This is a genomic window from Amycolatopsis melonis (assembly GCF_040064235.1).
Lineage (GTDB): Bacteria > Actinomycetota > Actinomycetes > Mycobacteriales > Pseudonocardiaceae > Amycolatopsis > Amycolatopsis melonis.
On record NZ_JBDZYD010000007.1, the window covers coordinates 419,901 to 474,590 of the forward strand.

The 54,690-nt window shown below is 71.7% G+C and carries 56 protein-coding genes, 3 tRNA genes and 1 pseudogene (1 of these 60 cut by a window edge); 35 read left to right on the plus strand and 25 right to left on the minus strand.

The features are described 5' to 3' along the window. The 7 genes from ABJI51_RS21390 to ABJI51_RS21420 form a co-directional block, all read left to right on the plus strand. On the plus strand, positions 1-530 hold the 3' portion of the coding sequence (locus ABJI51_RS21390) for a thiamine pyrophosphate-dependent dehydrogenase E1 component subunit alpha (RefSeq protein ID WP_348952965.1). The gene continues 364 nt to the left of window position 1, outside the view; 530 of the gene's 894 nt are visible here — the last part of the coding sequence; its start codon lies off the left edge, out of view; it ends in the stop codon at positions 528-530. Between the two features lie 13 nt (positions 531-543). Beyond that, positions 544-1,482: an alpha-ketoacid dehydrogenase subunit beta gene (locus tag ABJI51_RS21395; RefSeq protein WP_348952966.1), complete on the plus strand. Its 939-nt coding sequence runs from the start codon at positions 544-546 to the stop codon at positions 1,480-1,482. A 73-nt stretch (positions 1,483-1,555) separates the two neighbouring features. Next, entirely contained in the window at positions 1,556-2,818 is a 1,263-nt protein-coding gene (locus tag ABJI51_RS21400) for a helix-turn-helix domain-containing protein (protein ID WP_348952968.1), read from the plus strand. Positions 2,819-2,845: 27 nt separating this feature from the next. Next, positions 2,846-3,973 carry a sensor histidine kinase gene (locus ABJI51_RS21405; RefSeq protein ID WP_348952970.1) on the plus strand — a complete coding sequence of 376 codons (1,128 nt, stop codon included), beginning with the start codon at positions 2,846-2,848 and terminating at the stop codon, positions 3,971-3,973. A gap of 103 nt (positions 3,974-4,076) precedes the next feature. Next, on the plus strand, positions 4,077-5,483 hold the full coding sequence (locus tag ABJI51_RS21410) for a hypothetical protein (RefSeq protein WP_348952972.1): 1,407 nt from the start codon (positions 4,077-4,079) through the stop codon (positions 5,481-5,483). Beyond that, positions 5,480-6,454: a glutamate ABC transporter substrate-binding protein gene (locus tag ABJI51_RS21415; protein WP_348952973.1), complete on the plus strand. Its 975-nt coding sequence runs from the start codon at positions 5,480-5,482 to the stop codon at positions 6,452-6,454. The genes ABJI51_RS21410 and ABJI51_RS21415 overlap by 4 nt, the downstream gene beginning before the upstream one ends. Before the next feature lie 73 nt (positions 6,455-6,527). Then, positions 6,528-9,434, plus strand: a complete 2,907-nt coding sequence (locus ABJI51_RS21420) for a serine/threonine-protein kinase (protein WP_348952974.1) — start codon at positions 6,528-6,530, stop codon at positions 9,432-9,434. Here the strand turns inward: ABJI51_RS21420 and ABJI51_RS21425 are convergent, their stop codons facing one another. Further along, on the minus strand, positions 9,435-10,028 hold the full coding sequence (locus ABJI51_RS21425; protein WP_348952975.1) for a PaaI family thioesterase: 594 nt from the start codon (positions 10,026-10,028) through the stop codon (positions 9,435-9,437). It lies immediately after the preceding gene. A gap of 234 nt (positions 10,029-10,262) precedes the next feature. Here ABJI51_RS21425 and ABJI51_RS21430 point away from each other — a divergent pair, with 234 nt between their 5' ends. Further along, positions 10,263-11,600: an MFS transporter gene (locus tag ABJI51_RS21430; RefSeq protein WP_348952976.1), complete on the plus strand. Its 1,338-nt coding sequence runs from the start codon at positions 10,263-10,265 to the stop codon at positions 11,598-11,600. Between the two features lie 316 nt (positions 11,601-11,916). Here the strand turns inward: ABJI51_RS21430 and ABJI51_RS21435 are convergent, their stop codons facing one another. From ABJI51_RS21435 to ABJI51_RS21450, 4 genes are all read right to left on the minus strand, one after another. Further along, positions 11,917-12,393 (minus strand): hypothetical protein, encoded by a 477-nt coding sequence (locus ABJI51_RS21435; RefSeq protein ID WP_348952977.1) that lies wholly within the window; start codon positions 12,391-12,393, stop codon positions 11,917-11,919. Between the two features lie 5 nt (positions 12,394-12,398). Beyond that, positions 12,399-12,950, minus strand: coding sequence for a SigE family RNA polymerase sigma factor (locus ABJI51_RS21440; protein WP_431605649.1), 552 nt, complete (start codon positions 12,948-12,950; stop codon positions 12,399-12,401). A gap of 7 nt (positions 12,951-12,957) precedes the next feature. Then, positions 12,958-13,254 (minus strand): hypothetical protein, encoded by a 297-nt coding sequence (locus tag ABJI51_RS21445; protein WP_348952981.1) that lies wholly within the window; start codon positions 13,252-13,254, stop codon positions 12,958-12,960. A gap of 161 nt (positions 13,255-13,415) precedes the next feature. After that, entirely contained in the window at positions 13,416-14,624 is a 1,209-nt protein-coding gene (locus ABJI51_RS21450; RefSeq protein WP_348952982.1) for a L,D-transpeptidase, read from the minus strand. A gap of 458 nt (positions 14,625-15,082) precedes the next feature. Here ABJI51_RS21450 and ABJI51_RS21455 point away from each other — a divergent pair, with 458 nt between their 5' ends. Further along, a complete protein-coding gene (locus ABJI51_RS21455) occupies positions 15,083-15,286 on the plus strand; it encodes a cold-shock protein (RefSeq protein WP_003097368.1) in 204 nt (67 codons plus the stop codon). Positions 15,287-15,374: 88 nt separating this feature from the next. Here the strand turns inward: ABJI51_RS21455 and ABJI51_RS21460 are convergent, their stop codons facing one another. Further along, positions 15,375-15,827 carry a hypothetical protein gene (locus ABJI51_RS21460; protein ID WP_348952983.1) on the minus strand — a complete coding sequence of 151 codons (453 nt, stop codon included), beginning with the start codon at positions 15,825-15,827 and terminating at the stop codon, positions 15,375-15,377. 676 nt (positions 15,828-16,503) lie between these two features. On the opposite strand from ABJI51_RS21460, the gene ABJI51_RS21465 reads away from it, so the two are divergent. The 8 genes from ABJI51_RS21465 to ABJI51_RS21500 all read left to right on the plus strand — a co-directional run bounded on the left by ABJI51_RS21465 (position 16,504) and on the right by ABJI51_RS21500 (position 20,551). After that, positions 16,504-16,758, plus strand: a complete 255-nt coding sequence (locus ABJI51_RS21465) for a hypothetical protein (RefSeq protein ID WP_003097372.1) — start codon at positions 16,504-16,506, stop codon at positions 16,756-16,758. A gap of 158 nt (positions 16,759-16,916) precedes the next feature. Further along, the gene (locus ABJI51_RS21470) at positions 16,917-17,711 is read left to right on the plus strand and encodes an SCO6745 family protein (RefSeq protein ID WP_348952984.1); all 795 of its coding nucleotides are present in this window, start codon (positions 16,917-16,919) and stop codon (positions 17,709-17,711) included. Between the two features lie 89 nt (positions 17,712-17,800). Continuing rightward, positions 17,801-17,873: transfer RNA gene (locus ABJI51_RS21475), tRNA-Glu, on the plus strand. Positions 17,874-17,896: 23 nt separating this feature from the next. Then, positions 17,897-17,970 (plus strand) — tRNA-Asp (locus ABJI51_RS21480). Positions 17,971-18,001: 31 nt separating this feature from the next. After that, a tRNA-Phe gene (locus ABJI51_RS21485) sits at positions 18,002-18,075 on the plus strand. A gap of 69 nt (positions 18,076-18,144) precedes the next feature. After that, entirely contained in the window at positions 18,145-19,284 is a 1,140-nt protein-coding gene (locus ABJI51_RS21490; protein WP_348952985.1) for a GrpB family protein, read from the plus strand. 96 nt (positions 19,285-19,380) lie between these two features. Then, positions 19,381-19,731, plus strand: coding sequence for a YciI family protein (locus ABJI51_RS21495; RefSeq protein ID WP_348952986.1), 351 nt, complete (start codon positions 19,381-19,383; stop codon positions 19,729-19,731). A 34-nt stretch (positions 19,732-19,765) separates the two neighbouring features. Next, the gene (locus tag ABJI51_RS21500; RefSeq protein WP_348952987.1) at positions 19,766-20,551 is read left to right on the plus strand and encodes an arylamine N-acetyltransferase family protein; all 786 of its coding nucleotides are present in this window, start codon (positions 19,766-19,768) and stop codon (positions 20,549-20,551) included. Here the strand turns inward: ABJI51_RS21500 and ABJI51_RS21505 are convergent. Together ABJI51_RS21505 and ABJI51_RS21510 are read right to left on the minus strand one after the other, a co-directional pair. After that, on the minus strand, positions 20,545-22,869 hold the full coding sequence (locus ABJI51_RS21505; protein ID WP_348952988.1) for a sensor domain-containing protein: 2,325 nt from the start codon (positions 22,867-22,869) through the stop codon (positions 20,545-20,547). The two genes, ABJI51_RS21500 and ABJI51_RS21505, sit on opposite strands and share 7 nt — an antisense overlap. Positions 22,870-22,935: 66 nt before the next feature. Then, entirely contained in the window at positions 22,936-23,664 is a 729-nt protein-coding gene (locus ABJI51_RS21510) for a rhomboid-like protein (protein WP_348952989.1), read from the minus strand. 158 nt (positions 23,665-23,822) lie between these two features. On the opposite strand from ABJI51_RS21510, the gene ABJI51_RS21515 reads away from it, so the two are divergent. After that, positions 23,823-24,374, plus strand: a complete 552-nt coding sequence (locus ABJI51_RS21515; protein ID WP_348952991.1) for a hypothetical protein — start codon at positions 23,823-23,825, stop codon at positions 24,372-24,374. Here ABJI51_RS21515 and ABJI51_RS21520 read toward each other — a convergent pair whose 3' ends face one another. Together ABJI51_RS21520 and ABJI51_RS21525 are read right to left on the minus strand one after the other, a co-directional pair. Then, entirely contained in the window at positions 24,375-24,821 is a 447-nt protein-coding gene (locus ABJI51_RS21520; protein WP_348952993.1) for a pyridoxamine 5'-phosphate oxidase family protein, read from the minus strand. Positions 24,822-24,883: 62 nt separating this feature from the next. Then, on the minus strand, positions 24,884-26,086 hold the full coding sequence (locus ABJI51_RS21525) for an alkaline phosphatase (RefSeq protein ID WP_348952994.1): 1,203 nt from the start codon (positions 26,084-26,086) through the stop codon (positions 24,884-24,886). Between the two features lie 114 nt (positions 26,087-26,200). On the opposite strand from ABJI51_RS21525, the gene ABJI51_RS21530 reads away from it, so the two are divergent. After that, positions 26,201-26,740, plus strand: coding sequence for a TetR/AcrR family transcriptional regulator (locus ABJI51_RS21530; RefSeq protein WP_348952995.1), 540 nt, complete (start codon positions 26,201-26,203; stop codon positions 26,738-26,740). Here the strand turns inward: ABJI51_RS21530 and ABJI51_RS21535 are convergent. Beyond that, entirely contained in the window at positions 26,727-28,049 is a 1,323-nt protein-coding gene (locus ABJI51_RS21535) for a nucleobase:cation symporter-2 family protein (protein WP_348952996.1), read from the minus strand. The genes ABJI51_RS21530 and ABJI51_RS21535 overlap by 14 nt on opposite strands. A 121-nt stretch (positions 28,050-28,170) precedes the next feature. Between ABJI51_RS21535 and ABJI51_RS21540 the strand changes: the two genes are divergently transcribed. From ABJI51_RS21540 to ABJI51_RS21565, 6 genes are read left to right on the plus strand one after another with little or no spacing between them, the layout of a single operon-like run. After that, complete coding sequence (locus tag ABJI51_RS21540; RefSeq protein WP_348952997.1) at positions 28,171-29,310, plus strand: 5-methyltetrahydropteroyltriglutamate--homocysteine S-methyltransferase; 1,140 nt, start codon at positions 28,171-28,173, stop codon at positions 29,308-29,310. Continuing rightward, on the plus strand, positions 29,310-29,630 hold the full coding sequence (locus ABJI51_RS21545) for an NIPSNAP family protein (protein ID WP_348952998.1): 321 nt from the start codon (positions 29,310-29,312) through the stop codon (positions 29,628-29,630). Before ABJI51_RS21540 ends, ABJI51_RS21545 begins: the two co-directional genes overlap by 1 nt. Further along, positions 29,627-30,418, plus strand: a complete 792-nt coding sequence (locus tag ABJI51_RS21550; RefSeq protein WP_348952999.1) for an IclR family transcriptional regulator — start codon at positions 29,627-29,629, stop codon at positions 30,416-30,418. Before ABJI51_RS21545 ends, ABJI51_RS21550 begins: the two co-directional genes overlap by 4 nt. Before the next feature lie 24 nt (positions 30,419-30,442). Further along, positions 30,443-31,666 (plus strand): NAD(P)/FAD-dependent oxidoreductase, encoded by a 1,224-nt coding sequence (locus tag ABJI51_RS21555; RefSeq protein WP_348953000.1) that lies wholly within the window; start codon positions 30,443-30,445, stop codon positions 31,664-31,666. Then, the gene (locus tag ABJI51_RS21560; RefSeq protein WP_431605645.1) at positions 31,666-32,838 is read left to right on the plus strand and encodes a 4-hydroxybenzoate 3-monooxygenase; all 1,173 of its coding nucleotides are present in this window, start codon (positions 31,666-31,668) and stop codon (positions 32,836-32,838) included. Before ABJI51_RS21555 ends, ABJI51_RS21560 begins: the two co-directional genes overlap by 1 nt. Positions 32,839-32,889: 51 nt before the next feature. After that, on the plus strand, positions 32,890-33,627 hold the full coding sequence (locus ABJI51_RS21565) for a Clp protease N-terminal domain-containing protein (RefSeq protein ID WP_348953002.1): 738 nt from the start codon (positions 32,890-32,892) through the stop codon (positions 33,625-33,627). Positions 33,628-33,774: 147 nt separating this feature from the next. Here the strand turns inward: ABJI51_RS21565 and gndA are convergent, their stop codons facing one another. Beyond that, positions 33,775-35,214 (minus strand): NADP-dependent phosphogluconate dehydrogenase, encoded by a 1,440-nt coding sequence (gene gndA / locus ABJI51_RS21570; RefSeq protein ID WP_348953004.1) that lies wholly within the window; start codon positions 35,212-35,214, stop codon positions 33,775-33,777. A gap of 85 nt (positions 35,215-35,299) precedes the next feature. Continuing rightward, complete coding sequence (locus ABJI51_RS21575) at positions 35,300-36,220, minus strand: MBL fold metallo-hydrolase (protein ID WP_348953005.1); 921 nt, start codon at positions 36,218-36,220, stop codon at positions 35,300-35,302. A 235-nt stretch (positions 36,221-36,455) separates the two neighbouring features. Here ABJI51_RS21575 and ABJI51_RS21580 point away from each other — a divergent pair, with 235 nt between their 5' ends. The 4 genes from ABJI51_RS21580 (at position 36,456) to ABJI51_RS21595 (ending at position 39,740) form a co-directional block, all read left to right on the plus strand. Continuing rightward, positions 36,456-37,319 (plus strand): helix-turn-helix domain-containing protein, encoded by an 864-nt coding sequence (locus ABJI51_RS21580; RefSeq protein WP_348953006.1) that lies wholly within the window; start codon positions 36,456-36,458, stop codon positions 37,317-37,319. Between the two features lie 143 nt (positions 37,320-37,462). After that, complete coding sequence (locus tag ABJI51_RS21585) at positions 37,463-38,293, plus strand: SAM-dependent methyltransferase (RefSeq protein WP_348953007.1); 831 nt, start codon at positions 37,463-37,465, stop codon at positions 38,291-38,293. Continuing rightward, positions 38,290-39,138, plus strand: a complete 849-nt coding sequence (locus ABJI51_RS21590; RefSeq protein WP_348953009.1) for an SAM-dependent methyltransferase — start codon at positions 38,290-38,292, stop codon at positions 39,136-39,138. Before ABJI51_RS21585 ends, ABJI51_RS21590 begins: the two co-directional genes overlap by 4 nt. After that, a complete protein-coding gene (locus tag ABJI51_RS21595) occupies positions 39,135-39,740 on the plus strand; it encodes a class I SAM-dependent methyltransferase (RefSeq protein WP_348953011.1) in 606 nt (201 codons plus the stop codon). Before ABJI51_RS21590 ends, ABJI51_RS21595 begins: the two co-directional genes overlap by 4 nt. A 64-nt stretch (positions 39,741-39,804) precedes the next feature. Here the strand turns inward: ABJI51_RS21595 and ABJI51_RS21600 are convergent, their stop codons facing one another. Next, positions 39,805-40,059, minus strand: coding sequence for a hypothetical protein (locus ABJI51_RS21600; RefSeq protein WP_348953013.1), 255 nt, complete (start codon positions 40,057-40,059; stop codon positions 39,805-39,807). Positions 40,060-40,541: 482 nt separating this feature from the next. On the opposite strand from ABJI51_RS21600, the gene ABJI51_RS21605 reads away from it, so the two are divergent. Continuing rightward, the gene (locus tag ABJI51_RS21605; RefSeq protein ID WP_348953015.1) at positions 40,542-40,796 is read left to right on the plus strand and encodes a DUF397 domain-containing protein; all 255 of its coding nucleotides are present in this window, start codon (positions 40,542-40,544) and stop codon (positions 40,794-40,796) included. A 127-nt stretch (positions 40,797-40,923) separates the two neighbouring features. Here the strand turns inward: ABJI51_RS21605 and ABJI51_RS21610 are convergent, their stop codons facing one another. From ABJI51_RS21610 to ABJI51_RS21630, 5 genes are all read right to left on the minus strand, one after another. Further along, complete coding sequence (locus ABJI51_RS21610) at positions 40,924-41,457, minus strand: hypothetical protein (RefSeq protein ID WP_348953017.1); 534 nt, start codon at positions 41,455-41,457, stop codon at positions 40,924-40,926. A 67-nt stretch (positions 41,458-41,524) separates the two neighbouring features. After that, the gene (locus ABJI51_RS21615; RefSeq protein ID WP_348953019.1) at positions 41,525-42,667 is read right to left on the minus strand and encodes a hypothetical protein; all 1,143 of its coding nucleotides are present in this window, start codon (positions 42,665-42,667) and stop codon (positions 41,525-41,527) included. Between the two features lie 10 nt (positions 42,668-42,677). Then, a complete protein-coding gene (locus tag ABJI51_RS21620) occupies positions 42,678-43,070 on the minus strand; it encodes a FixH family protein (protein WP_348953021.1) in 393 nt (130 codons plus the stop codon). Beyond that, positions 43,067-44,464, minus strand: a complete 1,398-nt coding sequence (locus tag ABJI51_RS21625) for a DUF8832 domain-containing protein (protein ID WP_348953023.1) — start codon at positions 44,462-44,464, stop codon at positions 43,067-43,069. Before ABJI51_RS21625 ends, ABJI51_RS21620 begins: the two co-directional genes overlap by 4 nt. Positions 44,465-44,559: 95 nt before the next feature. Then, positions 44,560-45,414 (minus strand): alpha/beta fold hydrolase, encoded by an 855-nt coding sequence (locus ABJI51_RS21630; protein WP_348953024.1) that lies wholly within the window; start codon positions 45,412-45,414, stop codon positions 44,560-44,562. Between the two features lie 53 nt (positions 45,415-45,467). Between ABJI51_RS21630 and ABJI51_RS21635 the strand changes: the two genes are divergently transcribed. Further along, positions 45,468-46,019, plus strand: a complete 552-nt coding sequence (locus tag ABJI51_RS21635; protein ID WP_348953025.1) for a CGNR zinc finger domain-containing protein — start codon at positions 45,468-45,470, stop codon at positions 46,017-46,019. A 92-nt stretch (positions 46,020-46,111) separates the two neighbouring features. Here the strand turns inward: ABJI51_RS21635 and ABJI51_RS21640 are convergent, their stop codons facing one another. Genes ABJI51_RS21640 through ABJI51_RS21650 form a run of 3 tightly spaced genes read right to left on the minus strand, consistent with a single transcriptional unit; the run spans position 46,112 to position 48,884 of the window. Beyond that, the gene (locus ABJI51_RS21640; RefSeq protein WP_348953026.1) at positions 46,112-46,966 is read right to left on the minus strand and encodes an oxygenase MpaB family protein; all 855 of its coding nucleotides are present in this window, start codon (positions 46,964-46,966) and stop codon (positions 46,112-46,114) included. After that, positions 46,966-47,541 (minus strand): TetR/AcrR family transcriptional regulator, encoded by a 576-nt coding sequence (locus tag ABJI51_RS21645; RefSeq protein WP_348953027.1) that lies wholly within the window; start codon positions 47,539-47,541, stop codon positions 46,966-46,968. Before ABJI51_RS21645 ends, ABJI51_RS21640 begins: the two co-directional genes overlap by 1 nt. Next, the gene (locus tag ABJI51_RS21650) at positions 47,508-48,884 is read right to left on the minus strand and encodes an amidase (RefSeq protein ID WP_348953028.1); all 1,377 of its coding nucleotides are present in this window, start codon (positions 48,882-48,884) and stop codon (positions 47,508-47,510) included. Before ABJI51_RS21650 ends, ABJI51_RS21645 begins: the two co-directional genes overlap by 34 nt. A gap of 101 nt (positions 48,885-48,985) precedes the next feature. Here ABJI51_RS21650 and ABJI51_RS21655 point away from each other — a divergent pair, with 101 nt between their 5' ends. Beyond that, positions 48,986-50,014, plus strand: a complete 1,029-nt coding sequence (locus ABJI51_RS21655) for a D-cysteine desulfhydrase family protein (RefSeq protein WP_348953029.1) — start codon at positions 48,986-48,988, stop codon at positions 50,012-50,014. Positions 50,015-50,092: 78 nt separating this feature from the next. On the opposite strand, the pseudogene ABJI51_RS21660 reads toward ABJI51_RS21655, so the two are convergent. Together ABJI51_RS21660 and ABJI51_RS21665 are read right to left on the minus strand one after the other, a co-directional pair. Continuing rightward, positions 50,093-50,659 (minus strand): annotated as a pseudogene (locus ABJI51_RS21660) (DUF998 domain-containing protein); the annotation flags it as partial. A 54-nt stretch (positions 50,660-50,713) separates the two neighbouring features. Then, the gene (locus ABJI51_RS21665; RefSeq protein WP_348953030.1) at positions 50,714-51,481 is read right to left on the minus strand and encodes a hypothetical protein; all 768 of its coding nucleotides are present in this window, start codon (positions 51,479-51,481) and stop codon (positions 50,714-50,716) included. Between the two features lie 65 nt (positions 51,482-51,546). Here ABJI51_RS21665 and ABJI51_RS21670 point away from each other — a divergent pair, with 65 nt between their 5' ends. Then, entirely contained in the window at positions 51,547-51,756 is a 210-nt protein-coding gene (locus tag ABJI51_RS21670) for a sigma factor-like helix-turn-helix DNA-binding protein (RefSeq protein ID WP_004559389.1), read from the plus strand. After that, positions 51,756-52,283, plus strand: a complete 528-nt coding sequence (locus tag ABJI51_RS21675) for a Clp protease N-terminal domain-containing protein (protein WP_348953031.1) — start codon at positions 51,756-51,758, stop codon at positions 52,281-52,283. Before ABJI51_RS21670 ends, ABJI51_RS21675 begins: the two co-directional genes overlap by 1 nt. On the opposite strand, the gene yczE is transcribed toward ABJI51_RS21675, so the two are convergent. Continuing rightward, positions 52,280-52,906, minus strand: a complete 627-nt coding sequence (yczE, locus tag ABJI51_RS21680) for a membrane protein YczE (RefSeq protein ID WP_348953032.1) — start codon at positions 52,904-52,906, stop codon at positions 52,280-52,282. The two genes, ABJI51_RS21675 and yczE, sit on opposite strands and share 4 nt — an antisense overlap. A 61-nt stretch (positions 52,907-52,967) precedes the next feature. Between yczE and yczR the strand changes: the two genes are divergently transcribed. After that, positions 52,968-54,422: a MocR-like transcription factor YczR gene (gene yczR / locus ABJI51_RS21685; protein ID WP_348953033.1), complete on the plus strand. Its 1,455-nt coding sequence runs from the start codon at positions 52,968-52,970 to the stop codon at positions 54,420-54,422. Positions 54,423-54,690 lie beyond the last annotated feature (268 nt).

The window sequence follows — 54,690 nt, forward strand, 5'->3', positions numbered from 1 at the left end:
CCCTCGCCGCGAAACAGCAGAACACCGGCGGTGTCGGCGTCGCGTTCTTCGGGGACGGCGCCGGTTACCCGGGGGCGACGCTGGAGGCGCTGAACCTCGCGTCCGCCTGGGAATTGCCCGCGGTCTTCGTCGCGGAGAACAGCGGCTACGCCGAAACGTCGGCGAGCACGTGGTCCGTCGCGGCGGACAACATCGCCGACCGGGCCGCCGGGTTCGGCGTGCCGGGCGTGATCGTCGACGGGGCCGACTTCTTCGCCGTGCACGAAGCCGCCGGCGAAGCCGTCGAGCGCGCCCGCAGCGGCGGGGGTCCGACGCTGATCGAGGTCCGGTTCACTCGCTGCTTCGGGCCATCCGACTGCCTCGAGTGGTTCCGCGCCCGGGTGACCGGAAGCGGTGAGGTGCCCGGGACGGTCCTCGACGACATCGACGCCGAAGTCGCCGCCCTCATCGAGGACGCCGTCTGCGCGGCGAAGGCCGCACCGAAACCCACCTGGGAAGACCTCGGCGCCGACGTCTACGTCTCGTACTGAAGGGAGCCCGCTCGTGCGCACGATCAGCTACCGCGACGCGATCGGCGAGGCGCTCGCGCAGGAGATGGCCCGCGACCGGTCGGTCGTCGTCATGGGCGAAGCCGGGGGCGGCCGCGGCGTCTCCGAGGACCTGTTCCCCGGCCGGGTGCTGGACGCGCCGGCCGCGGAGTCGGCGTTCGTCGGCGCGGCGATCGGGGCCGCGACGCGCGGGCAGCGGACGGTTGCCGCGCCGACGTCCGGAGGCAGCTGCTTCGACCAGATCTTCAGCCAGGCCGCGAAGTTCCGGTACCTGCTCGGCGGTACCGCACGGACGCCGGTGGTGATCCGCATGACGTACGGGCATTCCCAGTGCCTGTACCCGGTCTTCACGCACGTCCCCGGGCTGAAGGTCGTCGTGCCCTCGACGCCGTACGAGGCGAAAGGCCTGCTCGCCCAGGCGATCCGGGACGACGACCCGGTGGTCTTCTGCGAGCACACAGCGCTGTACGACACCACCGGCGAGGTGCCGGAGGACAGCTACACGATCCCGTTCGGCGAGGCGAACGTCGTCCGGGAAGGCGGTGACGTGACGATCGTCGCGATCGGGCGGATGGTCGCCGTCGCCGCGGAAGCCGCGGGGGAACTGGCCGCCGGCGGCATCGAAGCGCAGGTCGTCGACCCGCGGACCACCAGCCCGCTCGACACCCGGACCATCCTGGAGAGCGTCGGGATCACCGGGCGGCTGGTCGTCGTCGACGAGGCGCCGCCGCGGTGCAACCTCGCCACCGACATCTCGGCGCTTGTTGCGAAGGAGGCGTTCGGGTCCCTGCGCGCACCGATCGAGATGGTGACGCCGCCGCACACGCCCGTCCCGTTCTCCGACGCGCTCGAAGACCTCTACCTCCCCGACGCGCAGAAGGTCCTCAACGCGGCGAAGGCGGTCGTGGGGTACCGGCGGGCGTCGTCGAGGTGAGGGCGATCCACGCCACCTTCCGATCACCGCATCCGAAAGGCAGACTGAGGAGGCAGAACACAAGGAGCGGCGGTTGGGTCAGCGAGACCTCGAGGCAGCGTTGCCGGCCGGGGCCGACCCCCGGCGGCATGCGCGTGTCCTCGCGCAGGTGCACGAAGCAGCCCTGAGCGGCAAGGCGTTGCCCAGCCGCCCGCGGGCTGTCATCGGTGCGTCCTGGCAGCGGATGCGCCGGCTCGGGCTCGATCCGGACAGCCGTGCCGCCGCGCCCGTGCTGACCTTCGAAGAACTGGAAGCCCGGCGTCGCACGAGCGGGCTGGCCGCCGCGTTGCCGATCCTGCGCGGGGCGCTGACCAGCCTGGCCGAGCAGGCCGCGCACATCATGGTGATCGGGGACGCCGACGGCAAGGTGCTCTGGCGCGACGGCAGCGCCGCGGTCCGCCGACGCGCCGACGCGCTCGGGTTCGTCGAGGGCGTCGACTGGCAGGAAGAGGCCGTCGGGACCAACGCCATCGGCACCGCGCTGGTCGCGCGCTGCCCGGTGCAGGTCTACTCCGCCGAGCACTACGTCCGGGCCCAGCACTCCTGGACCTGTGCCGCCGCGCCGCTGCACGACCCGCGGGACGGCAGGCTGCTCGGCGTCGTCGACCTCTCCGGACCGGCGCCGACCGTCCACGCGACCACGTTGGCGCTGGTCGACGCCGTGACGCGGCTCGCGGAAGCGCAGCTGCGCACCACCCACCTCACCGAACTGGAACGGCTTCGCGGCTTTGCCGTCCCGGTGCTCGCGAAAGTGGGTGGACGCGCCGTGGTCGCCGACGAACACGGCTGGGTCGCCGCGGCCGCCGGGCTCGCGCCGGTCGACCGGATCGCCCTGCCCACCGGCCTCACGCCCGGCCGGGTCTGGCTGCCCGCGTACGGCAGCTGCTCGGTCGAGCCGGTGCCGGGCGGCTGGCTGATCCGGGTGACCGAGGACGAGGCCGCGCCGCCGACGCGGGTGGTGCTCGACGTCCGGTTGCCGCGCGAACCGGAGCTGACCGTGGCCGGGGCGGCCGGGACCTGGAAGCACCGGCTCAGCCCGCGGCACGCCGAGATGCTCTACGTGCTGGCCAGTCACCGGGAGGGCCGGTCGGCGTCGGAGCTGTCGGCCGACCTCTTCGGCGACGCGGGCCGCACGGTCACCGTCCGCGCCGAGATGTCCCGGCTGCGCCGCCACTTCGGCGGCATCCTCGGGGCGAAGCCGTACCGCTTTGCCGACGACGTCGAGGTGGTTGTCCTCCGGCCGCCGACTCCGGAAGCCGTGCTCCCGCACTCGCTCGCCCCGGCCATCCGCGGCTGATCCCGCCCGCGGCGGGAAGATGGCCGCATGCCGAAACGGGCCGTGCTGCCGGACACCATCGCCCCGAGCTGGCTGGTCGTGCAGCTGCTCGGCACGCTGTTCTTCGCCGCGACCCTGCTCACCGCGCGTGAGCCGGACCCGCGGATCTGGGCCGCTTACATCGTCTCGACCGCGTGCTGGCTCGGGTTCGTCGTCCTCGCGTCGCGGCGGCCGAGGACGGCGGCCGCGTTGCTCGCCGTCGCCGGAACGCTGCCTGCGGCGCTGGTCGGGTGGGCCGGGGACTCCTCCGCGATTCTCCTGTCCGTCATCGCGCTCGGGCGGCTCGCGACCCTCACCTCGGTCGGCGTCGCGACGATCCTCGGCATCGGCCTGCTCGACATCGCGCTCGCGGTGACGTCGCACCTCGTCACCGGGGACTGGTCCGGGTCGGCGCTCGCCGATCCCGCCGTGATGCTGCTGCTCGTCCTGGTGGGACTCAACCGCCGCCAGTACGAGATCCAGGCGAAGCAGGCCGAAGCGCTGCTGGAGCAGACGCGTCTCGCCCAGGCCGAACACGCGCGGGCCGCCGCGCTCGACGAACGCACCCGGATTGCCCGCGAACTCCACGACGTCCTGGCGCATTCATTGGGCGCGCTGGGCGTCCAGCTGGAACTGGCCGAGGCACTGCTCACCGAACGGTCCGATGTGGACGGTGCGGTGGCCGCCGTCCGGCGGTCGCGGCGGCTTGCCGTCGACGGCCTGGCCGAAGCGCGCCACGCCGTCGCCGCGCTTCGGCGGGACGTCCTGCCCCTCGCCGATGCCCTCGCCGCCGCTGCCGCGACGCACGCCCGTGATCACGACGTCACCGTGGACTTCGCGGCGGACGGCGAGCCGCGGCCGCTGCCGTCCGCCGCGGTCGTCGCCCTGACCGGCATCGCGCGGGAAGCGCTGACGAACGCCGGACGGCACGCGCCCGGCGAGGACGTGCGGATGCGGCTGAGCTACGACGCCGGCGTCGTCCGGCTCGATGTCCGCAACGCGCTCGGCCCGTTCCCCCGGACAGGTGAAGGTTTCGGTCTTGCGGGCATGCGGGAGCGGCTCGCCCTCGCCGGTGGTTCGCTGACGTCGGGCCCCGAAGACGGCCAATGGCGCGTGCTCGCGGAAGTGCCGGGGTGACCGCGCCGAGATCACGTGCTGATGACAGCGGGCGGTGCCGGTGGCTGCGCGCGCGGGGACTCGGCTACCTTCTGCGAGTACGGCTTTTGGGGAGGAATCGGGGATGACCAGCACTGCGACGGCCCCGGGTCCTGTCGCGCCCGCGCCGGGGCCGCCGGACGGCCGGGACCGCGCCGGGGGCCGCAGCGGCCTGCTGGGGTTGCTGGACCTGCCGGGCCAAGGGGTGCGGGCGATCATCCGGTCCGCCGCGACGACACCCGGCCGCCTCACCGTGATCGCCGTCGGGCTGGTGCTGCTCTCGCTCGTCACCGGCCTGGTCGCGACGCTGTCGGTGCAGGACCGCGACGCCACGATCTCCGGCGTCATCGACCACCGCGAGCCGCTCGCCGCCGCCGCGCAGCAGGTCTACCGCTCGCTCTCGGACGCCGACGCGACCGCCGCGAGCGCCTTCCTCTCGATCGGGACCGAGCCGCCGGAACTCCGCCAGCGCTACGAACGGGACATCGCCGAAGCCGGCGCCGCGCTCGCGAAAGCCGCCTCCGACGCCGCGGACGTCGCCGACGCGGCCACCCCGGTCGACGTCCTCAACCAGTCGCTGCCGGTCTACACCGGGCTCGTCGAGACGGCGCGGGCGAACAACCGGCTCGGCTACCCGGTCGGTGCTTCCTACCTGCGCGAGGCGTCCGAGCTGATGCGGGCGAAGATCCTGCCCGCCGCGCAGGACCTCTACCGCGCCGACACCGAGCGGCTGATCGACGAGCAGGACAGCGCCACCGATTTCCCGTGGCTCGCCACGATCCTGGTGGTCGCGCTGCTGGCCGCGCTCGTCGCGGCGCAGGTCTACCTGACCCGGCGCACCAACCGGCTGCTCAACGTCGGGCTCGTCGTCGCGACGGCCGCCGTCGTGCTCTCGCTGCTGTGGGGCGCGGTTGCGCTGATCGTGCAAGGCAGCCTGGTTGCCAGCGGGCAGGACAACGGCTCGCACCGCGTCGACGTGCTGGTCCGCGCGCGCATCGCCGCGCTGCAGGCCCGCGCGGACGAGACGTTGACGCTCGTCGCGCGCGGCGACGGCGGCGCCTACGAACAGGACTTCGGCACCAACGCCGCCCAGCTCGTCGGCCCGGACGGCCAGGGCGGCCTGCTCGGCGAAGCCCGTGGCCTGATCAAGGACGGCGAAGGCGTCGCGAAGGTCGCCGACGCGACGAAGGCCGCGAACGACTGGATGAAGGCCCACCAGGAGGTCCGCGCGCAGGACAAGGCCGGGCAGTACCAGGAAGCCGTCGACTTCGCCGTGCTGGAGGACAAGACCGACGGCTCGGCCCCGGCGTTCCGCCGGCTCGACGACAGCCTCCAGGCGGCCATCGACGTCGGCAGGCAGGAATTCCTCGACGACACCCACAACGGCGACCGCGCGCTGACGCTGCTCGCGCCCGGCCTCGCCGTGCTGGCGATCGTCGCCGCGGCGGGTGTCACCATGGGAATCCGGGAGCGACTGAGGGAGTACCGGTGAGCAGGCGGGGGAACACGGTCCGGGTGGGCGTGCTGGCGCTCGTCGCGCTACTGGCGGCGTCCTGCGGCAGCCCCGGGAAACCGGTCGACCCGGCCCCGGTGAGCAACGCGGCGTGGCCGCAGCCGGCCCACGTCGGCGGCCCGGACACCTCGGCAGGCGGCGGCTCCGACACGAGCTGCAACCCGCTGGCCAGCCTCGCCCCGTCGAACGGGACGTCGATCCCCGACGGCTCGACCATGGCGAAGATCAAGGAACGCGGCAAGCTCATCGCCGGCGTCGACCAGACCACCTACCTGTTCGGCTTCCGCAACCCCACCTCGGGTGACATCGAGGGCTTCGACATCGACATGGTCAACGCCATCGCCCGCGCGATCTTCGGCTCGCCGGAAGGCCGGGTCCAGTTCCGCGCGATCACGTCCGGGCAGCGCGAAGAGGTGCTGAAGAAGCACGAGGTCGACATCGTGGTCCGGACCTACAGCATCACGTGCGCGCGCAAGAAGGAAGTCCAGTTCTCGTCCGTGTACTACGTCGCGGGCCAGCGGCTGCTGGTCACCAAGGAGTCGAAGGCCGGGAAGCTGGCCGACCTGAGCGGCAAGAAGGTGTGCGCGGCGAAGAAGTCGACGTCGGCGGCGAAGATCGCGACGGATCCGGCCAAGCTGGTGCCCGTCTCGGTGGACAACTGGTCGGACTGCCTGGTGATGCTCCAGCAGGGCCAGGTCGACGCGGTTTCGACCGACGACACGATCCTCGCCGGCATGGCCGCGCAGGACCCGACGCTGCAGGTCGTCGGCGACCAGTTCACGCAGGAGAACTACGGCATCGGCGTGCCGAAGGACAACGAGGACATGGTCCGGTACGTCAACGCCGTCCTCGAGAACATCCGCAACAGCGGCGCCTGGCAGGACAGCTACCGGCGCTGGGTGGAACCCCGGCTGGGCCCGGCTTCGCCGCCGTCGCCGCAGTACCAGTGAGCGCCGCGGGACCGGTCCGCAGCGCGCGACTAGGATCGATTCCCGCACGTCGCCGGGGATCTGGGAGGTAGCAGTGTCGGAGGAGCCGCGCCGTCCTCGGCACGCCGCGCCGGACGACGACCAGCAGGTGGCCACGCCCGGGTGGCAGCCGCCGCCACCGGTGCGCTGGGAGACGCCGGAGCCGTCGATTTCCGGCCGCCTCGACGAGGGCGAGCCGTCCCGCGGGGAAGAGACCGTCATCCACGCGCCGGTGAGCCGTCCGCCGACGCCGCCGCGCGGCCAGGCGATCCCCGGCGCGGAGGACCCGACCCGGCCGCCGGGCAGCATGAACCCGGTCGCCCCGCCGGCCCAGGCGGTGCAGCCGACGCAGGCTGGCCGGCAGGAGGCTGGGGCGCCGCAGCCGACGCAGGCTGGCCGCTCGGAAGCCGGGGTACCGCAGCCGACGCAGGCCGTCCGGCCGGAAACCGGGGCACCGCAGCCGACGCAAGCTGGCCGCCCGGAAGCGGGAGCGCCGCAGCCGACTCAGGCGGTCCGGCCGGAAACCGGGGCACCGCAGCCGACGCAAGCTGGCCGCCCGGAAGCGGGGGCGCCACAGCCGACTCAGGCGGTCCGGCAGGAGGCCGCGCCTCAGCCGACGCAGGCTGTCCGGCCTGAGCCGGAAGCGCCGCAGCTGACCAGTGTTCTCGCCGCGCCCGCGCCCGAAACCCAGAGCATCATGCCGCCCGCGCCACGGCCGGACACCGGGCCCGGCACCCTGCCGGACCCGGGCACCGAAAGCGTCCTGCCCGAGCGCACCAGCGAAGGACGGCACACCGGCACCGGGACAGGCACAGGAACCGGCAGCGGCTCGGACTCCCGGGCAGGTGCCTTCCCCGGCACTTCGCGGCGGACGTCGTCGCGGACGTCGCGGTCGCGGCGTGGCAGGCTCGGGGCCGGGCTGGTCGACGTTCCGCCCGTGCCCGCGCGCGATCCCGCGTCCGCCGTGCTGCAGAACCCCGTGGTGTCGGAAGAAAAACGGTACTGCGGCAGCTGCAACGCCAAGGTCGGCCGGGGCAAGGACGGGAAACCCGGCGAGCCCGAAGGGACCTGCGAAAATTGCGGTGCGCCCTTCTCGTTCGTCCCGAAGCTGCAGCCGCACGAGCTGGTCGGCGGCCAGTACGAGGTGCTCGGCGCGCTCGCCTACGGCGGTCTCGGCTGGATCTACCTGGCGCAGGACCACAACGTCAGCGACCGCTGGGTCGTCCTCAAAGGACTGATCGACACCGGGGACGCGACGGCGATGGCGGCCGCGGCCAACGAGCAGCGGTTCCTTGCCGAGGTCGAGCATCCGAACATCGTCAAGATCCACAATTTCGTGCAGCACCCGGACGCGCGCACCGGCACGACCGTCGGCTACATCGTCATGGAATACGTCGGCGGGCAGTCGCTGCGGCAGCTCGCACTGGCACACCACCGGGAAAGCCGCCGTCCGGAGCCGCTGCCGATCGGGCAGGTCATCGCCTACGGGCTGGAAATCCTGCCCGCGCTGGGCTACCTGCACAGCCAGGGCCTGCTCTACTGCGACCTCAAGCCCGACAACGTCATCCAGACCAACGAGCAGCTCAAGCTGATCGACCTCGGCGCGGTCCGCCGGATCGACGACTACGAGAGCCCGCTGTTCTTCACCACCGGCTACAGCGCGCCGGAACTGCCGACGCAGGGCGCGTCCATCGCGTCGGACCTGTTCACCGTCGGGCGCACGCTGGCCGTGCTGAGCTTCGAGTTCACCGGCTACACCACCAAGTACAAGACGACCCTGCCGGGCCCGGACACCGTCCCGCTGTTCGCGCTGTTCGGGTCCTACTACCGGTTCCTGCGGCGCGCGACGCACGCCGACCCGGACCGGCGGTTCCTTTCCGCCGAGGAGATGGCCGACCAGCTCACCGGGGTGCTGCGCGAGATCATGGCGCTCGGCACCGGCAAGCCGCGGCCCGGCGCGTCGACGGTGTTCGGTCCGGAAAGCCGCACGTTCGGCGTGCACCTGGTGGTGCCCGAGGCCGGCGAGAGCGTGCCGCTGCCGGGCGCGGACGAGGTCGTCGCCGGCCTGCCGATCCCGCAGGTCGACACCGACGACCCGGCGGCGGGCGTGCTCGCCACCACCACCGCGCTCGACCCGCGGGGTGCCATCGAGGCACTGGCCGGCGCGCCCCGCGAGTCGATCGAGGTCCGGCTGCGGATCGTGCGGGCCCGGATCGAGCTGGGCGAGCTGGCCGAGGCTCAGCGGCAGCTGCAGGCGGCGCAGTACCTGGCGATCAAGAACGGCTTCCCGCACGACTGGCGGATCGACTGGTACCGCGGCCTGATCGAGCTGGCCGGCGGGCGCTCGCGCGTCGCGCACGTGGCGTTCGAAGCGGTGTACGACGACCTGCCGGGCGAGATCGCGCCGAAGCTCGCGCTCGGCGTCAGCGCCGAAGGCGTCGGAGACTACTTCGCCGCCGCGCGGTTCTACGAGCTGGTCTGGCGGACCGACCGGAACTACGTCAGCGCCGCCTTCGGCCTCGCCCGCGTGTACCTCGCGCAGGGCGCGCGGTCGAGCGCGGTCGAGGTCCTCGAGACCGTGCCGCCGTCGTCGACCCACTACGTCGACGCGCAGGTCGCCGCGATCAAGATCAAGACGACGGCGACCAAGGCCAACGGCCGCGAGACCCCGGTGACCGAGCACGACCTGCTCGACGCGTCGGCCCGGCTCGAACGGCTGCGCCTGGACGCCGAACGCCGGACGCGGCTCACCGCGGGCGTCCTCGAAGCCGCGCACGAGTGGCTCAGTCAGGGCAAGCCGACTCCCGGGGCACGCGTGCTGGGGTGTGCGCTGGAGGAGCGGGAGCTGCGGTTCGGCCTGGAACGCTGTTACCGGGCGCTGGCACGGCTGGCGGGCACGGTCGAAGAGCGCGTCGAGCTGGTCGACCGGGCCAACGCCATCCGCCCGCGCACGCTCACCTGATCAGGGGTTGATCTCCCAGTCGCGCTCGCCGCGCTGCTGCAGGTTCTTCTTGTGCTGCTCGGCGAGCTTCTCCAGCGCCTGGGGATCGCCGTGCGTGCTGAAGTGCTCGAAGCCGACGACGACGAACAGCGCGCGGGCGCTCACCGCGACCGGGCCGTCCTCGGCGTCGAGGTGGCCGTCGGCGCTGACGTAGATCTTCCGGCCCGCGATGCCGTCCAGGCGGGCCTCGATGAACAGCGTCGAGCCGACCGGAACCGGCCGCCGGAAGTCCGTCTCGAGCTTGCCGGTCACCGCCGGGCGGCGCATGAGGTTGCCGACCGCCGAGCCGAGCGCCTCGTCGAACGCGCAGGCCAGCAGCCCGCCGTGGGCGAGGCCCGGCGCGCCCTGGTGGGCGGCGGTGACGGTGAACCGTGAGTGCACGACCTGGCCCTCGCCGACCGTCGAGCGCAGGTGCAGCCCGGCGTCGGCCTCGTCGCCGCAGCCGAAGCACTCGGCGAAGTGCACGCCGAGCTCAGTGCCCGGCGACGGCGCCTTCGGGTGCGGGACCGCCGGCTCCACCGGCACCGGGGGCCACGGCTGAGAAACACGACTCATGCGCTGACGTTAACCGGCCGGTAGGCACCGGTCGCGCCCGGGCTGCGAGGTATGTCCATCGCGCACTTCTCTCGGTAGCCGGAAAGTTCCCGACCGTAGACAATTTCCGGCTCAGACTGCCGACCTGCGGAAGCCGGTTAAGACTGGGCCGATGAGCTCGAACGGCCCGATGGGCACTGCACGGAGGAGGTCGTCGCCGGCATGAGCGAAGCAGCTACGACGGGCAAACCGTCAGTGGACGAGAGAACCGTCAAGCGCGCCGTCTGGGCGTCGGCCATGGGCAACGCCACCGAGTGGTACGACTACGGCGTCTTCACCTCGGGCGCGATCGCGGCCAGCATCGGGACGCTGTTCTTCCCCGGCGAAGGCAACGCCGTCCTCAAGTCGCTGGCGCTGCTGGCGGTCGGGTTCATCGTGCGCCCGTTCGGCGGGGCGTTCTTCGGCCCGCTCGGCGACAAGATCGGCCGCAAGCGGGTGCTCGCCATCACGATCCTGCTGATGTCCGGCTGCACGTTCCTGGTCGGTGTCCTGCCGACGTATTCGGGCGGGTACAGCATGGGCATCGCGGCGCCGATCGCGATCCTGCTGCTGCGGATCATCCAGGGCTTCTCCACCGGTGGCGAGTACGGCGGAGCGGCGACGTTCATCGCCGAGTACTCGCCGACGAAGCGCCGTGGCTTCTTCGGCAGCTTTCTCGAACTCGGCACGCTGGCCGGGTACGTCCTCGGCAACCTCGTGGTGCTGTCGGTGACGCTTTCGCTGTCGCCCGAACAGGTCGACGCCTGGGGCTGGCGGATCCCGTTCTTCGTCGCGCTGCCGCTCGGCCTGATCGGGCTCTACCTGCGGAACAAGCTCGAGGACACCCCCGAGTTCCGCCGGCTGGAAGCGAAGGGCGAGGCACCGCAGAAGGCGCCGCTCAAGGAGATCTTCGTCCGCAACTGGCGGATGATCCTCAACCTGATCGGCATCGTCCTGCTGCTGAACGTCGCGGACTACCTGCTGCTGACCACGATGCCGACGTACTTCACGGACACGCTGAAGATCAACGACAACACCTCGACGTTGATCATCATCGCGGTCGAGGTCATCCAGATGGCGATCATCCTGCCGCTGGGGGCGCTGTCCGACCGGATCGGCCGCAAGCCGCTGCTGCTCACCGCCGCCATCGGGTTCCTGGTGCTGAGCTGGCCGTGTCTCAAGCTGATGCAGTCCGGCAGCATCCTGTGGCTGTTCGTCGGGTTCCTGATCGTGGCGATCCTGCTGGTGTTCATCCTCGCCGTGATCGGCTCGACGTTCCCGGCGATGTTCCCGACGCGCGTGCGCTACGGCTCGTTCGCGATCGGCTACAACATCTCGACGTCGCTGTTCGGCGGTACCGCCGGCGTCGTCGTGACCGCGCTGATCAAGAGCACCGGCAACGAGGACTGGCCGGCGTACTACCTGATGGCGGCGGCGCTGATCGCGATCATCCCGATCATCCGCATCCCGGAGACGGCGCAGGTGCCGATGGAGCAGATCGACACCGAGGGCTCCGGGGGCAAACCCCTCACCGGCGCGTCCGCTCGGCGCTGAGCGGTCCGGAAAGCCGTGTGCCCCGCCCGGATCACCGGGCGGGGCACACGTGCGTCCGGGTCAGTTCGCCTCGTCGCGAGGAGTGAAGCGCTTGCGGGACCAAGCGGCGAGCGCGCCCGCGGCCACGACGGCAATTCCGGTTTCGACGATCAGTGCGGCGAGCACCATGTGCTTCCTCCTCGGGGTCTCGGGCCGGCGGCGAAGCGTCCGGCTGAGCAGGTGTCCGGCGTCCGAGCGGAACGCCACCGGACATATCGCCACAACCTGCGCCGGTATTTCGCCGGAAACCCACCGCGCGCGGTGATCTGCGCCACCGCTAGCGGGACGTGACCACCGTCGGTACGTCGCGAGCGGTGGTTTCGCCGGACCGGGAAGGTATGGACGTGGTCGTCGGCGGACGCTGCGGCCGCGCCGCGGAGGGCGTCGTGGTCCGTTGCGCCCGCGGCGGGGTCCGCTCCGGCTCGACGGCAGGCGGCGCGACCGCCGTCGGCGTCCCCACGTCCGTGGGCGGGGACGTGGCCGCGGGCGAGGACGAGGTGGGGGCGACCGTGGACAGCCCGGGGCCGGCCGGTTCCAGCGGTTCCGGCGGGCCTGCCCGGTGACCGGCCAGGAAACCGGCCACCGCCAGGACGACCGCCGTCGCGGCCGACGTGCCGGCGACGGCGAACCGCTTGCGTCGTCGCCGGACCCGGCCGCCGCGCTCGATCACGTCGGCGGCTTCGAGGCGCATCGGCGGCTGCGGGCCGCCTGCCACGCCGGTCAGGAACGCGCGGACGTCGTCTTCGGGGTCCATGTTCGTCACCTCCTCTCCGTGGTCGCGCTGAAGGTCAGCGCGCCGTAGTGCGGGCCGAGCCGCTTGCGCAGCGTGGCCAGGCCGCGGGAGGCCTGGCTCTTCACCGTGCCGGTGCTGCAGCCGAGCGCCTGCGCCGTCTCCTCGACGCTCAGGTCCTCGAAGTACCGCAGCACCAGCACGGCGCGCTGCTTGGGGGCCAGGACGGCCAGTGCCTGCCGGACCAGCATGTCCTGGTCGCTCGTGGCGTCCTCCGCCGGGAGTTCCGGCGGGGCGTCGGTGAGCCGCTCCCGTTTCCACCTGCTGCGCCGGTGCTCGGCGAGGAACGTGCGCAGGACGACCTTGCGCGCGTAGGCGTCCAGCGCATCGTGCCGCGACAGCCTCGGCCAGGCGAGGTAGAGCTTGAGCAGCGCGGCCTGCGTGAGGTCCTCGGCCTGGTGCCAGTCTCCGCAGAGCAGGAAGGCCGTGGACCGCAGGCTGTGCGCGCGCTCGCCGAAGTACCGGGCGAACTCGCCGTCCCACGGCGAGCCCGGCCCGGTCGACGGACGGGAGCGGGAGATCACCTGGTTACCGGGTCTCCCGCACGGCCGGCAGGTGCAGGTCGCCGGTCGGCCCGGCCGGGACCGCCCGCGGCACGCGCGGAGCCTGCACCGCACGCGGAGCACGCGTCGTGTCGCGCGGGGCGGGGGCGGCCACCGGCGGCCGCTGGTCCGGCCGGACGGTCGTCGCGGTCGGCTCCGCCGGGCGGACGGTCGTCACGGTCGGCGGGGCCGGCTGCGCCTCCGAAGCCAGCGCGATGCCACCGGTCAGGGCGCCACCGGCGAGCACGAGCGCGCCGAGGGTCAGGGCGATGCGGATACGCAAGACAGCTCCTCATTCTCGCGGCGCGGCCGGGAATCGCCGCGCCTCTGCCCTTACTCATGCGGCGGGTGATCATCGGGGTTGCATCGGATTTCCGCGGAAAACACGAACGGCCGGGAAGCCCGCGAGGGACTTCCCGGCCGCCCGGTCTTCGGTGCAGGTCCTCAGCCGGCGAGGGCCGACAGCTTCTGCCAGCTCGCCCAGTCGTACGTCCAGTCGCTGTAGTCGCCGTCCTTGGCGGTCAGGGTCTGCGTGCTGCCGGTGATCTCGACCGGGTCGCCGACGAGCGCGCCGTCGAAGTACTCCTTGGCCCGCGCGGGCGAGAGGTTCAGGCAGCCGTGGGAGATGTTCTTCTTGCCCTGTGCCCAGACCGACGCCGCGAGACCGTGGATGAACTCGCCGTTGTTGGAGATGCGGACCGCCCACGGCACGTTGACGTCCGTGTAGTTGTAGCGCGGGTTGCTCATCGAGTAGGTCGGGTGCTTCGACATGACGACGTGCACGCCGCTGTGGGTGACGCGGCCCGGGTCGGAGTCGAGGCCGTAGCTGACCGGGTAGTCGGCGATCTGCTGGCCGTCGCGGATCACCTGCATCGTGTGCTGCGTGGTGTTGCCCTTGACGATCTGCGAGCGGCCGATGCTGAAGCTGGCCGACAGGTCCTGCTTGCCGTACACGCCGTCGCCGATCTTGACGCCGTAGATCTTGGCGTTGACCTTCACCTGCGTGCCCGGCTTGTAGTACTCCTTCGGCCGCCAGTGCACCGAGGTGTCGTCGCTCGTCCAGCCCCAGGAACCCTCGGTCTTCGGCGTGGTCTCGACCGACAGCGCCTTCTCGACCGACGCCTTGTCGGTGACGCGGCTCGGGAAGGTCACCGCGATCGGCATCGCGATGCCGTACGTCTGGCCGTCCCCGACGTTCAGGCTGGCCGCCATCTGGCGCTTCGGCTTCACCGTGGTGAACGAGCCGCCGATGGGCACGTTCTTGCCGTCGGAGCCCTGCGCCTGGCCCGACCACGTGTAGGTCTTGCCGTAGCCGAGCTGCTCGGTGGTGCTCCAGCTCTTCTTGTCCGCCGACGTCTGGCCCTGGACCTGCTTGCCGTCCGGGTTGGTCAGCGTGACCGACACGATCGTGCCGTCCGCGACCTGGACGCCGACCGGCTCGCCCGGCGGGACGTCCTGGGCGCCTGCGGCAGGCGAGACCGTCAGCTTCGCGGGCTGCGGGGTGGCCGGTGCCGACGTCGGGCCGCCCCCCGAGGTCCCGCTCGCCGAGACCGTCGGCTCGCTGCTGCACGCCCCCAGCGTGAGCACGGCGACCAAGCCCAGAGCCACAGCCGCGCCCCGGCGCCGCGTGGAAATCCTCACCGTCACACCCATTCCCCTTTGCCCCTTTTGGTGCTTCCCCTCTCCGAGACGCCCCGTGGACCTTCGACGTTGAGCAACTATCGAGTGACTAACGTCACACCATGTCGCCGGCGCTTTCACGGAGGGGGCACGGCCGACTCCGAGCCGTATCCGGTGATCACGGTGTCGACGTGCTGCGCAAGACTAGCCCCCGGGTACGACAGAACCGGGCCCGGAGCCCTACGACGTTCCGGTGACCTTGGTGCGCAGAGCCGGTTTTCGCCTCGATCACGGGGTTCAACTTTGGCCAGATCCCGGTAGTCTGCTCTCAGGCCGTCGTTTTGCGTGTTCGTGGCTTCACACTCGCGGAACTTCTGACGCGAGCCATGGAGCCGACGCGCTCTTGACTCGTCTCGTTGGAACCGCCCGGGACGGTCGGGGTGCCGCTTCGGTGGCATTCGAAGCGGATCTGTGTAACGAGGAGTACAGCGGTGGCGCAAGGCACTGTGAAGTGGTTCAACGCGGAGAAGGGCTTCGGCTTCATCGCGCAGGACGGCGGCGAAGGCGACGTGTTCGTGCACTACTCGGAGATCGAGGGCCGCGGCTTCCGCACCCTCGAGGAGAACCAGCGGGTGGAGTTCGAGGTCGGCCAGGGTCAGAAGGGCCCGCAGGCCCAGAAGGTCCGCGCGATCTGAGACAGGCCCTGCGTAACCCAAAGGCCTGAGTAGAGGGGCCCCCGGCATCAGCCGGGGGCCCCTTCTCATGAAGCGAGAAGAAAGCGGGTCAGCGCCGCCCGCCGACCGGCGCATCGAAGGCGTCGGCAGGGAAGTGGAACTCGTCGGTGAGGTCGGAGACCTCGCCGGCGGCATCCTCGGCGGCCTGAACCTGCCGCTGGTCCTGCAGCGAGGAGGCCTGCCCCTCCCAGTTGAGCCGCTCCAGGATCCACTCCTGGGCAAGGGCCTGAGGCGAGATCTGCCGGGCGGCGGCAATGTCCTTGAGCTGCTGGCTGGCCACCAGGCTCATCCGCAGCTGATAGACCTGAGCCTCACCGAACCGCTTGCCGGACCCGGTGCTTTCGAGATCGTTTTCGGGCGCCAGCGCAGCCAGATAGGACGTCAGCTCGGTGTCCTCGACAACATCATCGGCAGGCTTGGCAGCACCACCACGATGACGCCCCGAAGAAGCGGCTTTGAGGTTCGTCCGGCTGCTGAGGCGACCAAGGGAGGGAAGAGGCACGAGGCCACGATAACGGTTAGGTCTCGCCACACAAACCACTGTGAGCCACAACACGCCCCCAACATTCCCCATTCAGCCCAGCAACCACCCATTCAGCCCAACCACAAACAAACGCAACGCAACACCCCCCTAACACACCGAGTCGATCACAACAGCAACCTCAACGAGCACGCGACCACAAAGTGAGGCAAGGGCGCCCAGCGCCCGAAGCCGCCAGCGACATCTCAACGGGCGGGACGGACCAAGACCGAGCTGGAAGCTGCGACGAAGGCACCGTGGGGGGTCCGGGGGGCTCGGCCCCCCGGGCAATACGCCGAAATGAATGGGCCGTAGCGAAGGGCGAAGCCCGAGCAGGCCCAGAAATGGAGGACCCCCGCGCCAGGGGGAGGAACGCGGGGGTCGGAGGGGATCTCCACAGGCGCTGACCGGGGGTGTGTCAGCACTTCGATTGTTGCACGAGTTGGTGGGTTGGGCGAGTGGAGAGCGGGAAATTTCCTCGTCCGGTGTCCCTTCGGACCTGGGGTGACGTTCGTTCGGGTGGCGTTCTTCTCCGTGGTTGCCGATTGCGCTGCGTTGAGCGGAGCGTGGTGTGAGGTTCACTCTCCGGGGGGCTGTGTGTGGCGGCCGGTGCTGGTTAGCCTCGCGGCCAAGCTGTTGTGAGCCGTATGGAGGGGCTATGAGCGGGTCTGTTGAAGTGCGGCAGTTCCTCCTTCGGTACGAAGGTGCCGATGGGGGGAGTGCTCCGTTTGCCGGGGCGTTGCCGGCGCAGCGAAGCGGGGCTGCCGATGCGCAGCGGGTGTCGGATGATCAGGTCCGGCGGGCGCGGCTGGCGGTGGCGCATGGGGCGTTGGGGGTCGAGGACTGTGTTCAGTTGCTGGAGATGCTGGGCCTGAATCTGGACGAGGACGGTCAGGCGCCGGTTCAGCGGTGAGGCCGGTGGGTCCGGCGGCCGGGTGGGGCCGCCGGGCTTTTCCGGTGATGTTCTTGCTGGTCGTGCGGGTTTCCCGGAAGTAATTGACGAGCCGTGGACCGGTGGTTGACGCGGGTTTTGTAACAGTGTTACGGTCGTGGTGTCGAAAGGGGACCGACATGACGACTGTCGAAGACGTGGCGGGGCTGGCGAACCGGATCCGGCCGGTGGTGCAGGTGCTGGGCGGCCGGTTCATGACGTCGCCGGAGCTGGCCGAGGTCGAGGCGGAGGCCGGGCTGCCGCCGCGTTCGCTGTACGTGCGGGGGCGCTCCGCGGTGCTCGGTGACGTCCCGCCGAAGGTGGCGGCGGAGCTGTTCGGCATCTTCCCGCACCGGCTGTTCGACTTCGTCCTGCCGTCGGCGACCGCGGCCCTCGACGCGCCCTCGGCCGTTCGCGCCTACGCGGAGTCATCGGCTCGGTGGTCGCGCGTCAACCTTTCGGCCGTACCGGAGCCCGGCCGTCTGGCCGACCTGCTCTTCCGCGTGGTCGACGCCGCGGACGCCAGCGGACTGGCGTTGTTCGCCGGCTGGAAGTACGCCGAGCGGCCCACAGGGGACGTCGAGCGCCTCGGCTTCGCGCTGATGGTCTTCCGCGAGCTTCGCGGCGGCCTGCACTTCGCGGCACTGCGGGCGCTGGGCCTGTCGGTGCCGGAGGCGGTGGTCGCGGACCCGGAGGGCGGCCGCGCGCGCCTGCTGCGCACGGCGTGGCCGGAGGACGCGGCGGACGAGCTGATCGCGGCGGCGGAGCGCAAGCCGGACCTGCGCGACCGGTGGCGCCGGGCCGAGTCGCTCACCGACGAGCGGATCGGCGAACTGCTGGCGTCGGCGCTGTCGGAGGACGAGCGCGCCGAACTCGATCGCCGCCTGGCGGATCTGGCGACGTTTGCGCAGGTCCCGGCCTCGCCGGGCGCTTAAGGAACCCCCCGTGTAAACCGGTGGAGGCGTGCCCTATGCTTGTAATCGCTCCCAGGGGGACCTGAGAGCGCGGTCCGAAAACCGGCCGGGCTCCCATCGTTCAGCGGCCTAGGACTCCGCCCTTTCAAGGCGGCAACGCGGGTTCGAATCCCGTTGGGAGTACGCAGTACAGTAGTAAAACGCAAGGCCCTGTGGCGCAGTTGGTTAGCGCGTCGCCCTGTCACGGCGAAGGTCGCGGGTTCGAGTCCCGTCAGGGTCGCAAGATCGTTCGGCTCCTAGCCGGCGTTCCCGGCCAGGTAGCTCAGTTGGTACGAGCGTCCGCCTGAAAAGCGGAAGGTCGCCGGTTCGACCCCGGCCCTGGCCACACCACCTACCTGTGAACCAAGCCTCCAGCCTTCGGGTTGGAGGCTTGATTCGTCTCCAGGGGGTTGTGATGCAGGTGACGATCGCCGACTACGACCCGGCGTGGCCGCGGATGGCGGCCGAGGCGATCGCGGAACTGGCCGGCGCCCTTCCGGACGTCTTCGTGGCCATCGAGCACATCGGCTCGACCGCGGTACCGGGCCTGGCCGCGAAGCCGGTGATCGACCTCATGGCCGCGGTCGAGGACCTCGAAGCCGCCGAGCGGCGCGAGGACGTCCTCGCCGGACTCGGTTTCGCCCGGCACCACAACGGGATGACCGATCGCCTGCTGTACGTCCGCCGTCGCGGCGGGGTCCGCACGCACATCCTGCACGTCGTCACGCTCGCGAGCTGGCCGACGCGCAACCAGCGGATCCTGCGCGACCACCTGCGCCGCCATCCCGGCGACGCCGCCCGCTACGCCCGGCTCAAGCGGGCCGTCGTCGCGGCCGGGGTCGGTCCAGGGCAGTACGCGTCGGCCAAGACGGAGCTGGTCCAGGAACTGACCGACCGGGCTCGCCGGGGCCGGGGCCTGCCGCCGGTTCCGGTCTGGGAGAAGGGAAATGTCGGGGGTGCCGGGCATGCTGCCCGGGTGACCCGAAACATCTGGGACGCCGAGGCGGCCACCTTCGACGAGCAGCCCGACCACGGCCTGCGGGATCCGCACGTCCGCGCGGCCTGGGCGGATCTCCTCCTGCCACTGCTGCCGCCCGCGCCGGCGGCCGTGGCCGATCTCGGGTGCGGGACCGGCAGCCTCTCGCTCCTGCTCGCCGAGGCGGGGTACGACGTCTGCGGCGTCGATCTCTCGGAACGGATGCTCGACGAGGCCCGCCGGAAGACCGCCGCCTTCGGGGCCGAGCTGCGGCAGGGCGATGCTGCCGATCCGCCGTGTGCCGACCACGCCTACGACGTCGTCCTCGTGCGGCACGTGCTGTGGGCCCTGCCCGATCCGGCCGCCGCCGTCGGGCGGTGGGTCCGGTTGCTCGCGCCCGGGGGACGGCTCGTTCTCGTCGAGGGCAGGTGGTCCACCGGGGCCGGGCTCACCGCCGCCGAATGCGTGGACGTCGTGCGGGCCCACCGGAAGGAGGCGGCCGTCCGGCAGCTGACCGATCCCGCCCTGTGGGGTGCCGAGATCGACGACGAGCGGTACGTCGTCGTCAGCCGGAGCTGACTGGGCCGGACGAGTGAACCGCGGGCTCCCGTGTCCGGAGGGGAGATCCCGCTCCGACCCACCGGCGAAAGGCACCCACCCACGCCGGGAGGCGACATGCGTTACCTGCTCACCCTCCACATGAAACCGGCCCTCTGGGCCACCCTCACCGACGACCAGAAGAACGCCGTCTTCGAAGGGCACGGCGAGTTCATCGAGCTCGTCACCGAGACCGGGGAAATGGTCGAGACCAAGGCACTCGCCGAACCCGCCGCCACCCGGACCGTCCGGGTGCAGGACGGCGTCACGCACGTCAGGGACGGCGCCTTCGTCGAGGCCGACGCCTTCCTCTGCGGCTACTACGTCGTCGACGTCGAATCCGAGGAACGCGCTGTCGAGCTGGCCGCGAAGATCCCCGACGCCCAGTACACCGCCGTCGAAGTGCGGCAGGTCGTCCACGAAGCTTGACCTCCATCAAGGTCGAGGGTGCACGCTGGGGCGCATGACCGATGAATGGGGCATCGACGCCGTCGATCTCGACGCCTATCTCGCGCGGGTCGGCCTGACCGCCAAGCCGCCGTCCGCGGAAGCCCTGCAGGAACTCATGCGTGCCCACGTCGGCGCCATTCCCTTCGAGAACGTCGACGTCGTTCTCGGGCAGCACCAAGGGATTTCGCTCGACGTCGTGAGCGCCAAGCTCGTCGGACGGCGGCGGGGCGGCTACTGCTACGAAATGAGTGGCCTCTTCGCCGCCGTTCTCGAACGGCTCGGGTACACCGTGCACCGGCTGGCCGCGCGTGTGCAGCCGCGGCGGCCCGGGCCCTACACCCACATGACGCTCGTCGTCGACGTCGACGGGCAGTCCTTCCTCGCCGACGTCGGGTTCGGCGCCGGGATCATCGACCCCATGCCGCTCGTCGACGGCCAGGAAGTCGACCAGGCCGGGTGGCCGCACCGCCTCCGGCACGTCGATGGCTGGTGGGTGCTGCAGAAGGGCGACGAGGACATCCTCGAGTTCCGCCTCAACGGCATGCACCCCATCGACTACGAGGTTTTCCACCACTACACCTCGACCCACCCGAAATCGCCGTTCACCGGGCGGCTGGTGATCATGCGGGTCGAGCCGGGCGTCAGCCGCAAGCTGCTCGGGCGGGAGCTCGTCGTCGAAAAACCCGACGGCAGCAGCGAAACCACCACCGTCGCGCCCGGGGAACTCGACGCCGTCCTCAAGGATCTCGGGATCGAACTCACCCCGGACGAGCTCGCGCGGCTCGAAACCGTTTACTGACCGAACAGTTCGGCCGCCGGCACCGGGCGGCCCAGGTGGTATCCCTGCGCCTGGTCGCAGCCCAGCGACCGGAGCAGGTCCACCTGCTCGGCGGATTCGACGCCCTCGGCGATCACCGTCAGGTCCACCGCGTGTGCCATCGCGATGATGCTCGTGACGATCGCCGCCGCGTCGCGGGACTCCGCGATGCCCGTGATGAACGAACGGTCGATCTTCAACGTGTCCAACGTCAGCCGGCGCAGCTGCGCGAGCGACGAATAACCCGTGCCGAAGTCGTCGATTGCCAGCAGCACGCCCAGCGAACGCAGGGACGTCAGCACTTCCGCGGCCGCTTGCTGGTCACGCATCAACGCGCTTTCGGTGACCTCCAGACACAGCGCCGCGGGCGGCAGCCCGGTGTTCGCCAGCGCGTCCTCGACCGCGGGCACCAGATGCGGGTCGTCGAGCTGGCGCGCCGAGAGGTTGACCTTCAGCGTCAGGTCCAGGCCCTGCCCGGTGCGCCGCGCGGCCAGCTCGCGGGTCGTCGCGCGCAGCATCTCCTTGCCGATCACGTTGATCAGGTCGCTTTCCTCGGCGAGCGGGATGAACTCCGACGGCGAAATCGCGCCGTGCCGGGGATGGGTCCACCGCAGCAACGCCTCGACGGCGACCATCTCGCCGCTGCGCAGGTCCACGACCGGCTGGTACGCGGGCCAGAGCTGACCGTCGTGGACCGCGTCGCGCAGGTCCTGCTCCATCCGCAGCCGCCGCTGCATCCGCTCGCGCAGGCCGACGTCGAAGAAGTGGTGACGGCCCCGGCCGAGGGTCTTCGCCTGGTACATCGCCACGTCCGCGTCGCGCAGCAGGTCTTCGGCGCTGCGGCAGTCGTCGCGGCCGACGAGCACGACGCCGATGCTCGCGTCGAGGTGCAGCTGCCTGCCGAGGACGCCGATCGGCTCGGCCAGCGCGGCCCGCAGGTGCTCGGCCAGCGCGCGGACCTCGGCGGGATCGGTGACTTCGGCGGTGACCACGACGAACTCGTCGCCGCCGAGCCTGCCCACCAGGTCGTCGCGGCCGGAGCTGCGGCGCAGGCGCTCGCCGACGATCCGCAGTACCTGGTCGCCGACCGAGTGCCCGAGCGAGTCGTTGATGACCTTGAACTTGTCCAGGTCGAGGAACAGCACGGTGACCGCGCCGCGCTCGCGGACGTCGAGCCTGCCCAGCACCAGGGTCCGGTTCGCCAGGCGGGTGAGCGGGTCGTGGGTGGCGTCGTGGGCCAGCCGCGCGCTGATCGCGCGGGTCTCGGTGATGTCGGTGAACGACGTGACCACGGCCATCGCCGCCGGATCGTCCGGGTTGAGCAGCCGGGAGGTCAGCGACACCCAGACGTCGCGGCCGTCCGGACGGCGCAGGCGGACCACCAGGCCGTTGTGGGTGACGCCGTTGCGCCGCGTCTGCACCGACGGCATCTCGTCCGGCGGGATCCACTGGCCGGACTCGGTGAACAACGTCAGCGTGTGGCTCGGGACGCCGAGCAGGTCGGCCTCGGCGACGCCGAGGATCCGGCACGCCGCCGGGTTCGCCGCCTCGATGAGCCCGGTCGGGCCCATCACCAGCACGCCTTCGTCGAGTGCCGCGACGACCGTGCGGTAGTTCTGCTCGGCGCGTCGCCGCGCGGTTTCGTCCGCGCAGACGAGCACCCAGCCGTCGTTCATTTCAGCTGCCGAGACGCGGACCGCGAGGGGCGCGCCGTCGCGCCGCCGGTGCACGGCTTCGGCGACCCCGCCGGCGCGCCGGATGGCAGGCAGGTCCAGCGGCGCGCCGACCAGCTCGCTCGCCCGCCGTCCGACGGCTTCGGCCGCGGTCCAGCCGTACACCGCCTCCGCGGCCGGGTTCCAGCTGGTCACGACGCCTTCGCCGGTCGTGGCGATCAGCGCGTCGCTGACGTGGGACACCAGCGCGGCCTGGTAGCGCAGTGCGTCGGCGGCGGCCTTCTTCGCCGTGATGTCGCGCATGACGACCTGGTAGGCGCCTGCGTGGGCCAGGCGCACCAGCACGGTCTCGACGGCGACCTTGCTCCCGTCCACCCGGGACATCAACGCCTCGACGGGCTCGCTCGCCTCTCCCGGCTTGGTGAGCTGAGCGAGTCTTTCGATCACCGCGGCGCGGGAGTCCTCGGCGACGAAGTCGGTGAACCGGCGGCCGACGACCTCGTCCGCCGAGCGCGCGGCCAGCGTTTCCAGCGCCGCGCGGTTGGCGTAGGTGAGCACGCCGTTCTCGTGGACGCAGATCGCATCCGGACTCAGCTCGACCAGCTCGGCGAGCGAGTCAGGCTCCATGGGCGTCCGTCCCCCGGTGCAGTCGGCGTGTGGCTCGTCGATTACACCACCGACTCCGGCCCGTGCCTACCCGCCGGAATCCGGGTCCGGCCTGCGGATGCTTGCCCGCAGCCACGGTCCGCAGAACAGCAGCCCGAAGTGCGCGGCGCACGCGTGGCCGAGCAGGGTGACGATCGCGTCGAGGCTCGCCGGGTCGTCGCTCGCCCAGATCACCGCGATGAACGCCTCCATCGCGGCCAGCGCGAAGAGCCGGGCCCGGCCGCGCAGCAGGAACACCAGTGCCCCGGCCGTGGCGAAGAAGCCGTAGCTGACGCCGATGTCGAGCCAGTGCCCGGCCGAGCCCGGCAGGACGTGCGCGCGGATCAGCGCCATCACCGGCAGCTCGGTGGCGAGGGTGGCCAGCACGTGGCCGGAGAAGAACACGAGCGCGGTGCGGCGGGCGCCGAACCGGCGTTCCAGCGGGGCGACAGCGAGCGTGAAGATCACCGCGTACGCGACCCAGCTCGCGTCGGAGAGCCAGAACGCGCTGGTCAGCAGCGACGTCAGCGGCCGTCGCCAGAGATTGTGGGCGTCGGTGCTCGACAACTGCAGCAGCCGGCTGGTCACCGCGGGGTCGGCGAATTCGAGCAGGAGCGTGGTGCCGAGCAGGATGATCAGATAGCCGAAGGTGAACGGCGTCGTCTTGGGATTCGGGACGAACCGGAGCGCCGCACGGAGGCCGGGCCACCGCGGGAGGGTGAGCGCGGGCGCCGGCCGTCCGGCTTTCAGCAGCATGGCGTCAGGTTCGACGATCATGCTGGGAGTATCACGAAAGTCCGCTGTGAATCCGCTGTGACTGTCACTGAGCGTCAGAATTCACGAAAGTTTGCCAAGTTCTCACCCATTCGGGTGGCCGGTTTGGTAAGAATACGGCCACGATGTCGGCCGAAAGGCCTCTCGGGAAGGTCTGCCGGGTGAACGACGAGGTATCGGTCGCCGAGCTGCTCGTACGCGAGGGCTGGGGCGAACGTGCTGAACCGGGCCAGTCGCGGTGGCGGGTGGTCGCGGTGATGCTCGCCGTCGTCGTGGGCTGCGGGGCCGCCGCGGTGCTGGTCGCGTTCAGCAGCGGCAAGGTGCGCCAGGACGCCGCCCCGGTCGACCAGATCCAGGTCATCCCCTTCCCGCAGCGCACGACCGGCCTCGGCGGCGCCGGCCAGGCCACCGACTCGCCGCCCGACGGCGGGATCGGCGGCGGCACCGGCGGCGACGTCGTCCCCGGCCACACCGAGCACCGCGGCACGGTCACCGAGGTGCCGGGCAGCACGCGGCCCACGGAGACCGGCGTCGGCGGCGACACCGGCACGGGCACCGGCGCCGCGACGCCGACGACCACGCCGACCGGCGGCGCCTCCGGCACGTCGGTCACCCCCACCGGGACGACGACTCCGCCTGCCGGTCACTCGCCGGCGCCGACGCCGCCGGAGCAGCCCCGGCCCTCGTGTGTCCTGCTGATCATCTGCTGGTGATCAGGACAGCCGCTCCGCGACGTCGCTGAAGTCCGCCGTGTTCCAGCGCTCCGGGCGCATCGCGATCGCGATGTTGTTTCCGTGCGCTTCGTCCATCGCGTCGGTGTACGCCTCGCTGATGCCCGGCGGCAGGTAGCGGGCGGCGACCGCGTGCCGTTCCGCCTTGGTCATCGGCCAGGTCTTCACCACCGGGCCCTCGACCGAGACGTACTTGTAGAGGCCGTCCTGCTGCTGCACGCACAGCGAGAACCGGCCGGCCGCCTCGATCAGCCGGGTCTTGCGCAGGCCGGGCGACGTCATCACGAGGACGTCGCCGCCCGGCTCGTAGCGGTACCAGATCGGCGTGGTCAGCGGGGCGCGGCCGGGTTCGGCGGCGACGCTCAGCACGCCGACGCGCGGTTCGGCGAGGAACGCTTCGCGCTCTTCCGTGGTCATCTTCCGGGCCATCGACAGCTCCTTAAGGCAATCAGGCTGGCCTTAAGGCTACCACTAAAGCAATCAGATTTGCTTTAATGGTCGAAGCCGGCCGCTCGCACCATCGCCCGGTACACGTCGGTGTTGTCGAGCGTCCGCCCGAGCGCGGCCGATCCGGGCCCGCTCGCCGTGACCGGGGTGGCGACGCCGGTGTGGTCGCCGGTCGTCCAGTCCGCGGTGAACTCCAGCTGCGAGCCCGGCATCGGGAACGGCCCGTCCTCGTTGCCTTCGTTCGGGCCGTCGGCGTTCTCGACCGTCAGCCCGCCGGTCTCGTGGTCGCCGCCGACGACGACCAGCGTGTCCGGGTGCGTCCGGGCGAACCGCAGCACCTCGGCGACGGCCGCGTCGAGTGCCCGGCCCGCCTCGATCACGGCGTGCGCGTTGTTCTCGTGCGACAGGCCGTCGATGCCCTCCTCTTCGAGGAAGAGGAAGAACCCGCGCGGGTTGGCCGACAGCGTGTCCAGTGCCTTCTTCGTCATCTGGACCAGCGGGACGCTCGGCGCGTAGCGGCCGACGCCGTCGGGGCCGTAGTCGACCATGTCCTCGTTGGCGAACAGCCCGAGGATCCGCGGCGCCCGCGTCTGCCGCAGCTCCTCGGCGTTGCGGACGTAGGTGTAGCCGCTGCGCTGCGCCTGGGTGACGAGGTTGCCGTGCGTGCCGCGGCTTTCCTCGCCGGGCTTGTCCGGCCACGCGCCGGGCTCGCCCTTCGGGAACCACCAGTCCTCGCCGCCGCCGAGCAGGACGTCCGGACGGCTGTCGGTGACGTACTGGCGGGCGATGTCGCTCTGCAGGTCCCGGCTCGGCACGTGGCTGGCGAACGCGGCCGGCGACGCGCCGGTGACCTGCGCGGTGGTGACCAGGCCGGTGGACTTGCCCGCGCGTTTCGCCTGCTCCAGCACGGTCCGCAGCGGACGGCCCGCCGGGTCGACGCCGACCGCGCCGTTGCGGGTCTTGTGCCCGGTCGCGAGTGCGGTGGCCGCGGCGGCGGAGTCGGTGACGACCTCGCCGGGATCGGCGGGATCGGTGTGCACGAGCCCGGCGACCGGCATGGTGTTCATCGCCAGGTCGCCGCGCCGCCCGGTGGTCGCGAGCCGGATCAGCTCCCGCTGGCCGGGACCCATCCCGTCGCCCTGGATGTAGATGATGTTCCGCGCCGTCGTCACGGTCGCGGGTCCGGCCGCCGCCACCCCGCCGCCGACGAAGACCAGCGCCGCCACCAGCATGCCTGTCCGCCGCATAGTGCCCTCCCGATGATTAGTTAGTAAACTTTCCTAACATAGGACGGCGGGAAGCGCGAGACCCACGTCATGACGTCCGGTCACCCTGCGGCAGCGCGACTCTAGGATGGCCGGATGACCCGACCCGGCGGCCGCAGCGCGCGTGTGCGAGACGCGGTGCACGAAGCCGTCATCGAGCTGCTGGCCGCGGGGGAGATCGACGCGGCCATCCCGAAGATCGCCGAGCGGGCCGGGGTGAACCCGACCAGCATCTACCGGCGCTGGGGCAACCGCGACAACCTGCTGCTCGACGCCGCCGTGACGCGGCTGCGCACGACGTCGCCGATCCCGGACACCGGCTCGCTGCGTGGCGATCTGGCCGGCTGGGCCGAAGGCGTCGAACGCTCGATGCGCGATCCGCACGGCCAGATCCTGCTGCGCGCGCTCGTCGCGACCATGGCCCCGGAACGGGAGCCGATCGAGTACCTCCGGGCGCGCGGCGACGACCTCCAGAAGACGATCGACGCCGCCGCGGCGCGCGGCGAGGCCGTTCCGTCGGTCGACGACGTCCTCGACTTCGTCCTGGCCCCGCTCTACCTGCGCGTGCTCTTCCGGCGCCCGGTCGAGCCGGGCACCGGGGCCCGGCTCGTCGAACGGCTGCTCAGGGCGCTTTGAGCAGGTCCGGCTCGCGGCGGCGGCCGAGGTGGTTGAACAGCAGGTTCAGCGTGAACGCCAGGAACGCCGTGACCGTGATCGGGCTGCCGCCGATGGTCTGCAGCCAGGCCGGGAAGTGCTTGAAGAAGTCCGGCACGAACGCCGGGAGCAGGCCGACGCCGAGCGCGACCGCGACGACGAACGTGTTGTGGTTGCCGGAGAACTCGACCTTGCGGAGGTTCTGCACGCCGACCGCGGCGACCATCGCGAACATCACCACCGCGACCCCGCCGACCACCGGCTCCGGGATCGCCGCGATGAACGCGCCGATCTTCGGGACCAGGCCCATCAGCGCGAGTATCCCGCCGGTCACCGCGACGACCCAGCGGCTGCGCACGCCGGTCATCTGCACCAGGCCGACGTTCTGCGCGAACGCCGTGTCGGGGAAGGAGTTCATCACGCCGCCGAGCACCGCGGACACGCCGTCGGTGGCCAGGCCGCGGGCGAGGTCCGCGTCGGTCGGCGGCCGCCCGGTGATCTCGCCGACCGCGATCAGGTCGGCCGTCGACTCGGTGAACGTCACCAGCATGACCACGCACATCGACAGCACCGCCGCGACCGGGAACGTCGGCGCGCCGAAGTGGAACGGCGACGCGAGCCCGAACCAGCCCGCCGCACCGATGGCGTCCCAGTGCACCAGGCCCATCGGGATCGCCACGACCAGGCCGATGACCAGCGCCAGCAGCGGCCCGATCTGGTTGGCGAACCCGCGCAGCACCCGCGTGAAGAGCACGACCAGCGCGATCACGCCGAACGCCAGCGCGATGTGCGACGGCGCCGCGTAGTCCGGCGCGCTCGCGTCGTGGCCGGCGATCATCGCCGCGCCGGGGCCGACCAGCGAGACGCCGATGACCAGCAGCAGCGTCCCGGAAACCAGCGGCGGGAAGAAGCGGATCATCTTGGCGAACGGCTTCGCGATGAGCAGCCCGAAGACGCCGGAGGCGAGCATCGCGCCGTAGACCGCGGGCAGGCCGTACTGCGAGGCGATGAGGATCATCGGGTTGACGACGCTGAACGTCGCACCCGCCACCACCGGCAGCCGGATGCCGAGGATCCGGCCGATGCCGACCGCCTGTATCAGCGTCGCGATGCCCGCGACCAGCAGGTCCGCGTTGACCAGCAGCCCGATCGTCGCCGGGTCCAGCTTGAGCGCGCTGCCGACGATCAGCGGCACCGCGACCGAACCCGCGTACATGATCGACATGTGCTGCAGGCCCAGCAGGGTCAGCCGTCCCGCGGGCAGGCCCTCGTCGACCGGGTGTTTCGTCATGCGCAAGCCCCTTCCAGCCGGGGACAGCCAACGCGGTGCGCGTGACGGTAGCAAGTCCCGGCCGTGATGATCTCGTTTCGGGGGGGCGGCGGAACGGACGCGGATGTGTGACCATCGGTGCATGACTTCGGGCGGCATTTCCCAGGTGGGCCCGCCGTTTCGCGCCGATCACGTCGGGAGCCTGCTGCGGCCCCCGGTGCTGCGCGACGCGCGACGGCGGCACGAGAACGGCGAGATCGGCGCGGAGCAGCTCCGCGCGGTCGAGGACGACGCGATCCGCGACGTGATCAAGATGCAGCGGGCGGCCGGGCTCAGCTCGGCGACCGACGGCGAGTTCCGGCGCGGCTCCTGGCACATGGACTTCATCTACTCGCTCGGCGGCATCTCGAAGAGCGACCAGCGGCTGCACGTCAAGTTCCACAACCTCGCGGGCGACCTCGAGTTCAGCCCGCCGGGCCTGCAGGTCGACGGCAGGGTCCGGCTCGACGAGCCGATCTTCGCCGACCACTTCCGGTTCCTGCAGTCCCATGTGGACCCCGGCGTGACGCCGAAGCTGACCATCCCGTCGCCGAGCATGGTCTACTACCGCGGCGGCCGGGCGGCGGTCAGCGAGAGCGTCTACCCGGACCTCGAGGAGTTCTTCGCCGACCTCAGCGCGGCTTACAAGCAGCAGGTCACGGCGATGTACGACCTCGGCTGCCGGTACCTGCAGCTCGACGACACCAGCCTCGCGTACTTGAACGACCCGGCGCAGCGGGAGCTGGTGGCGCGGATGGGCGGCGACCCGGACACCCAGCACCTGCGCAACATCGCGACGATGAACGCGGCACTCGACGGCCGTCCCGAGGGCCTCACGGTGACGACCCACCTGTGCCGCGGCAACTTCCGGTCCTCGTGGGCGGCGGAAGGCAGCTACGAGTTCGTCGCCGAAGCGCTGTTCGGCGAGCTGGCCGTCGACGGGTTCTTCCTGGAGTACGACGACGAACGCTCCGGCGGCTTCGAGCCGCTGCGGTTCGTGCCGAAGGACAAGAAGGTCGTCCTCGGCCTGGTCACGACCAAGCGGCCGGAGCTGGAGGACCCGGACGTCCTGGTGCGGCGGATCGAGGAGGCGTCGCGGTACGTCGACATCGACCGGCTCTGCCTGTCGCCGCAGTGCGGGTTCTCCTCGACCGAGGAGGGCAACGACCTGACCGCGGACGACCAGCTGCGGAAGCTGGAACTGATCGTGGCGACCGCCGACCGCGTCTGGGGCAGCCACTGATGATCACCTGCGTCGTCGACTACGTCATCGACCCGGCGAAGCTCGCCGACTTCGAACGCTTCGCCGCCGCCTGGATGCGGCTGGTGCAGCGCGAAGGCGGCATCCACCACGGCTACTTCCTGCCCGCGGAGGGCGCGAGCGACGAAGCCCGTGCGCTGTTCAGCTTCGAGAGTCTCGCGGCCTACGAGCGCTACCGAGAGCTGTTCGGCGTCGACCCGGACTTCATCGAGGCCGACAAGATCCGCGACGAGAGCGGGTGCGTGGTGCGGTACCGGCGGACGTTCATGCGCCCGCTGCTCCCGGACGACGAAGAGGGGTGAGACACCGCGCGCAGCGGCCGCCGTCGGTCGTGGACCGCGTCCTCGATCTGCTGGGCGCCTTCACGGCCGACCGGCCGCGGCTCACGCTCTCCGAGCTGAGCCGCCGCGCCGGGCTGCCGCTGTCGACCACCCACCGGCTGGCCAAGGAGCTGACCCGGCGTGGCGCGCTGATGCGCGACGAAACCGGCGGCTACCGCGTCGGGCTGTGGCTGTGGGAGGTCGCGTCGCTCGCGCCGCACGGCGCCGAGCTGCGGGAGAGCGCGATGCCGTTCCTCGAAGACCTCTACGAGGCCACGCACCAGAACGTGCAGCTCGCGGTGCTCGACGGCCCGGAGGTCGTCTTCGTCGAGCGGATCTCCGGCCGCGGCGCGGTCAACGTCCTCACGCGCGTCGGCGGCAGGCTGCCCGCGCACGCCACCGGCGTCGGCCAGGTGCTGCTCGCGCACGCGCCACCCGAGGTCCAGGACGCAGTGCTGGCCGGGCCGCTCAAGACGTTCACCCCGAAGACCATCGGCTCGCCGGAGCGGCTGCGGCGGGTGCTGGCGGACGTCCGCCGCGACGGCTACGCGATCAGCGACGGCCAGGTCGAGCTGATCGCGCTGTCGGTCGCGGCGCCGGTGTACGACAGCACCGACCAGGTCGCGGCGGCGATCTCGGTGGTCGTCCCGGCCGCGGGAACCGACCCGTGGACGCTGGTCCCGGCGGTGCGCGCCGCGGCACGCGGGATCTCGCGGGTGCTCGGGGCGCCGCGGGCACTGCGGTCCAGCGGCGGCTCCTCGACGAGTTGAGCCGCTTGTGGTCGGATGACAGGCATGGGTGCACAGAACACGGTGCTCGTCGTCGGGTCGGGGCAGAGCGGGTTCCAGGCGGTGGCGTCGCTGCGGACGTTGGGGTTCGACGGCCGGGTCGTGCTGATCGGCGACGAGCCGGGCGTGCCGTACCAGCGGCCGCCGCTGTCGAAGGCCTACCTGGCCGGGACCGCCGGGCTGCAGCAGCTGCACCTGCGTGACGAGGACTTCTACGCCGAGAAGGACATCGAGCTCGTCGCCGGCCGGGTCGCGGAGATCGACCGCGCGGCGTCGAAGGTCCGTCTCGAAGACGGCACCGAGCAGGGCTACGACCACCTGATCCTCGCCACGGGAGCGCGCAACCGGACGCTTCCGGTACCCGGCGCGGACCTGCCGGGCGTGCTGACCCTGCGCACGCGCGACGACGCCGACCGGCTGCGCGAGTCCCTGGCCGGCGCGGAAAACGTCGTCGTGATCGGTGGCGGGTTCATCGGGCTGGAGTTCGCCGCGCACGCCGGACGGCCGGTGACGATCATCGAAGCCCAGGACCGGCTGCTCAACCGCGTCGCGACGCCGGAGATCTCCGCCTACTTCGCCGAGCTGCACCGCAACGCCGGGCACACGGTGCTGCTCGGCCAGGGCGTCACGGCGCTGCACGGCGACGAGCGGGTGCGCGAGGTCGAGCTGTCCGACGGGACGCGGCTGCCCGCGGACCTCGTCGTCGTCGCCGTCGGGGTGGTGCCCGAGACCGCGCTCGCCGAAGCCGCCGGCCTGTCCGTCGACAACGGCGTGGTCGTCGACGCGCACCTGCGCACGGCCGACCCGAAGATCTTCGCCATCGGCGACTGCGCGAACTTCCCCTGCATGTGGGCCGACGCGCTGATCCGGCTGGAGTCGGTGCAGAACGCCGTCGACCAGGCCCGCAGCGTGGCCTCGACGATCACCGGCACGACCGCTCCCTACGAAAGCGTGCCGTGGTTCTGGACCGACCAGTCGGGTACGAAGCTGCAGATCGCCGGGATCCTCGCGAACCCCGACCGCACGGTGGTCGTGGGCGAGCCTGCCACCGGGAAGTTCTCCGTGCTGTCGTTCCGCGACGACGTGCTCATCGCGGTCGAGTCGGTGAACCGCCCGGCCGACCACATCGCCGCCCGGCGCCTGCTCACCGCCGACCCGTGGCCGCCGTATGCCGAACTCGAGAACAGCGCCTTCGACCTCAAGGCCTATCTCAAGGCGCGGGTGGCGTGATGCGGACCCAGGTCGCGGTGATCGGCGCGGGCCCGGCCGGGCTGCTGCTGTCGTTCCTGCTCCACGAGGCCGGGATCGACTGCGTGGTCCTGGAAGCACGCGACCGCGAGTACGTCCGCCAGCGCGTCCGGGCCGGGGTGTGCGAGCAGCCGACCGTCGAGCTGCTGACGTCGCTGGGTCTCGGCGAGCGGCTGGCCGCCGAGGGCATGCCGCACGAGGGCCTGTCGCTGCGGTTCGACCGCGCCGACCACCGGATCGCGCTCACCGAGCTGACCGGCAAGACGATCACCGTCTACGGGCAGCAGGAGATCGTCAAGGACCTCATCGACGCGCACGAGGCCCGTGGATATCCGATCTCCTTCGAGGTTTCCGACGTTTCGCTGTCCGATGTGGACACCGAACGTCCGGTCGTGCGCTACCGCGACGCCGCGGGTGCCGAGCAGCGCATCGAGTGCGACGCCGTGGCGGGCTGCGACGGCTTCCACGGCGTCTCACGTCCGTCCATTTCGGACAACCTGACGGTGTACGAGCGCGAGTACCCGTTCGCCTGGCTGGGTGTCCTGGCGCGGACGCCGCCGTCGCACCACGAGCTGATCTACGTCCACCACGAGCGCGGGTTCGCGCTGCACAGCATGCGGACCCCGGAGATCACCCGGCTCTACCTGCAGGTCGATCCCCACGACGACCTGGCGCACTGGTCCGACGACCGGATCTGGGCCGAGCTGACCGCGCGCCTGGAGGTCGAGGGTGACTTCACGTTGCGCGAAGGGCCGATCCTCGACAAGGGCATCACGCCGATGCGCAGCTTCGTCGCCGAGCCGCTGCGGCACGGACGGCTGTTCCTGGCGGGCGACGCCGCGCACATCGTGCCGCCGACCGGAGCGAAGGGCATGAACCTCGCGATCGCCGACGTCCGGGTGCTGTCCCGGGCCCTGGAAGCGCTGCTGCGCGGCGACGAATCCCTGGCGGCGGCGTACTCGGACACCTGCCTGCGGCGGGTGTGGCGCGCGGAGCACTTCTCGTGGTTCATGACGACGATGCTGCACATCGACCCGCATGCGGACGGCTTCGCGCGGCAGCTGCAGCTGTCCCAGCTGCGCTACACGACGTCGTCCCGGGCGGCGGCGACCAGCCTCGCCGAGAACTACGTGGGCCTGCCGTTCGCGCAGTGATCGTCAACTCAAGGTTGACGTCCACGCGGGCGTCAACCTACAGTTGACGGCATGACCCTCCCGACCAACATCAAGCTCGACGACCTCATCAACGCCATCAAGAGCAACAACGAGAAGGACGCCCTCGCCCAGCTGACCGACGCGGTCTACGTGGGTCAGCACCTCGGCGAGGTCGCCGACCACCTGATCGGCCACTTCGTCGACCAGGCCCGGCGGTCCGGGGCGTCGTGGACCGAGATCGGCGCCAGCATGGGCGTCACGAAACAGGCCGCGCAGAAGCGGTTCGTGCCGAAGGTCGACCCCGGCGGCGACCCGGCAGGCACCATCGAACGGCTCTACGGCCGCTACACCGACCGGGCCCGGCACGTGATCGTCGAGGCGCAGAAGGCGGCCGTCGAGCACGCCAGCCCGGAGATCGACACGGTGCACATCGTGCTGGGCCTGCTGACCGAGCCCGCGGCACTGGCGGCGGGCGCGATCCTGGCACAGGGCGTCCAGCTCGACGCCGTCCGCGAAGCCGCCGAAGCCCGCCTGCCCGAGCCCGCCGATCCGGCGCCGAACCCGGTGCCGTTCTCCGCGGCCGCGAAGAAGACCCTCGAACTGACCATGCGCGAGGGCCTGCGGCTGGGCCACAACTACATCGGGACCGAGCATCTGCTCCTGGCCCTGCTGGAACAGGGCGAAGGGACCGGCTTCGAGGTCCTCGACGGCCTGGGCGTCAAGAAGGACAAGGCCGAGGCGAAGATCCTGGAGGTGCTGGCGGAGATCCTCGCCGCCCGCGGCCAGTGACCCTGCTCGGGCTGCTCATCCTGGCGTTCGTCCTCGTGACCCTGCTCTGACCGGGAAGAACCAGGGGGTCTTCCCGTGCGGGGCGGCGAAAGCCGTGAATGGCCCATTCACGGAACCCAAGTCCGTGAATGGGCCATTCACGGAACCTCAGGCGGAGGTTTCCGGGCGGCCGTCGGCGGCCCAGGCCGTGTGGAACGAGCCTTCGCGGTCCACCCGGCGGTAGGTGTGGGCGCCGAAGAAGTCCCGCTGGCCCTGGACCAGCGCCGCCGGGAGGCGGTCGGCGCGGAGGCCGTCGTAGTACGCCAGTGCCGTCGAGAAGCCCGGCGTCGGGATGCCGAGGCGGACGGCCGTGGAGATCACCGAGCGCCACGAGTCCTGCGCGTCCTCGACCGCCTTGCGGAAGCCGCCCGACGTCAGCAGCGTCGGCAGTTCCGGCTCGTCGGCGTAGGCCGCGGTGATGTCGTTGAGGAACTTCGCGCGGATGATGCAGCCGCCACGCCAGATCGAGGCGACCTTGCCGAGGTCGATGTCCCAGCCGTACTCGGTCGCGCCCGCCTGGATCTGGTTGAAGCCCTGCGCGTACGCGACCACCTTCGACGCGTACAGCGCCTGCTCGACGTCGTCGGCGAAGCGCTCCAGCGCCGAACCGGACAGCGGCGCCGCCGAAGGACCGCCGAGCCCGCGGGCCGCCGCACGCAGCGACTTCGAGCCGGACAGCGAACGCGCGAAGACGGCTTCGGCGATGCCCGAGATCGGCACACCCAGGTCGAGGCCGATCTGCACGGTCCAGCGGCCGGTGCCCTTCTGCTCGGCCGCGTCCTCGACGACGTCGACGAACGGCTTGCCCGACGAGGAGTCGACGTGCGCCAGCACCTCGGCGGTGATCTCGATCAGGTAGGAGTCGAGCCGCCCGGTGTTCCACGTGCGGAAGACGTCGGCGATCTCGGAGGGGGAGTAGCCACCCGCGTGCCGCAGCAGGTCGAACGACTCCGCGATCAGCTGCATGTCGGCGTACTCGATGCCGTTGTGCACCATCTTGACGAAGTGGCCGGCGCCGTCCGCGCCGATGTGGGTGCAGCACGGCTCGCCGTCGACCTTGGCCGAGATGTCCTCGAACAGCGGGCCGAGCGACTCGTAGGACTCCTTCGAGCCACCGGGCATGATGCTCGGCCCGTGCAGCGCGCCCTCCTCGCCGCCGGAGACGCCGCTGCCGACGAAGTGCAGCCCACGCTCGCGCAGCGCCTTCTCGCGGCGGCGCGTGTCGGCGAAGTGCGCGTTGCCCGCGTCGATGATCACGTCGCCCTCTTCGAGCAGCGGCGCGAACTCCTCGATGACGGCGTCCGTCGGGGCGCCCGCCTTGACCATGATCACGACCTGCCGGGGCCGCTCCAGCGCGTCGACGAACTCCTGCGCGGAGTACGCCGGGATGAAGTCGCCCTCGTCGCCGAACTGCTCCACCAGCGCGCGGGTCCGCTCCTCGGACCGGTTGTGCAGGGCCACCGTGTGGCCGTGCCGGGCCAGGTTGCGGGCCAGGTTGCGGCCCATGACCGCCAGGCCGGTGACCCCGATGCTCGCCTTCTTGCTCATCCGCATCCTTCCGAAGACTCTCTCGATTCAGACCCTAGTCCGATCGAGCCACTAAGGAAGGCCACGCGGGTACGGCTCACTCAGTTCACGAGAAGCAGCGGATCGGGCCGCCGTTGAGCGCGAGCATGTCGGTGATCGGCTTCACCAGGTCGAGCGTCCCGCCCCACTCGAGGCCGTCCAGCTCGGCGTACGCCCGGTGCAGGTTGCCTGCCAGGCGCTCCTGCTCGGTCAGCTCCGCGAACTCGCCGAGGTCGGTCTCCTTCGCCAGCTCCAGCGGTGACAGCCCGGCGGCCTTCCCGCGCTCGGCCGTCTGCTGGACGAAGGCCAGGTATCGGTCCACTTTGTCCACGATGTCGAGTCCGCACGGCCCGCCGTGCCCGGGCAGGATCACCTCCGGCGACAGCTCCCGGATCACGTCCAAGGCCTGGCGCCAGCCGGCCACCGACCCCATCAGCGCGAACGGGCTGCCGCCGTGGAACACCAGGTCGCCCGAGTAGAGCACCCGCGGCCCGGGCAGCCAGACGAGCACGTCGTTCGTCGTGTGCGCCGCGTGGCCCGGGTGGATCAGCTGGATCTCGACGTCGCCGGCGTACAGCGTCAGCCGGTCGTCGAACACGATCTCCGGCGGCCGCGACCGCAGCTCGCCCCAGTCGCTGCCGACGAAGATGCCCTCGTAGGTCTGGATGCCCTCGGCGGCCAGCAGCTCGCGCGTCTTGCGATGGCCGACGACGGCCGCGCCCGTCACCAGGTAGTTGCCGTTGGTGTGGTCCCCGTGGTGGTGGGTGTTCACCAGGGTCGTCACCGGGCTGCCGGTGGTCGCTTCGACGGCCGCGAGCAGCGCACGCGTGCGGCGTTCGGTCGAGCAGGTGTCGATCAGCACGGTGTGGTCGCCGGCATCGACGAACCCGCAGTTGTTGATGTACCAGGAGCCGTCGGGCTGCACGTAGCCGTGGACCTGGTCGGCGAGGAAAGTTACGGAAGCCGCGGCGGGCGAACGGTCGGGCACCGCCCCACTATGCCCGAGCTGCGGCTCCGCCGGTTGGCGGAATAATTCGGAATTTCACTGGTCCAGGCGAGTGACAACGCAGGTGACTGGCAATCTGCGGCGTTTCCTGGAACGCTGCCCGATGTCATCATCGAGATCCGCAAGGTGAAGCACTAACCTGGGTGGGTTCGATAGTTCGCGTGCGACGGCGGCCGGTGGCCGTCGTCGCTGGGTAGTGGTCCGGGAGAGCAGGGCGATGGCCAGCACCGTCACCTCGCGCCGGAAGCAGCTCGGAAACGAGCTCCGGCATGCCCGCACCGCGGCGCGGATGACACAGCAGCAGGTCGCCGAGGTCCTCGGCTGCACCCAGGGCAAGGTCAACAAGATCGAGTCCGGTGCCGTCGGGGTGAAGCTCGGGGATGTGCGATCGATGCTGAACGCGTTCGGGATCAACGGCGAAGAAGCCGACACGCTGATGAACCTCGCGCGCGCCGCCGCCGGGCAGCGTGGCCACTGGTCGGGCTACCGCTCGGTGGTGCCGCACTGGTTCCGCACCTTCACCGACCTCGAACCCGCGGCCGCGGAGATCCTCACCTGGCACGGCGAGCGCATCCCCGGCCCGCTGCAGTCCGAGCACTACATGCTCAAGCAGTTCACCGAGGCAGGCGCCACGGACGTGACGTCGCTGGTGCGCAACCGGCTCGACCGCAAGGCCGTGTTCGAGCAGCAGCAGCCGCCCTACTACCGGTTCATCATCAGCGAAGGCGCGCTGCGCCGGGCGCCCGGCGGGTTCGCGCCCGCGGTGATGCTCGACCAGGTCGAGCACCTGCTCTCGCTGGAGAAGTACCAGCGGGTCTACGTGCACGTCCTGCCGTTCGGCGCGCGGCTGGCCGCGGTGCCCAACGACTTCACGATCATGCGGTTCCCCGACCGCACCCGGGACTTCGTCTACATCGAGCACTCCGCGGGCGGGCTGTACCTCGACGACGTCAAGGACTTCAACATCTTCGTCGACTCGTGGGACAGGCTGCGCGGGGCGGCGCTGGAGCGGCAGGAGACCCGGCAGTTCCTCAAGGAGCTGGCGGAGAGTTACCGCGCCCAGATGCAGCAGATCCAATAGGGCGAACGGCGGCAGTGACATACGGGGCTCCGCCCCGGCCGGGGGCTCCGCCACCCGGACCCCCGAAAGAAGTGTTTGTCCCAGGTAGCGGACAACCTTCGGTAGAGTGGCCGGGTTGTGCTCGAATCCCCGGAGGGGACATCGTGGACCCCGGCTTCCTGCCCGAGGACGTCGATCTCGACCGGCCGAACGTCGCGCGGATCTACGACTGGTTCCTCGGCGGCACCGCGAACTGGGCCGTCGACCGGCAGTTCGGCGACCAGGCCGTGCAGGCGTTCCCGCTCGTGAAGGCACTGGCCCGCGGCAACCGCGCCTTTCTCGGCCGGGCCGTGCGCTACTGCCTCGCCCAGGGCATCACGCAGTTCCTCGACCTCGGCTCCGGCATCCCGACGGCGGGCAACGTGCACGAGGTGGCCGACGACCACGCCGACGACACCCGCTGCGTGTACGTCGACAACGATCCCGTCGCCGTCGCGCACGGGCGGATGCTGCTCGACGAGTCGGGTGATCCCGCGCGGCACGCCGTGCTCCACGCCGACCTGCGCGACGCCCGTGACGTCTGGGAAGCGGCGCTGGCCACCGGCGTGCTCGACCCCGACCGGCCGATCTGCCTGCTGACCGTGGCCGTGCTGCACTTCCTGCCGGACGTCACCGGCGTCCGCGAAGCCGTCCGCGACTACCGGACGCTGCTGCCGCCCGGCTCGGCCTACGTGCTCTCGCACGCGACCGAGTCCGGCGTCGGAGGCGAAGAGCTGGCGCAGATCCGGCGGCTGGTCGCGCTGTCGGAGCGGGCCAGTTCCCCTGCGGTGTCCCGATCCCTCGGCGAGATCGCCGCGTTCTTCGGTAACTTCGACGTGGTCGAGCCGGGAATCGTGCCTGTGGGACAGTGGCGCCCCGAGCCCGGCGCCGCCACGGTCCCCCTCGCGAGCGTGGTCGGCGGTGTCGGCCGCAAGCCTGGAGGACCCATCACATGACGACGCAGGACCCCGAAGCGCCGGAAGGCGTCGACCTCGAACGGCCGAACGCGGCCCGCATCTACGACTGGTTCCTCGGCGGAACCGCGAACTGGGCCATCGACCGGCAGTTCGGCGAGCAGGCCGTCAAGACGTTCCCGATGATCAAGACCGTCGCCCGCGCCGGCCGCGACTTCCTCGGCCGCGGCGTCCGGTACCTGGCGCGCAACGGCATCGACCAGTTCCTCGACCTCGGCTCCGGCGTCCCGACCGTCGGGAACGTCCACGAGGTCGCCGCGTCGGTCAACCCGGACGCGCGGTGCGTGTACGTCGACAACGAGCCCGTCGCGGTGGCCCACTCCCAGATCCTGCTGGAGCGCGAAGGCGTCGCGGGCAGGCACGCGGTGCTGCACGGCGACCTGCGCGACCCGGCCGACATCTGGAAGCGCGCGCTCGACACCGGCGTCCTCGACCCGAACCGCCCGATCGGCCTGATCATGGTCGGCGTCCTGTACTTCCTCGGCCGGGACGAGCCGGTGGCCGGGACCATCCGCAAGTACCTGTCGCTGCTCCCGTCGGGCTCGTACTTCCTGTCCTCGCACCTGACCAGCGACGGCTTGGAGGACATGGCCGACTCCGAAAGCCGCGAGTCGATCATGAAGCAGTACGACCGGTCGAGCACCCCGATCCACCTGCGCACGCGGGCGGAGTTCACGGCGTTCTTCGACGGGCTGGAGCTGGTCGAGCCGGGCATCGTGTTCCTCCCGGAGTGGCACCCGGAGGAGATGGAGTCGAAGGCGACGAAGAAGCTCGCGAACGACCCGGCGTTCGTCGGCCACCTGTGCGGCCTGGGCCGCAAACCGTGACGGCCGCCTACGACGAGGTCGCCGAGCTGTACGCGGAGTTCGTCCGCCCGATCTGGGACGGCGACCCGCTGGACCGGGCGGCGTGGACGGCGTTCGCGGACCTGGTGCGCGGCCGCGGCCCGGTCGCCGACCTGGGCTGCGGGCCGGGCCACCTGACCGCGCACCTGCGTTCGCTGGGCCTCGACGCGTTCGGTGTCGACGTCTCCCCGGCGATGATCGCGCTCGCCCGCGAGGCGGAGCCCGGGCTGCGGTTCGAGGTCGGTTCGATGGCCGCGCTGGACCTCCCCGACGCGTCCCTCGCCGGGATCCTGACGTGGTACTCGGTCATCCACGCGCCACCGGCGGAACTGCCTGGCTACTTCGCCGAGTTCGCCCGGACGCTGGCGCCCGGCGGGGTGCTGCTGCTCGGCTGCTTCGAGTCCGGGACAGATCCGGTGACGCCGTTCGACCACAAGGTCACGACGGCGTACGCGTGGCCGCTGGACGAGCTGGCTGCGCTGGGTGCCGCCGCGGGATTGGCCGAGGTGGGGCGGATGTACCGCGAAGCTGTCGAGGGGGAGCGTCCCCTCCGTCAGGGACGGCTGTTCCTGCGGAAGCCGTGACATGCGAGAGCCCCGGTTCCCGCGGGGAACCGGGGCTCTGCGTGGTGGTACGGCAGTCAGGCTTTCAGGCGCGCGAGCCGATGCGGCCGCGCAGCAGGGGAGTCAGGTCGATGGACGTCTCCAGCGGGCGGGTGGTCCGGACCCCGTCGGAGTACCGGCGCACCGGCAGGTCCTGGTCGGCCGCCCACGTCGTGGTCTTGCGCAGGGGCGCCTGGATCAGGCTGAAACCGAAGCGGTTCCGCAGCTCGTTGCCGATTCCGCGGCGGCCACGGTGCTCTTCGTCCTCACGGCGGAACAGCGAGTTCAACCGGACGGCCATCGTCTACACCCCCAGCTCTCGTCGCGGTGGCCGGGCGGCTTCGCCGCCGGTCAGTCCGAGACAGGGTTCGCACGGCATGCCAGCCCCGGGGGCCGGCCATTCGAGTTCCCGGCGGGCCTCACCCACGACCAGCGTGCCCGGTGGCGCACTGTCCTCGACGATCACGCTGTTCCTCCCCCATGAGGTTCCGCGGCGGCTTGGGTGGGTCCGGCTTCGGCGCTGCTCGACGTCACTGCTGCGGCGTCTGCTGTTCGGCGTGGATCTCCGACCGCCTGTCGCGCACAGGGAGTCGTTCACCGACACCAGCGCCCCGGCCGATGCGATTAATCCTACTCCTGGAATAATCTTCATGTCGAGGCCGGAGCTAGTTGATCACCCGCTTGGCCCTGCGCACTGGGCCATTGAGACACTGAGTAGCCGGGAGCGGGTGCTTTCGACCCGGTCGCGGCGGCACCCCTTATCGATCCTCGGAGGTACGACCCATGGCGGATTATCCGTCGTTCGCGGATTACGATCCGAACACGGCCGTGTCCCTGTTCGAAGAGGCCGCCTGGGAGAAGTCGTTCGCCAGTGAGCCCAACGGCGGCAGCTGCGTCGAGGTCAACCTGGGCCGCGAGGGGATGATCGGGGTCCGGGACACCAAGCTCGCGACCAGCCCTGTCTTCGTGTTCGACACCGCCGAGTGGGAAGCGTTCCTGATCGCCGTCAAGGCCGGGCAGTTCGACCTGCCCGCCTGACCCTGCACCCCCGCGTCCGAGAATGCGTCCGGCAGAGATGCCGAAGGCCCCCTTCCCCGTCCTCATGCGGTGAAGGAGGCCTTGGCGGCGCCCTGAGTACGTCCGGCACCCCGATGTGAGGCGAATCTCACCCGATTGCCGGAAGCTCCCCGCCTCGCAACCGGCCGCGGGTCCGGCGCCAGGCCACCACGACCAGCACCACGAGCCCGATCAGCGGCAGCGTGCTGATCGCCCAGCTCACCCCCATCGGCGGCCCCGGCTGCTCCAGCACCGGCAGCGCGCGCAGCTCGCCGGTGCCGGACCCGGCCGGGCCGTTGACGGTGAAGCGGAGCGTCCACTCGCCCGGCCGCGGCAGCGAGCGGACGTCCAGGCCCCACACCTCGCGTTTGCGCGGGTGCCGCACGAGCGGCTGGGGCCGCCGCTGCGCACCCTCCGGGCCGAGCATCGACAGCGTCCCGGACTTGCCCTCGATCCCGCCGTCGGGGATGAAGGTGAAGTCCAGCGACTGCATGGCCTTCAGCGGCCAGGTGCTGAACCCGACGGTCAGCCCGTACGGCCCGGCCTGCACCCGCTCGGTGTGCACGATGTTCACCGGCTCGTAGGCATTCGCCGGTGCCGCGGTGGCGAACAACAGCCCGGCAACAGCGGCCAGGGCAAGCACAATCCGTCGTACGGGGGTTCCGGGTGGCGGAGCCCCCGGCCGGGGCGGAGCCCCGAACGACACCGTCTTACGCATCAGCGGTTTCCCCCTTCTTCGCGGGTGCCAGCAGGCAGAGCATCCCGCCGAACCGCCACCCGGCGAACCCGCCGAGCAGCCCGAACGCCGCGCTGAGCACCGCGGTCGTCGCCAGGTACCAGGACGGCGGCAGGTGCGCGCCGGTGTAGAGCAGGAAACGCTGCACCGGCAGGCTTAGCCCGAGCAGCAGCCCGGCGATGCCGCCGGCGACCACCGACACCCGGCCCGCGCGCCACCCGCGGCGGCGTCCGGCGAGGTACACCAGCTCCATCAGCCCGGCCACCGGCAGCAGCGCCATCGGTGCCAGCGACGGCATGGCCGGCACCCCGGAAATCGCGTCCCGCAGCGGCAGGCCGACCAGGTCGGCGTAGGCCGTCGCCGCCCACGGCGAGAACCACCAGAACACCGCCTGCACGGCCGCGACCAGCGCCGCCGTGCCGAGCGCCCCGCCCGGGCGGCGGAGGAACCCGGCGCCGACCGCGACCAGCAGCACCGCCGCCATCGACGTCCCGATCGCGACGGCGTCGGCGTAGTCGTCCGGCACCTGCTGCAGCCCGAGCGCCAGCACCGGCGCGAAGGTCAGCAGCACGGTCAGCGACGCCAGCGTGCCGAGCCGTCCCCAGCGGTGCTCGCGGGCCGCGGCGAACACCGCGGTGGTGCCGATCAGCGACACCGTGATCGACAGCAGCAGCCCGATGTGCGGCGGCGAGTCGATGACCGCGTCGAAGCCGTAGAGCCCGTGCCACCACTGGTCCCACAGCCCGTACAGCAGGAACGTCGCCGCGCCGACGCCGGAGACGAGGTAGCCGAGCGGCGCGGCGAACGTCCGGCCGAACACGTTGACCACGCGCCCGCCGACCCGTGGGTCGACCGGCCGTCCCGCGCGCCGCGCCGCCGTCGTCAGCAGCACGACGGCCAGGCTCGCCAGGCCGACGACCGCGCTCCCGGCGTACAGGAACAGGTGCGGCAGCGTGAAGAACGTGTCCGGCCCGACGTCGTCGTGCCACTGGATGTCCCAGGTGAGCCCGACCAGCGAGAGCAGTGACCCGCCGAGCACGACGTTCGCCGGCAGCAGCCCCGTGCTCGCCTGTTTCGTCACCGACGTGGTGCGCACGCCGGATGCGGTGAGATCCATTCCCCCTCCTTCATTTGACCAGCAACGGAAAGACGACCTGCGCGGGCCCGCCGGGACCGCGCAGCGAGACGGTGATCTCCCACTGCCCGGCCATCGGCAGCCCGACGCCGGTGGCCCGGAAGCGGCCGGGCCCGTCCGGCCCGGCGGGCACCGGCGCGAGCGCGTGTCCCATCTGCGCCATGACCGGCGCGACCGTGACGGCTTCGGGGGCGGGGCCGGTCACCGCCAGCGCGAACGTGTTGCCGCCGATGCGCGGCCGGTCCGCGGAGAACTGGACCGTGTACGGCCCGGAAACCGCTTGCTGCGTGGTGGGTTTCGCGTCGCCGCCGCCCCAGAGCAGCCAGGCGGCACCGGCCGCGACGACCAGGGCGACGACGGCGATCAGCACGGTCGGGCGTTTCATCGGCCGGCTCCGGCCGGCGGGACGTCCACGACGGCGGGGACGGTCAGCACGTGGTAGCCGCGCTCGGCCTGCAGCCAGATCCGGTACCGGCCGGGCTCGGCGAAGGTGTAGGTGAAGCTGACGTCCGGGCCGTACGCGGCGACGGTCTCGTCGGGACGGCCGGCCTGTCCCGCGACCGGCGGGATCATCGCGTGGACGTGTGCCCAGGTGGGGGCCTTCGCGGCGCCTTCCCCGGCGGGCCCGGTGAACGGCCCGGCGATGATGAGGTGGCCGAGCATGCCCAGCCACGGCTGGAGGTCCTGGGCGGGGAACCGCGCGGTGATCGTCGTCGGCGTGCCCGGGCTGATCGTGAGGTCGACCGGCGTGCCGTCGACGGTCCGCGGTCCGGGGCCGGGCGGTTCGGGCGCGGGCGCGGCGGTGCCCTGGAGGTCCACACTGGACCGGACGAGCTGCACTCCGCCGCCGCGCCGGGCGAGTTCCGCGGCGACGGCGTACGTGCCCGCTTCCGGATCGGCGAGGGTGACGCGGTAGTCGCCGGGGCCGACGCGCACCGGATGCAGGTGGCTCAGCCGTCCCGACGGCGAGACGAGCACCAGGTGCACCAAGGCGTTGTCGTGGACGAGCAGGTCGTCGGCCGGACGGCCGGTGGCGCCGTCGGTGAGGCCGAGCCGCACCTGGCCGCGTACCGCTTGGACGGTCATGTTCACCGGCGGCCGCGAGTAGTCCACAGTGGACAACGGCGCGTTCGCGTACGGGTCGGTGACGTTGTCGAACGTCGGATCCAGCACGCTGCCCGGCGCGGGCAGCGGGGGAGTGCTCGCCGACAGCAGCGCGCCGGTGACCGCGACGGCGATCGCGGCGATCGCGCCACCCGCCGGGACCAGGGCGAAGGCGGTCCGCTTCGCGCGGAGGCCGACGGCCAGCGCGAGCAGCAGGAACACGCCTGCGGCGACGAACCCGCCGTAGGTGGCCTTCTCCCACGGCGGGACGACCCGCGCGGGCACGACGAACGGGATCGTCGCGGCAGGCCCGGTGCCGTCGCTCAGGGAAAGCTCCCACGGCCCCGGCTTCCCGACCTGCAGATTCCCCGCGTAGACACCCGGCGCGGCGCCGAGCACGACATCGGCACGCGACGTCACGACGCCGTCGGCCGCGACGGCCAGGTGCAGCGTGCCCGGCGCGGTTCCCAGGTGCGTCACGACGTCGACCCGCAGCGGCGACGGCGTCGTGTCGACCCGGCGGATGATCACGGTCAGCTCGCGCGCGCCGAGCGTCTGCGCGACCTGGACGTCGGTGCCGCTCGGCGCGCCGTCGGCGTACGCGGTGCCGCCACCGGCCGCGATCCCCAGCACGGCCAGCAGCACCAGCAACGCCATTCTCGGTTTTGTCCCCATCGTGCTCCGAAACTAGCCGGTGCGGCCGGTGGCGGGCGTCACGGCGACGAGGGAATTCCGGTCCCCAGCGCGGGGGACCGGCGGCCCCGGGTGAGTCAGGGACGCAGGAACTCCCGCAGGCGGGCGACGACTTCGTCCGGCTGTTCCTCGGGCAGGAAGTGACCGCAGTCGGCGAGCGCGCCGCCGGTGACGTCGTCGGCGTACTCCTGCCAGATCTCCAGCGTCGGCAGCGTGCCGAGCAGGCCGTTCGCGCCCCACAACGCCAGCAGCGGCTGGGTGACGCGCTTGCCGGCGGCGAAGTCGGCGTCGTCGAGACCGGCGTCGTCGGGGAAGGAGGCACGGTAGTCGTCGAAACCGGCCCTGAGCGCCCCGGGCTGGGAGAAGGCGCGGACGTACTCGGCCTGCGCGTCGGCGTCGAGGGCGTGGCGCTGGTAGGTCCAGCGCTCGAAGAAGTAGCCGAGGTAGGCGGCGATGTTCTGGCCTGCGAGGAGTTCCGGCAGGTCCGGCTGCAGGTGGAAGAGCCAGTGCCAGTACCCCTTGGCGATGCCGGTGTCGAGGCGCTGCCACATCGCGCGGGTCGGGGCGATGTCGAGCACGGCGAGGCGGTCGACCTGGTCGGGACGGTCGAGGGCCCACCGGTGGGCGACCCGTCCGCCGCGGTCGTGCCCCACGACGGCGGTGCGGGCGAACCCGAGGTGCTCGGCGAGCGCGGCGACGTCGGCGGCCATCGTGCGCTTGTCGTAGCCGGTCCTGGGCTTGTCGGTGCGGCCGTAGCCACGCAGGTCGGGGGCGATCACGGTGTGCGTCTCGGCCAGCGGCGCGAGGACCTTGCGCCAGCAGTGCGACGTCTGCGGCCAGCCGTGCAGCAGGAACAGCGGCGGGCCGTCCCCGGCGCGGAGGTAGTGCATGCGGAGGCCGTTCACCGTCGCCGTGTTTTCTAACCGGTTCATGGGGTTGGACGGTAGCGCTGCTTCTAACTCTCTTCAAGGGTTAGGCTGGGGGCATGGAGTGGGTCTTCGACGGCGGACGGCCGTGCCTCGACCTGGTCAACACCATGCGCAACCGGCACGAGGACGGCGTCGAGCTGCTGACCGGGCCGGAAGCGCTGGCCGAGTGGCTGTCCCTGGCGGGCTTCACGACGGGCCCGGTGCCGGTGACGGCGGGCAACGTGCTCGCGGCGAAGGCGCTGCGGGAGGCGATCGACCGGGTGCTCCTCCCGCACGGGGAGCCGTCGGAAATGGACGTCGAGCTGGTCAACAACGCGGCAGCGGCGGCCCCGGCACCCCCGCCGCGCCTGGTGCTGGCGGACGGCGTGCTGCGACGCGAGGTCCCGGCCCCGAAGGACCCGGTCGCGGCGGCGTTCGCGGCACTGGCGGCGGACGCGATCGACCTCGCGACCAGCGACGCGGCGGTGCGGATCTGCGCCGCGGACGACTGCGGGCTGCGGTTCTGTGACGCCTCGCCGCGACGGAACCGGCAGTGGTGCTCGATGGCGCGGTGCGGCAACCGGGCGAAGGCCCGCGCCCACTACGCCCGCACGCTCAGCCGCGACTGAGTCACCCTGGCCAAAGCCTCTGAAGGCCACCATCAGGGCATTAGATGCTGTGAAGGCCACCATCAGGGCGTTGGATGCTGTGAAGGTGGCCTTCAGAGGCTTGGTGTGGCACCGGGGCCGTTTCCGCGCACCAGGAGCCGGTAGGCGCGGGGGTGCGCGCGGAACCACACGTTGAGCTTCCCGAGCCACCGCATGGGTCCCGTCCGCAGCCCGGCCGGGATCGGCGTCGTGACCAGCCGCACCAGTCGGGCGAACCGCTCGAAGCGCCGCTGGTCCTCGGCTGTCCACTGTAGACCGATTCGCTCCCGGAACTCCGGTGGCAGGGTGGCCCGGATCAGGAACAGCTGTCCTTGCCGCCACGAATCCGGCAGAAACGGAACAGGCTTGCGCGCCGTCCGGATCGTCTCGAAGAGCTGCTCGATCGCCGGGGTTCCGGTGAAGCCCGCCACCATCGAGTCGTAGTACCGCTCGAACGCCGCCCAGTCCGGCGGCAGGTCGCGTTCGCGCACGCCCAGCATCCGCCCGACGTCGCACATCTGCGCGTAGTACTCCGCAAGCTCCGAAGTGGACAGTGGACGGCCGAAAAACCGTTGCACGTCAACCGGAGCCTTGACCAGTGTCGCGTGCACCCAGGCGTACGCCGCCGGGTCCAGTGCGCTGTAACGGCGTCCGTCCGCCACGCCGGTGAACGACCGGTGCAGGGCACGCAACCGCTCGGCCTCCACACGCGCGCCGGCGGGGCCGCCGTAGACGTAGATCGACAGTGACGCCACCGTCCGCATCAGCCGCGTCCACGGGTCGGCGGTGTAGTCCGAGTGCTCGAGCACCCCGGCCGCGACGACCGGGTGCGCCACCTGCAGCACCAGCACCTGCTCGGCCAGGAGCGCGTCGCGGAAGTCGCCGAAGTACTTCCACGCCGCCGTGCCGCGGACGATCGGCGGGGCCATCAGGCTCCGCGCAGCAGCATCATCAACGGCTCGGCCACCGGCGTTTCCGTCTCGCCCGTGGCGAGGCGGCGCAGCTGGAGCCCGGCGATCAGCGCGACCACCGGCCCCGCCAGCCGGTGCGGCTCCGGCACGCCCAGCGCTTCGAGGATCGTCACGGCCAGCTCGTCGTACGCCGCGAAGCAGCGCGAAGAAGCTTCGTGCAGCTCGGGGTCCCGCGCGGCTTGGAGGTACAGCTCGTGCGCGCCCAGCTCGTCGGTGCCGAAGGGCAGCTGCGCGATCACGTGCTCCACCACCGACGCCGCCTGCTCGACGCTCAGGCCGTCCGCGCGGTAGCCGTCGGCGATCGCGCCGAGCTTCGCCGTCTCCTCCTCGGCGAACAGCAGCATCGCTTCGCGCAGCAACGCCGTCTGGCTCGGGAAGTGGTAGGTGAGCGTGCCGAGCGAGACACCCGCCGCGGCGACGATCCGCCGGTTCGTCAACCCGCCGACGCCGTGTTCGCCGACGACCGTCAGCGCGCCGCGCAGGATGGCTTCCCGGGTGCTCACCAGCTTGCCGCGGGCTGCCGATCCGGCCAACGTTCGACCTCTTCCAGTTGCGCGGCAAGGGAAATCAGCCGCTCTTCCGCGTGCGACGGGCCGAGCAGCTGCGCGCCGAGCGGCAGCCCGTCGTCCGTCAGCCCGGCCGGCACGTTGATCCCCGGCCAGCCCAGCACGTTCCACGGCCAAGCGTACGGGCAGGCGGCGATCATGGCCTGGTCGGTGGCCCAGCCGGACAGCCCGTCGAACGCGCCGACCGGCGGCGGCGGGGTCGCGGTGGTCGGCGTCAGCAGGACGTCGACGCGGCCGAACACCGAGCCGATCCGCCGTTGCAGCCCCGGTTCGAGGGCCCGCGCGAGCCGCAGTGCGGGCCCGGCCAGCAGCCGCCCGTGCCCGGCGTTGCTGCGCGTGCGCGGGTCGAGCCCGGCGCGGTCGGGCACCCGCAACGTCCAGTCGCGGACGCCGGTGAGCGAACGCGGCAGGAACGTCAGCCCGATCAGCCCGTAGTCCGGTTCGGCTTCGACGATCTCGTGGCCCAGCCCGGCGAGCGACTCCGCCAGCCGCCGCACGGCCCGCTCGACGACCGGGTCGAGCCGCGTCCGGGTGGCGGTGAACGGAATCCGCGTCGACAGCCCGATCCGCAGCTTCCCGGGTTCGCGCGTGGCGGCGGCCTGGAACGTGCGGCCGGTGGCGGCGGTGACGTCGAGCAGCAGGGCCGCGTCACCGACCGTGCGGGCCAGCGGGCCGAGCACGGTCAGGCCGTGGAACAGCTCGCCGCCGTCCGGGATCCGGCCGCGCTGGGGCTTGATGCCGACGAGCCCGGTCCACGCGGCGGGGATGCGCACCGAGCCGGCGCCGTCGGACCCGAGCGCGGCCGCGACGGCCCCCGACGCCACCGCGGCCGCGCTCCCGCCCGAAGAACCCCCGGGGGTGTGGCCGGGGTGCCACGGATTGCGCGTGGCGCCGAAGGCGGGGCCCTCGGTGAACGGCCACTGCCCCAGCTCGGGGGTGTTCGTCTTGCCGATGATCACCGCACCGGCCTGCCGCAGCAGCGCCACGGCCGGCGCGTCGGCCGTGGCGGCCGGGAACTCGCCGGAGCAGCCGAAGGCCGTCGGCAGCCCGGTGAGGTCGACGTCGTCCTTGATCGCGACGGGCACCCCGAGCAGCGGCGCACGGTCCCCGGCTTTCAGCCGCCGGTCCGCGTCGGCGGCTTCGGCGAGCGCCTCGTCGTCGCGCAGGCAGCGGAAGGCGTTGAGCGTGGGCTGGCTCGTGTGCGCACGCCGGAGCGCGGCGGCGACCAGCTCGACGGCGGTGACCTCGCCCGCGGCGAGCTGGGCGGCCTGCGCGGCGAGGCCGGGGAAGTCGAGGCGCGTAGCGGTCATGGCGGCCCCCGGAGGTTCTCGTTCGTTCGAACGAACGTTACCGGAAGACGGCGGCTCCGGCCACTCCCTTAAGGTGGGGCCATGCCGAGCCTGGAGGGCCGATGACGTTCGACTTCGCCGGATTCCCCGACGCCGCCCTCGCCGCGATCCCGCGGGCCGACCTCGGCGGCTGGCCGACCCCGCTGCACGCGGCACCCCGGCTCGGCGAAGCACTCGGCCTGCCGAACCTCCTGCTCAAGCGCGACGACGTCCACCCGCTCGGCGCGGGCGGCAACAAGCTCCGCAAGCTGGAGTACCACCTCGGTGCCGCCCGGGAGGCGGGCGCGGACACCGTGATCACCTTCGGTGCGCTCCAGACCAACCACGGCCGCCAGACCGCCGCCGCGTGCGCGAAGCTCGGCCTGCGCTGCGAACTCGTGCTCACCGCGAAGGTCCCGCGCACCGGCGAGGCGTACGAACGCTCCGGCAACATCACGCTCGACAAGCTCTTCGGCGCGACCGTCCACGTCTGCGCCGACGCCGAGGAGACCGGCCGCACCTACGACCGCCTGGCCGCCGAAGCCGCCGCCGACGGCCGGAAGGTCGCCACGATCCCGGTCGGCGGCTCCAACGCCCTCGGCGCCCTCGGGTACGTGCGCGCCACCCACGAGCTGGCGAAACAGCTCGCGGACCGCGGTATCGAGCGGGCCCACCTGGTCGTCCCGCACGCCAGCGGCGGCACGGCGGCCGGGGTGGTGCTGGCCGCCGGGCTGCTCGGCGGCCTGGGCGTCGGCATCGCCTGTGTCAGCCACCCGCTCGACGAGGCCACCGAAAACCTGCGCGAACTCACCGCAGGCGCGGCCGGGCTGCTCGGCGTCGCACCGCCGTCGTTCGACCACGTCCGGATGGGCGACTCCACGCTCGGCCCCGGCTACGGCATCCCGACCGACGCGGTCTGGGCCGCGCTACGCCTCTTCGGCAGCACCGAAGGCGTCGTGCTCGATCCGGTCTACACCGGCAAGGTGGCCGCCGCGCTGATCGAAGGGGCGGGACGCTTCGCCCCGGACGACCACGTGGTGTTCCTGCACACCGGCGGCATGCCCGGCCTGTACGGCTACGCGCCCGAACTGGCGGCCGCCTTCGAAGGCTGACTCCAGCCGGGCCGCCAGCCACAGCAGGGTCAGCAGCAGGACGACGTCGGCGAGCAGCAGCAGCCGCTGCATGACGCCGATCGGGAACGCGTCGGAGATCGCGCGGAACGGCTCGATCCCGGCCTCGCTCAGCCGCACGAAGACGAAGCTCACGGCGAACAACGCGAACGCCGCGGCGGTGAGCCGGATCGTGCGGACCAGCGCGACGCGTTCAGGACGGCCCTTCAGCGGCTCCAGCAGCGAGATCGCCGCGCCGGGCAGGCTGCAGAACGCGACCAGGCAGGCGTAGAGGTGGATTTCGCCGCTCACCGGGTCCGGCGCCGCCGGGTAGCTCGCGGGGAAGATCGCGGCCGCGGCCAGCCCGAGCGCCCACAGCGCGAGCAGCAGCCGGGTCGTCCGGGACAGCGGCACGCCGGCGGCGTGCAACGCACCCAGCACCGCCAGCGAGCCGATGGCCAGCGAGAGCACGCTCGCGGCGAGCATCCCTTCGCCGCGGTCGGTCACCGTGTAGCTCGACAGCGTGTCGTACACCGGGTTGTGCGAGCTGACCACGTGCAGCACCACGGCGGTGAACAGCCCCCAGCCGATCGCGCCCAGCGCGACGAGCCGCCACGGTCTCGTGCGTTTCCCCGCTTCCGTCCCCATGCTCTCCAGGCTTCCGGAGAACCGCACGGCCGTGATCAGGGAAGACCCTGAAAATCACCCGGAGGCGAAGTCGGCGAGGACCAGGGCCTGGTCGTCGTGCCGCTTCGGCCGCGGCCAGCGCTCGCCGTCCGGGTCCTGCTTCTCCGCCGTGCGGACGGCGTCCAGTACCGCGTCCGGCCCGTCGGCGCGGGCGATCGCCAGCACCTCCGGCCAGCCGAACAGCCCGTACTGGTCGACGCCGATGGAGACGCCGTCGCTGGCCAGCAGCACCGCGTCGACCTCGGCCCGCGGCCAGCTGCGCCGGACTGCGTGCGCGGCGGCGCCAGGGTCGGCTTCGGCGACCCAGAATCCGTCGTGGGCGTTGCGACGGCGCCGGACGTCGGCGCCGGTCTGGAGCAGCCCGCGCCGCCGCAGCCGGGCGAGCCGGTCGTCCGAGACGACGTCGACGCCGAAGCGGCCGAAGCCGACGACCGGGCTGTCGGCCAGCACGAGCGCGTCGACACGGTCGTCGAGCCATCGCACGGCCGCGACCGTGCTCGACGGCGACTGCTGCGGCTGCAGGTCGTTCCGGGCCGTGACCTCGGCGATCGCCCCGGTCAGGGCCTCGGCCAGGTCGGCTTCGGGTGCCGCGCGGAGGTCGTCGGCGAGGCGCCGGGCCAGGCGTTCGGCGTACCAGCCGCCCGGGGGCAGCGCGGGATCCGACGAAGTGGCGCCGTCGAGGACCAGCACCGCGTTGTCCAGCACGACGACGTGGTCCTCGGTGGGGCGTGGGTGGCCGTCGGCGCCCACCCCGGCCCGTTCGGCGATCGCGATCTCGGGCATCACCCGACTGTACGTCGTGTCAACTCAGGTTGACATCGCCCCGATGTCAACGTAGGTTGACACTCATGACGGAAGCGACAGACCTGGCCGCCCGGGCCGGCGACCGCGATCCCCGGGTGGGACTGCGTGCGGTCGCCGCGCTCCGGCGGCTGCTGGAACAACTGGAGGCCGTGCAGGTCCGCAGTGCGCGGGTGCACGGGTGGTCGTGGCAGGAAATCGCCGCCGAGCTGGGGGTCAGCCGGCAGGCCGTGCACAAGAAGTACGGGAGGCACTGATGTTCGAGCGATTCACGGCCGACGCGCGGATGGCCGTCGTCGAAGCCCAGATCGTGGCGCGCGAGTCCGGCTCACCGGAGATCGGGCCCGCCCACCTGCTGGCCGGGCTGGTCAAGACCGGCGTCGGGCTGCTGGCCGACCTGGGCGTCTCGAGCGACGACATCGCCGCCGAGCTGGCACGGACGCGCCGCCGCGGCGGGGTCAGCGACGCCGACGCCGAAGCTCTCACCGAGTTCGGCATCGACGTCGAGCAGATCGTCGAACGCGTCGAGCAGACCCACGGCGAGGGCGCCCTCGCCGGACGGCTCGGCCGGACCAGGCGCGGGCACATCCCGTTCACCGCGCCGGCGAAGAAGACGCTGGAGCTGAGCCTGAAGGAAGCCGCCCGCATGGGCGACAAGCACCTGGGGCAGGAGCACATCCTGCTGGCACTGGCCCAGCAGAGCGGCACCGACGACGTCCTTGCCAGGCGCGGCGCCGACTACCTGACGCTGCGCCGGGCTGTGCAGCAGCGGAAGGCGGGTTAGCGGTCTGTGTCGCGCCAGGTGGTCAGCGGGAGCAGGGCCTGGGTGAGCGGGCCGATCGCGAGGGCGTAGAGCACCGTGCCGAATCCGACGGTGCCGCCGAGGGCGAATCCCGCGACGACCACGGTGACCTCGATGCCGGTGCGCACCAGCCGGACCGACCGGCCGGTGCGGGCCGCGAGCCCGGTCATCAGGCCGTCGCGGGCGCCCGGGCCCAGCCGGGCCCCGACGTACGTCGCCGTCGCGACGCCGTTCAGCAGCACTCCGCCGGCGAGGAAGGCGATCTGCCAGGCGAGGTCGTGCTGGTCCGGGACGACCGCGCGGACGAGGTCGACGGTCACCGAGATGACCAGGACGTTCGCCACGGTGCCGATCCCGGGCCGCTGCCGCAGCGGAATCCACAGCAGGAGCACCGCGACGGAGATGAGGCCGGTGACCGTGCCGAAGCTGAGTCCGGTGTGCTTCATGACGCCTTCGGCCAGCACACCCCAGGGTTCGAGGCCCAGGCGCGCCCGGGTGAGCAGGGCGACGCTGGCGCCGTAGAGAGCGAGGCCGGACAGGAGCTGGACACTGCGCCGGGCGGGGTCGCGGGAGATCCGGACGGGCCGGAGATCGATCTGAGCCACACGGGCACTATCCGTCGGAACTGGACTGGTAAACCATAGCCAATTGCGGGATATTGGCCTGATGGAATCCCCGATCCCGCTGGGTGGACGCATCTCCGGGCCACGATTGGCCGTTATGCTGGGCTCGTGGCGGCGAGGTGGCTCCCGGCAGGGCGCGGCCGACCTGGCCGCGGCCATCGAGCTGCAGGTGCTGGACGGCCAGCTCCCGCTCGGCACCCGGCTGCCTTCCGAGCGCGAACTGGCCGACGCGCTCGGCGCGAGCCGGACGCTCATCGGCGCCGCGCTGGACCGGCTGCGGGAGAGCGGGTTCGTCGCGAGCCGCCGCGGTTCCGGGTCGTGGATCGCCGCGCCCGGCCGTCGCCGCCGGGACCCGCTCGGCCCGGCGAGCCGCGAGCTGATCGACTTCACGCACGCGTCGTCACCGGCCCCACCCGGCATGATCGCCGCCTTCGACGCGGCCCGTGCCGGGCTCGCCGGCCACCTCGCCGACCACGGCTACCAGGAACGCGGCCTGCTCGCGCTGCGGGAGCGGATCGCGCGGCGCTACACCGAACGCGGGCTGCCGACCACGCCCGCGGAGATCATGGTCACCAACGGCGCGCACCACGCGTTCGTGCTGGTCCTGCGGATGCTCGCGGGCCCCGGCGACCGCGTGCTGGTCGAGCAGCCGACGTACCCGAACGCCCTGGAGGCGATCCGCGCCGCGCACGCGATCCCGGTGCCGGTGGCGCTCGACCCGGCAGGCGGGCGCGGCTGGGACATCGCGGGCATCGACGCGGCGCTGCGCCAGGCGTCGCCGCGGTTCGCCTACCTCGTCGTCGACTTCCAGAACCCGACCGGGCTGCGCCTGGACACCGAAGGCCGCGAACGGCTCGGCGCGGTGCTCGCCCGTGCCCGCACCCCGGTCGTCGTCGACGAGACGCTGGCCGAGCTGGACCTGGAAGGCGACCCGCTCGACGGGCCGCCGCCGCTGGCCGCGTTCGGCGGCGGACTGGCGATCTGCGTCGGCTCGGCGTCGAAGACGCACTGGGGCGGCCTGCGGATCGGCTGGATCCGCGCGTCGGAGGACCTGCTCGGCCGTCTGGTTTCCGCGCGCTACGCCGTGGACCTGGGGACGCCGGTGTTCGAGCAGCTCGTGTTCACCGAGCTGCTCGGCGACGACGGCTGGGCGGCGCTGGCCCGCCGCCGCGAGGACCTGCGCGGCTACCGCGACGCGCTGGCGGGCGCGGTGCAGTGGCACCTGCCGGACTGGACGTTCACGCTGCCGAAGGGCGGCTTGTCGTTGTGGTGCCGGATGCCGGAGCCGATGAGTTCCCGGCTGGCGGTGGCGGCCGCGGGCCACGGGGTCCAGGTGGCGCCGGGCTCCCGTTTCGGCGTCCACGGCGGCATGGAGCGCTGGATCCGGCTGCCGTACGCGCTGCCGCCCGAGCAGATCCACGAAGCGGTCCGCCGCCTGAGCGCGGCGGCGGCGTCGGTGCGCGGGACGCCGGAGTCGCTGAGCGCGCCCATTGCCTGAACCTGCCCGAAAACGAACCGGTGCGCTGGATGCGAGCCTGCTCCCAGGGATGGGCGGCGTTCTTGAGCATCCAGCGCACCGGTTCGGTGTGCCACACCCCCGCCTGCGGTACGTGACTCCGCTTGCGGGTGCCGCGGCTTCCCGGCACAGCCCCTCGACGTGCCGGGAAGCCGTCGGCTCAGGTGCGCTCTCGGTACTGCGAGTCCTCGCTCGGCGCGGTGAGCAAGGGCTCCCGGAGCACACCCGGTGTGGGTCCCGGCGTCGCGGG

What these genes read in the sequence shown, in the direction of transcription:
- ABJI51_RS21405 (WP_348952970.1), top strand. Translation starts at nt 2,846, where the DNA reads ATGCCGAAACGGGCCGTGCTGCCGGACACCATCGCCCCGAGCTGGCTG.
- ABJI51_RS21410 (WP_348952972.1), top strand. Translation starts at nt 4,077, where the DNA reads ATGACCAGCACTGCGACGGCCCCGGGTCCTGTCGCGCCCGCGCCGGGG.
- ABJI51_RS21425 (WP_348952975.1), bottom strand. Translation starts at nt 10,028, where the DNA reads ATGAGTCGTGTTTCTCAGCCGTGGCCCCCGGTGCCGGTGGAGCCGGCG.
- ABJI51_RS21435 (WP_348952977.1), bottom strand. Translation starts at nt 12,393, where the DNA reads ATGGACCCCGAAGACGACGTCCGCGCGTTCCTGACCGGCGTGGCAGGC.
- ABJI51_RS21450 (WP_348952982.1), bottom strand. Translation starts at nt 14,624, where the DNA reads ATGGGTGTGACGGTGAGGATTTCCACGCGGCGCCGGGGCGCGGCTGTG.
- ABJI51_RS21465 (WP_003097372.1), top strand. Translation starts at nt 16,504, where the DNA reads ATGAGCGGGTCTGTTGAAGTGCGGCAGTTCCTCCTTCGGTACGAAGGT.
- ABJI51_RS21470 (WP_348952984.1), top strand. Translation starts at nt 16,917, where the DNA reads ATGACGACTGTCGAAGACGTGGCGGGGCTGGCGAACCGGATCCGGCCG.
- ABJI51_RS21490 (WP_348952985.1), top strand. Translation starts at nt 18,145, where the DNA reads ATGCAGGTGACGATCGCCGACTACGACCCGGCGTGGCCGCGGATGGCG.
- ABJI51_RS21495 (WP_348952986.1), top strand. Translation starts at nt 19,381, where the DNA reads ATGCGTTACCTGCTCACCCTCCACATGAAACCGGCCCTCTGGGCCACC.
- ABJI51_RS21500 (WP_348952987.1), top strand. Translation starts at nt 19,766, where the DNA reads ATGACCGATGAATGGGGCATCGACGCCGTCGATCTCGACGCCTATCTC.
- ABJI51_RS21505 (WP_348952988.1), bottom strand. Translation starts at nt 22,869, where the DNA reads ATGGAGCCTGACTCGCTCGCCGAGCTGGTCGAGCTGAGTCCGGATGCG.
- ABJI51_RS21510 (WP_348952989.1), bottom strand. Translation starts at nt 23,664, where the DNA reads ATGATCGTCGAACCTGACGCCATGCTGCTGAAAGCCGGACGGCCGGCG.
- ABJI51_RS21520 (WP_348952993.1), bottom strand. Translation starts at nt 24,821, where the DNA reads ATGGCCCGGAAGATGACCACGGAAGAGCGCGAAGCGTTCCTCGCCGAA.
- ABJI51_RS21525 (WP_348952994.1), bottom strand. Translation starts at nt 26,086, where the DNA reads ATGCGGCGGACAGGCATGCTGGTGGCGGCGCTGGTCTTCGTCGGCGGC.
- ABJI51_RS21530 (WP_348952995.1), top strand. Translation starts at nt 26,201, where the DNA reads ATGACCCGACCCGGCGGCCGCAGCGCGCGTGTGCGAGACGCGGTGCAC.
- ABJI51_RS21535 (WP_348952996.1), bottom strand. Translation starts at nt 28,049, where the DNA reads ATGACGAAACACCCGGTCGACGAGGGCCTGCCCGCGGGACGGCTGACC.
- ABJI51_RS21540 (WP_348952997.1), top strand. Translation starts at nt 28,171, where the DNA reads ATGACTTCGGGCGGCATTTCCCAGGTGGGCCCGCCGTTTCGCGCCGAT.
- ABJI51_RS21545 (WP_348952998.1), top strand. Translation starts at nt 29,310, where the DNA reads ATGATCACCTGCGTCGTCGACTACGTCATCGACCCGGCGAAGCTCGCC.
- ABJI51_RS21555 (WP_348953000.1), top strand. Translation starts at nt 30,443, where the DNA reads ATGGGTGCACAGAACACGGTGCTCGTCGTCGGGTCGGGGCAGAGCGGG.
- ABJI51_RS21560 (WP_431605645.1), top strand. Translation starts at nt 31,666, where the DNA reads ATGCGGACCCAGGTCGCGGTGATCGGCGCGGGCCCGGCCGGGCTGCTG.
- ABJI51_RS21565 (WP_348953002.1), top strand. Translation starts at nt 32,890, where the DNA reads ATGACCCTCCCGACCAACATCAAGCTCGACGACCTCATCAACGCCATC.
- gndA (WP_348953004.1), bottom strand. Translation starts at nt 35,214, where the DNA reads ATGAGCAAGAAGGCGAGCATCGGGGTCACCGGCCTGGCGGTCATGGGC.
- ABJI51_RS21580 (WP_348953006.1), top strand. Translation starts at nt 36,456, where the DNA reads ATGGCCAGCACCGTCACCTCGCGCCGGAAGCAGCTCGGAAACGAGCTC.
- ABJI51_RS21590 (WP_348953009.1), top strand. Translation starts at nt 38,290, where the DNA reads ATGACGACGCAGGACCCCGAAGCGCCGGAAGGCGTCGACCTCGAACGG.
- ABJI51_RS21600 (WP_348953013.1), bottom strand. Translation starts at nt 40,059, where the DNA reads ATGGCCGTCCGGTTGAACTCGCTGTTCCGCCGTGAGGACGAAGAGCAC.
- ABJI51_RS21605 (WP_348953015.1), top strand. Translation starts at nt 40,542, where the DNA reads ATGGCGGATTATCCGTCGTTCGCGGATTACGATCCGAACACGGCCGTG.
- ABJI51_RS21615 (WP_348953019.1), bottom strand. Translation starts at nt 42,667, where the DNA reads ATGGATCTCACCGCATCCGGCGTGCGCACCACGTCGGTGACGAAACAG.
- ABJI51_RS21620 (WP_348953021.1), bottom strand. Translation starts at nt 43,070, where the DNA reads ATGAAACGCCCGACCGTGCTGATCGCCGTCGTCGCCCTGGTCGTCGCG.
- ABJI51_RS21625 (WP_348953023.1), bottom strand. Translation starts at nt 44,464, where the DNA reads ATGGGGACAAAACCGAGAATGGCGTTGCTGGTGCTGCTGGCCGTGCTG.
- ABJI51_RS21630 (WP_348953024.1), bottom strand. Translation starts at nt 45,414, where the DNA reads ATGAACCGGTTAGAAAACACGGCGACGGTGAACGGCCTCCGCATGCAC.
- ABJI51_RS21635 (WP_348953025.1), top strand. Translation starts at nt 45,468, where the DNA reads ATGGAGTGGGTCTTCGACGGCGGACGGCCGTGCCTCGACCTGGTCAAC.
- ABJI51_RS21640 (WP_348953026.1), bottom strand. Translation starts at nt 46,966, where the DNA reads ATGGCCCCGCCGATCGTCCGCGGCACGGCGGCGTGGAAGTACTTCGGC.
- ABJI51_RS21650 (WP_348953028.1), bottom strand. Translation starts at nt 48,884, where the DNA reads ATGACCGCTACGCGCCTCGACTTCCCCGGCCTCGCCGCGCAGGCCGCC.
- ABJI51_RS21655 (WP_348953029.1), top strand. Translation starts at nt 48,986, where the DNA reads ATGACGTTCGACTTCGCCGGATTCCCCGACGCCGCCCTCGCCGCGATC.
- ABJI51_RS21665 (WP_348953030.1), bottom strand. Translation starts at nt 51,481, where the DNA reads ATGCCCGAGATCGCGATCGCCGAACGGGCCGGGGTGGGCGCCGACGGC.
- ABJI51_RS21670 (WP_004559389.1), top strand. Translation starts at nt 51,547, where the DNA reads ATGACGGAAGCGACAGACCTGGCCGCCCGGGCCGGCGACCGCGATCCC.
- ABJI51_RS21675 (WP_348953031.1), top strand. Translation starts at nt 51,756, where the DNA reads ATGTTCGAGCGATTCACGGCCGACGCGCGGATGGCCGTCGTCGAAGCC.
- yczR (WP_348953033.1), top strand. Translation starts at nt 52,968, where the DNA reads ATGGAATCCCCGATCCCGCTGGGTGGACGCATCTCCGGGCCACGATTG.